Below are 49004 nucleotides of genomic sequence, written 5' to 3' on the forward strand. Positions count from 1 at the left end.
GTTGTCGCGGCAACGGGGCCCTTTTTGTTTCGGCGAGCAACACCGGCGGGCACCAGTAAGCGACAGAACGACAGAAACAACCGCGCCCCAGGACGGAAGGCGTCCGGCCCCGCGGTCAGGCGCTCACCGGTGTCGACCCCGCTCAGGACGAGAAGAGCATGCGGCCGAAGCTCTTGTGCCGGTAGTGACCGCCGTGGTGCTGCGGGGCGCCCCAGGCGGGCGCCGGGGCGGCCGGGTAGGCCTGCGGGGCGGGCGGCACGGGCGGGGCCTGCTGCGTCCACTGCGCCTCGATGCGGGTCAGGGACTCCAGCTCGCCGTAGTCGAGGAAGATCCCCCGGCAGCCGCTGCACTGCTCGATCTGTATGCCATTGCGGTTGTACGTCTGCATCTGTGCGTGGCACTTGGGACACTGCATGGTTCGGCTCACTCCTCGCCGTCGGGTCGCCGTCGCCGGAATACATGCCCGCCGACGGTCGGTTCAGCCTACGACGAGGGCTCGGCGGCCAACTCGGGCGGGAGGGAGGCAATTCGGGCACAGGCGTCGATCATCGTCTGTTCCACCTCATCCGGAGTTCGGCCCTCCGCGGCAGATTTGGCGAATGCCAGCGCCGCGGTCTGAACGGTCAGGGCCCGGGCCGGGACGTCCAGTTCGGGCCAGGGGTCGCCCTCGGCCCGTACGGCCGGTCCGCCGGCTGCCCGGTAGGCGTCCAGGAAACGGAGCCAGACCTCGGGCGGCAGCAGCCCGGCCGCGTACCAGGCGGCGGGGCGGGCGAGGTCCCATGCGGGGTCGCCGAGACCGGCGTCGTCGACATCGATGAGCAGCCAGGGGCCGTGCGGGGCGGGGTGGCGGACGAGTTGCCCGAGGTGCAGATCGCCGTGGCACAGGAAGCGGGAGCGGTGCGGGGGCGCGGCGGCTTCGTCGCGGGCCCAGGCAGGCAGGCGGTGCCACGCTTCGCGTACGGGGGTGGTGGCGGGGTCGCCGGGCCGGGCGGCGCACATCCGGGCAACGGCGAGCGAGGCCTTGGCGGGGCCCCGCATGGGCGGGAGCGCGAGGGAGGGCGGGGGCGGGGTCAGGTGCAGCCCGGCCAGCAGGACGGCGGCCTCTTCCCAGGGGGCGGCGTCGGAGTCGCCGGGGTCGACGGGCTTGCCGTGGGGCCACAGAGTGACCGGGCGGCCCTGGATGGTGGTGGAGGGTACGGGGGGCCCGGGCTGCAGGGGGGCGAGGAGGATGCCGGCCAGGCGGGGGTCGTTCGCGAGGGTCAGCCGGGTCAGCAGGTCGGGGGTGTCCGTGCCGGGGGCGTGCGCCTTGGCGACGACGGGCCCGCTGCGGACCACCGTGCCGTCCGCACGGTCGGCGAGCACTGCTGGTGGCGGGCAGGCACAGATGCCCTCGGGATGGGCGTGGGCGGCCCGGTGGGCGAGGGCGCCCAGCGCGCGTACGACTGCGGTGGTCACGGTCTCCCCCGGTGGCGAACAGGTGCGGGCGGCCCGATACGCACCGGGCCCGCCGATGAGCGTACGCGCGTCGCGAAAGGACCCCGGACAGCGCGATGTCCGGTCAGCTCCCCAGCTGACCGGACAAACGCTGCCGCCCGCCGCACCCCCGTCCCCACGGGGTTGTTGGCCGGATGTCCCGGTCCGGACCGCTCTTCCGGACCCGGGGCGCCGCTCAGCGCCCCAGCATCACGCCCACGGACGACGCCTGTGTGACCACTGCGTCCCAGCCGCCGAAGGCGACTACGAGCAGGGCCGCCAGAGGAAGAACCATCGCCGTCGCCACCAACGGGTGGCGCGTACCGGACGACGGGCGGCTGCCGAACGAGGCATGGACCCTGCGTCCCCGCGTACGGATCATGGTCCGCGCTGCCGTGTCCGCCATGGTTCCTCTCCTGACTGAATGTGGAGCGGCGGGCGTGTGACCTCGGGGGACGAGTGCTGCGCCCGCCGCTTGACTTCAACATTAGGGACGCGGAAGGCATACGACGTCATGCCCGCGTACCGAATTCCGGGCCTCCCGGAGGATGAGCCCCGGGTAGTCGATGTACTCCCCTGGGTGGAGATCGGGCGCCTGATCCCGGGGTCATCCCGGAGGGGTGCCCGGAATGTTGTGGATCAGGTGGGCGGACGGATGCGGCGGCAGGTGGGACGGCGACCGTGACTTCACTCACTCGCCCGCGCCGCGGCTCCCGGTCGTGGGCCGTGTGTACGTCGCCCCGGTCGCCGCGGTCCCCTCCCCGCGGGGTCCGTGTCGCGCTCCCCCACTCGTCGGGTCCGCAACCCTCCCAGCTCCAACCTCGCTTCGCCACAGCCACTTTGATGACCCGGCACCGTTCGGTGCCGGACCGGCTGCGGCCCCGCTCCCCGTCATGGACCGTGCCGCGCACTGACAATCGATCGGCGGGCGAGGGCGCGGCCTCTGAGCGCCCCGGGCGCCGGGTACGTAAGCTGTGCCTCGTCAGGCGTACCAGGCAGCGGGGATGGGCAGACATGGCGATGATGCGGCTCCGGCGCGAGGACCCGCGTGTCGTCGGCTCGTTCAGGCTGCACCGGCGGCTCGGAGCGGGCGGCATGGGTGTCGTCTATCTCGGTTCGGACCGACGGGGCCAGCGGGTGGCGTTGAAGGTGATCCGTCCGGATCTGGCGGAGGACCAGGAGTTCCGCTCGCGCTTCGCGCGCGAGGTGTCCGCCGCGCGGCGGATCCGCGGTGGCTGTACGGCGCGTCTGGTGGCCGCCGATCTGGAGGCGGACCGCCCGTGGTTCGCCACGCAGTACGTCCCGGGGCCCTCGCTGCACGACAAGGTGGCCGAGGAGGGTCCGCTGTCGGCGGCCGAGGTGGCCTCGATCGGGGCGGCGCTCTCCGAGGGCCTGGTGGCGGTGCACGAGGCCGGTGTCGTCCACCGTGACCTGAAGCCGTCGAACATCCTTCTCTCCCCCAAGGGCCCCCGGATCATCGACTTCGGGATCGCCTGGGCGACCGGGGCGAGCACGCTCACCCATGTCGGTACGGCGGTGGGCTCGCCGGGATTCCTGGCGCCCGAGCAGGTGCGCGGCGCGGCCGTGACGCCCGCGACGGACGTGTTCTCGCTCGGTGCCACGCTGGCGTATGCGGCGACGGCCGACTCGCCTTTCGGGCACGGCAGTTCCGAGGTGATGCTGTACCGCGTGGTGCACGAGGAACCGCAGTTGTACGACGTACACGATGCGCTCGCGCCGCTGGTGAGCGCCTGTCTGGCGAAAGACCCCGAGGAGCGGCCGAGCACGCTTCAACTCTCCATGCGGCTCAAGGAGATCGCGGCGCGGGAGGCGCAGGGTCTGCACGAGGGCCGTCCGCCCGTTCAGCGTTCGGCACAGGAGCTGGACCGGCCGACCGGACGTCTCGACGGCCCGTACACCGAGCAGCAGACCCGGCGTACGGCTCCTCCGGCACCCCGTCAGCAGAAGCAACCTCGGAGCAACCGGCAGGCCACGTCGTCGAGGGCCGGGTCGCCGCGCACCGGTGGTTCGCGCCCTCAGCAGCATCAGCCGCCGCGCAACACAACACGGTCCGGCAAGCGCCCGCAGGGCACGAACGGGACGAACGGCCGGCCGGGAACGCGGCCCGGGGCCCGTAAGACTTCGACGGGGCGGCGTCCCGCCAACCCGCGGCTGCTGCGGCAGCGGCTCGTCGTCTTCGTCGTGGTCACGCTGCTGGTCGCGCTGGGCATCGCGGCGGCGCAGGGCTGCCAGGGTCCGGCCCGCGGGCTGGGCACGAGCGAGAGCCAGACGCAGCCCCGAAACCCGGGCGAGGGCCAGGGCCTGCAGCCTCAGTAGGCGGTCAGTTCTGCGGGCGGCCTGATGCCACCGCGTAGAACGCGACCGCGGCGGCCGCTCCCACGTTCAGCGAGTCGACGCCGTGGGCCATCGGGATGCGCACCCATTCGTCGGCGGCGACCAGGGCCTGGGTGGACAGTCCGTCCCCCTCGGCGCCGAGCATCAGCGCCACCTTGTCCATCCGGTGCGGTGCCGCCTCGTCGATGCTGCTGGCCTTTTCGTCCGGGGTCAGCGCGAGAAGTTTGAAGCCCGCTTCCCGTACGGTCTCCAGGGCCTTGGGCCAGGTGTCGAGACGGGCGTAGGGAACGGAGAAGACCGCACCCATCGAGACCTTGACGGAGCGCCGGTAGAGCGGGTCGGCGCAGTCCGGGGAGAGCAGTACGGCGTCCATGCCGAGAGCGGCGGCGCTGCGGAAGATCGCCCCAACCTATCTTCGCTTTGAGTCTACAATCGTGCCCAAACCAGATTGGGGCCGCTGTGGGAGTGCCAGAGACTTTCCGAGCTAAGCGCGCAGTCATCTACGCGCGCGTATCCCTCGACGTCACGGGCGAGGGACGGTCGGTCGACCGTCAGCTCGAAGCCTGTCGGCAGCTCTGTGAGCTGCGCGGCTGGACCGTGGTGGAGGAGCGGGTCGACAACTCGATCTCCGCCTCGACCGGTAAGGTCCGGCCGGCCTGGCAGTCAGTGCTGGCCATGGTCGGAGCTCGCGAGGTGGACGTGATCGTCGCCTGGCACATCGATCGAATGACGCGCTCGATGCTCGACCTGGAGGAGTTGATCCTCCTCGCCGAGGATGCCGGCATCGGCGTCGCGACCGCCTCGGGTGACCTCGATCTGACCACTGATGTCGGCCGGATGGTGGCTCGCATCCTTGCGGCTGTCGCCCGCGCCGAGGTCGAGCGGAAGGGCGCCCGCCAGAAGCTGGCGAACGCCGCCCGTGCCGCCGAGGGCGACGTGCACTTCGGTGGCGTGCGTCCCTTCGGCTACGAGAACGACCGGGTCACGATAGTCCCCGAGGAGGCCGCGGCCATTCGCCAGGCTGCGGTGGACGTGCTCGCCGGCAAGGCACTCGCCGAGGTGGCCCGCGAGTGGGCTGCTGCCGGGCTCGTCTCTTCTCGAGCCGAGGTCGGGTGGGAGAAGGGCAAACGCAAACCGAAGGCCGGCTGGACTTCGCGCGGGGTGAAGAACGTCCTCATCAATCCCCGTTACGCCGGCATCCGCGTCTACAACGGCGACGAGGTAGGCACGGGCGTCTGGGACAAGATTCTCGACCTGGAGATCTACCTCTCGCTCACCCAGATGCTCGTGGACCCCAACCGCAAGAGGGGCGAGAACGCGGGTCGCAGCGGGCGCAAGCCTCAATCCCTGATTACTGGCATCGCGCGGTGCCAGACGTGCAGGGAAACCGTACGTGCGGCTTCCAGTCGCGGCGAGCTGACGTACTCGTGTCCTATGTCGCACGTCCACACGAACCGCGAGTACGTCGACACTCGTATCCACGGCGACATGATCGACCGGCTCACTCGGCCGGATGCGCTGGCTCTGCTGACCCCCTCGGGTGACGGCAAGGCGGACGAGGCGAAGGCCGAGGTGGAGAAGCAGCAGGCCAAGCTCGATCAGCTCGCCAAGCTCCTGGCCGCCGACCTGATGACCGTTGAGCAGTTCACCATCGCGACCGCAGCGGCCCGAGAGAAGCTGAAGGCGGCTGAAGGGGTGCTCGGGCAGGCTGGTGCCGGGACATTGATCGTCGGTCTCGACCTGGGCACGCCGAAGGTCAAAGAGCAGTGGATGTCTCTGCCCCTGGAGCGTCAGCGGAAGCTCGTCCAAGCCCTGCTGGAGGTGACTCTCGTGCCGCGCGGCCGGAAGCGTCGCCAACCGATGCCCTTGGAAGATCAGGTGATCATCGAAGACTTGAAGGCGGAGCCCAGGTCGTAAGTCTCGACCTCGGGGATGCGCCAGGGCCCCTCACTCCAGCGCGAGGAGGGGGCCCTTGTCATGCCTCACGTACGTGTTTCTTCTCTATGGGGGCAAGCAGTGTCCTTACCAGGCGGGACTGTTCTTGAGTGAGAGGTGGGGGCGGAGTCGCCTGCCTGCGGCGCCTGGCGATCTCGATCGCCTTGTCCAGTGTCAGCCCCACAGCACGACTCGGGCGTTCGCGGCGTAGGCGGCGGACGTGACAAGAATGATTTCGGTGAAGACCGCCTCGGCCTGCTCGGCGCACATCTCGATCTCGTGCTGCGCCTTCGAGACGAAGGCTGTGGACCCGTCGTGGGTTCGTAGGCTCAAGTGGGTGATCACGTCCAACTCACGTAGCGAACCGTTCGGGTTGCGCGACGACCACGTCTCCTTTGGAGTACCCCCGGTCGAGGCCGGGTTTGAATGCGAATCGACTTCCCGCTGTTCTGTCAGCCAGGCCTCAAGCAAGTCGCCGCGATACCTGACCCTGCCTCCGGAACCCGTCCGAAAGCTGGGCAGCCCTTGTCGCTGGTGTCGCCAGACGTACAAAGTGCCCGCCGATATACCGAGATAGGCGGCTGTGCCCTCCACGTTCAAGCATGCTGGTTCGACAAGCGGCCGCTTCTGATGTGACATCACATGTCTCCGGATTCAGGACGTTGTTTCCAGCCCGTCCCACAGCGGCGCTCAACATGCCTCTGCACTGGCAGGCGTAGCCAGGGTCCGGAGAAAAGGCGGTTTGGAGCGGCCGCTATGAAGTGATAGAAGCCCGCCACAATGTCCAGGAGATCATCTACCGGGCGACACCGCGGATCCCGCGTCCTCTCATCTCCCACGCCGAACAACGAGGTGGCGACCGACATGAGGAGTAAACGGAGGAGACGGCCCGCGGTGGGCAGCCTCGCGATCAACGTCATCGAACACAGACCGCATAGGGGATGTCCAGCGGCTTCGGGTCTCTCAGCACTGCCACTGGCTCCCCCCACTTTGCGACGCAAGTCCCTCGGAAGTCGCTCTGCCAGAGCTGACAGTCCCTAGGACCAAGGGCACCGAGGGGACACACCACGCACCCGCACCCCTGCATCTGAGCCACGGAGCTACGCATTACGAGCACGCTGGAGATCGTGACGGGTCGTGTTGCCCTGTGCTATCGGATGCCGTTTTGCCTGATCAGAGCACCACTGTCGGTCCGACGGGTGCTGGGCCGTGTTGCACCGTCCAAAGGCGTCCGCGCTCCCCTGGTGACTACCGATGACCGAAGGTATCCCGTGAGTGACCGTTCAGTGTCCTCGGAACGACCCTTGTCACCACCGCACAGTCACTTCTGCGGGGAGGTCACAGGGTCCAAGGCACGGGGAGGTGGCAGTCCAAGATCTTGCGGGCTTCCTTCCGGCGGGAGCGGCGGGGGTGGAGCAGGGCGACGCCGACGATGACGACGTACACGGTGATCCAGATGTACAGGGCCGTGATCAGTGCCCAGGGCAGGGGGCCGGTCGTCGGGAGGAGGTCGGTGAAGGTGATCAGCATGGGTTCTCCTGGTTCGTTGCCGGGCCGTGTGCTCCGGCGGTTCCCCAAGAGCACCAGGTGCGGCGCACCTGGCCTTGGTGAAGGTGGGGGGTCTCTATATTTCCCAAAGGCACGTCCTCTTGTAGTCGGAGTGGGTAGGTTCGCGCCATGTCTTCTACGGGTGGTCCGGTATCCGCTGAACAGCAGCTCATCGACCACGCGCGTCAGCACGGCTATGCGGTGTCGGTGAAGCAGCTCGCGTCCTGGCGGCGGGCGGGTTTGTTGCCAGGGCACACGGTGCGGGCACTGGGCCGGGGGCGCGGGAGTGCATCGGTTCCGGATGACGAGGCATTCGGCTTGGTCGTGGCGCTCGCCCGGTCGGCCCGGCGTGGTGCTCGGCCGTTTCATCTGGCACTGGCCTTGTTCGGCGAGGGGCATCCGGTGCCGGAGAAGGCCGTGCGGGGAGCCTTCGGGCAAGCCGTCCGGGGTCTGGGTACCGGTCTCGGTGAGGAGGGTCCGAGAGCCCGGGAGGACGAGGAAGAGTGGGCGGAGCGTGTCGCCGACGAGGTGGTCGCCTCGGGGCAGCGGGTCCGGCTCGTTCCCGCTCGGGCCCGCCGGATCGATGAGGGGATCATCCGGTGCATGCGTAACCGGGGAGTAGTGTGGCCTCCGCCGGAGCTGGCTGAGCTGGACCGGAACCCAGAGCCTCCGAATCTGTCCGACGGGGAGGTTACGGCTGCGGCGGTGACCACGGTGCTGCGCGGGGGTGCCGCCATCACGCCGCAGGGAATCGGTGATGTGCTGCGGGCCATGCAGCCTGCGGGGTGGTACAACCCATGGGCGTCCATGGCTGAGTACACGGTCGAGGACGTCCCGGATCTTGCCCAGGAGGTGTTTCTCCCCGATGGCGGTATGAGCACCCTCCCCAACCGCCCTGTTCTCGACACCCTGCTGCGTCTGGCGGAGACAGCGGCCCTGGACGATCTGCGGGACGCCTGGGAGGCGAGCGGAGCGACCCGAGAATGGGCTTTGGACCTGTGCGTACGGGTCGAGGCGGAGCTTGAGGCCGACGTGCTGGATGACGCGGCCTACGCATGGGTGATGGGCAGAACCCTTGCGCCGGGGATGCTGCTGATGGCCGATGTGAGTAATCGCTACTGGTCCCCGGCAGACCAGGCGTCGACGTCCGTGGGCCTGTTGATGGCGCGGCAGGCGCTCCGCGATCTCGATGAGAAGGTGCCCGGCTGCCAGTGGGAGCTGCTCGAATCCCCCGCCGTGATGCCGCCTCCGCTGCTGCCGTTCTTCCGGGCCAGTCTCGCCCGCTCCGGGTGAGACCTAACGGCCGGAGGCCCGTTACCGAGCGCCGGCGGTGCCGGTCCTAAGCGGGCGGCCCGTGGGTCCGTCCATAAAAATGCTCGGGACGCCGCACCTAGCGCGATCTCGCACAGCCAGTAGCGCAAAGCCGCTCGTGCTGAGTCGACGGGCCGAAATGCACACGGGCTCGCCCGATCGGCCTCTGTGCTACTGCCCTGATTCATTGCCGCATCGGAAAGGGCCCCTCGCACCGGGCCAGGCGTGAGCGAGCTCATGAACCATCGTGAACAACTGTCCTGATCCCTTGTCACGCGGTCATGTGGAGCCGCTGTTGGTTGTCGCGGATCTGCCGGACGACGCCGTCGTGAGGCAGTGCCCATCGGGTGGCTAGGTGGTCGACCATGCGCAGCACGTCGTGAGGGCGGGAAGGTCGGGTCCCGACGCGGGTGAAGGGGCCGTCGGTCTCCAGCAGGACCCGATCCTCAGGCACAGCATCGAGCAGGATTCTGCCCTTGGCGGTCCTCGTCATGGCGGGGTTGAAGGAGAAGTAGGCACCGGCCGCCAAGGCATTGTCCACGAGGCCGGTGGGGCCGGTGTACCAGTGCAGGATCGCTGAGCGCACGTCGGTCTGCAGCAGGCGGTTGATGGTGTCCTTCTCAGCGCCGCGGCTGTGGATGGTCATGCAGAGGCTGCGGGCACGCGGGTCGCCGAGAATGGTTTCAAAGACGCGGGTCTGGGCGTTGCGGGTGGCACGGCCGACGGGGGAGAAGTCCAGGCCGATCTCGCCGATCCAGGTGGCTTCGGTGAGCATGCGCAGGAAGCGGGCGAGATCGGCCAGTGCGAAGGAGTGGGCGCGCAGGGGGTGCATGCCCAGGGCCGGGGTGACCCCGCTGCGTCGGCCGAGACGGGCTCTCAACAGGCGGTATTCGCCGGGGTCTTCGGTGACGGCTACGACGTCGACTTCGACCTGAGCGGCTTCCTCAAGGACGGTGAGGGGGTCGTTGTAACCGGTCAGGTGGCAATGGGTATCCCACAGCGTGCTCATGTGTCCGTGTCCAGGAGGTCGGCCAGATCCCCCTGGACTCCTGCGGTGAGCCAGCTACGCACCTCGTCGCTACCTCGGCGCCATACGTCGAGGAAGAGGTGCCGTTCACCTCGGGGAAGGGGGCCATTGCGGAGTACGTCGATGGCGGGTCGGCCGGGGCGAGTTCCGGCAATGACGGCACGCAGGTCGGCGCTGCGCCGGGTGGTCGCATCTAGGAGGTGCGGGTCAGTGAGAGCGTCCCAGGCGTAGTCGGTTCCTTGGTGCCTGCGACGGAGTGGACCATGGTGTGGTGATGACCACTGACGTGGAACCGATCGAACACGAGGACCGGTGGGTCCTGAACCTCCGGGGCCTGAGTGTCGTCAGGATCAGCATCGACTTTCGGCTGACCCTCGTCCTGGACGCAGGGTGGGAAGTCGTGCTGGAAGCACCGGCTCGGCTCTCGCCAGGGTCGCTCCACACCAGTCCTGGCCTGCCTCTGACTCCGGAGTCCCAGGACGTGGCTGCGGTTCTACCACTGTTCGGGGCGAAGGTCCTGTCCGCGGTTGTGTTCAAGTCCGGCATCCTGCGGATGGTGTTCGACAACGCCATGCATCTGACGTGTTCGGCCGACGTATCCTTCGAAGCTTGGCAGATCACGGAACCACGAGGATGGCGCTTCATCTCGATGCCCGGCGGAGACCTTGCCGTTTGGTCCCGCTCTGGTACAAGTGAGAATCCGCAAGGTCAGGCTGCGAAGCAGTGAAAATCTGCCACCTACGGCACGACGGGACAACTCCGCAGAGTAACCGACGGGCGGCTCCAGCGTCGTTTGCCAACAAGCGTGCCGAGTTGCCAACTGTTCTGCGTGGTCACAGTTCGGTGATCAGCAGGAACAGGCCCGTTCTCGGCGGAATCTGTCCACAGGCAGATCGCAGTAGCGTCCGTGTCCGGTGTGGGTGCCCGCTTCTCGCGGCATCGTTGCGCCCTGCACAACCGGCACGAAGGCGCTCAACGGCAGGGCACAGACGAAGTGTGACAAGCAGGTAGAAAAGTCCGCGGGTTCCCTTGCCCGGAGCATCGGCCGCGTTCTGGCCGGCCGGGACCTGGACGGCGTGAAGCGGACCGACGCCACGTTCTGGCGCGCGGGCACTCGTGTCCTGCTGAAGGTAGAGGGCAAGGGGCCCAGGACCCGGATCGGGGCGCGCGCAGGCAACACGGATACCCACTGTCAGTGGTCCCTGGGACGATAGAAGCGGAGCGAAACCGCCTTCGCAGGAGAGCAGTTGACGATGGAGACAATGCGCACCATGAGACTGGCACTGAACAAAGAGTGGGCCGTCGGCGCCCGCATCGGGGGTGGCGGCTTCGGAGCCGTGTTCGAGGCGCAGAACACCGCTGGCGAGAAGGCGGCGGTGAAGCTCGTACCTAAAGCGCCGGGCACCGAGCGCGAGATGCTGTTTACCAACCTGGACGGCGTCCGCAACGTGGTGCCGGTCATCGACAGCGGCGAGCACGAAGACCAGTGGGTACTGGTGATGCCCCGCGCCGAGAAGTCCCTGCGCGACCACCTCCGGGAGCGTGGTCAGCTGCCCCTCAACGAGGCGGTCGCCGTCCTGTCCGACGTCGCTGAAGCGCTTGCCGACCTCAAGGACCGGGAGATCGTCCACCGGGACCTCAAGCCGGAGAACATCCTGCTGCTCGATGGCCGCTGGTGCCTCGCCGACTTCGGCATCGCCCGGTACGCCGAAGCCACCACCGCCAAGCACACTTTTAAGCTCGCGGGCACCCTCGCGTACATGGCCCCCGAGCGTTGGAACAATCAGCGGGCCACCAGCGCCAGCGACATCTATGCCTTGGGCGTTCTGGCGTACGAGATCTTGGAGGGCGCTCCACCCTTCACGGGACCGTACGAGCACGACTACCACGATCAGCATCTGCACGGGGCCCTGCCGCCCCTCACCACCGCTCCGCCCCTTCTGGCAGCGCTGATCACCGAGTCTCTCTTCCGGGCCCCGCAGGGACGCCCGGCGGCTGGCAACGTGCTTGCCCGGCTCGGGCAGGTGCCCGCAGCTCCGCTCTCCGGCGGGCTGGCCGCGCTTGCGCACGCCAACCAGGGCGCGGTCGCACGCCAAGCCGAAGCTGACCGCCGGGCTTCGGCACACGCCACTGAGGCCAGCCGTCGTAAGGCCCTGCTTGATGCCGCCATGACCTCCTTCTCCTTCATCGCCGACCCCTTCCTCGCGCCCCTCACGACCGCCGCTCCGAGCGCGGAGGTCCGCAAGGGCAACCAGGGAGGGTGGACCGTCCGGATCAACGACGCTCAGCTGACACTGTCGGGACCGAGGGAGACTGCCCCCGAGGTCTGGCGCACCACGTCGACGCCGGCGCCGTTCGACGTCATCGCCTCCGCGACTATCTCCCTGAAGGTCCCCGCCAACTACTACGGGTACGAGGGCCGCAGCCACTCCCTCTGGTACGCCGATGCGCAGACGGAAGAGCAGTACCAGTGGTTCGAGACCGCCTTCATGGACACCCCACTACGCCCCACCGCGGGAACTGTGGATCCCTTCGCGCTCGACCCTCACCACGAGTCCCGCGCTGCCGTCGGCCCGGGGATGATGATGCACCAGGTGGCCTGGCCCTTCACCCCGCTCGTCATTGGGGATATGGACGAGCTCATCAGCCGGTGGGCCGACTGGCTCGCCCAAGCGGCGACTGGCCGACTCACCCACCCCAGCCGTATGCCTGAACGCGACCCCCAGGGCTCGTGGAGGCGATGACCACACGGGGCCGGTGAACGACGGCGAAGGGGCGAGAGGCAACGACGACGAGGCGGCGGAACAACGTCAGTACGGCACGTGACCCACGTCATACCGAGCCTGGTGTCACGATTCCTGCCCCTGCCAGCACTCCCTTGATGTGACGGGCGCACCGGGCGCCCAAGCTGCATTGAGGGGGACAGATTGCCAGAATCAGCGATCGGGTTAGCGGCGCTGGGCGCGATATTGAGCGCGCGGCTGTTCTACCAGTGGATCCGCAGCTGGACGCAGATCCAGCTGACCCGCCTCACCCAACAGGGCACCAGCGACCGCGTCCGTGCCCTGCCGCCGGGCAGCAAGGTCACCGAACGCAAGGCCGGCGAGGAACTCCGCATCGAGGTCGGCGCGGTCGGCGGAGACGCCCGTGACTGACTTCGAGATCCACCTGGAGACCGCACAGATCGAACTGGAACCCTTCCGACGGCATACGATCAGCCATCCACCTGCTGAGTCTGCGCCAGAGCCGAGTATTCCGGCGGCCCCGCCGCAGCAGCGTGGCAGCGTCGCCCGGGTGGAGTTCGCCCAGTTCTACGAGCAGCACATGGCCAAGCTGGTACGGCACCTGCTGCGGCAGGGAGCCAGCGGCCACGAAGCAGCAGAGGCCGCCCAGGCCGCCTTCGCTGAAGCGTTCGTGAAGTGGGAGACCATCGACTACCCCGCCGCCTGGCTCCGGAAGGTCGCTATCCGCCTCTACCTGCGCCAGCCAGTCCGCCGCGAAGACCTCACCGACGACGTCCCGGAACTGCCGGGCGGCGTCTGCCCCCTGCGCTCAGTGGAACTCAAAGAGGAAGAGACCCGCGTCTACACCGCCCTCGCCGCCCTGCCACCCCTGCAACGCGCGGTCCTCGCCTGGCACCTGGACGGCTTTGCGACCAGCGAAATCGGCGACGCCCTCGACATGACGCACGAAGCCGTACGGCAGAACCTGAGCCGCGGCCGCGCCCGGCTCAAGACGATCCTGCTCATCGCGAACGACGGAGGCGAGCGATGACCCACCACGACAGCGACGCCGAACTCGATGCCATGCTGCGGTCTGCGGACGACGCAGTGCTGACCGCTGTGCAGGACGGCCTGGATCTCGACGCAGGCCGCGCGGTCCTCTTTGCCCGAGCGACAATCCGCGAACACGGAGATCGCCAGCCCCCCGATTGGAAGATCGGCCCGGACGGGAGCGTCACCGACTTCGCCGGCATCCCAGTGGAAGCGGCCCTCCAACGAGAGATCTACCCGAACGGATCAGTACGGCACAGCACTCGCGTCAACGACGTCAACGGTCGGGTCACCAACATCCTGGACCTGCTGGACCAGATCTCCTACGACCTCGACCTGCTCCGGCGATGGCTGGACTGCCTGGCAGAGGGGCGATCGCTGGGGCCGGGGCACGTGGAGAACGCCGCCACACTACTCGCTGCTCTGGTCGTGGGGGTTCGGGAACGCAACATGAGCGAGAGGACAGCTCTTGGCCTCGTTGAACAGGCCAAGACGGTACTGCGGGCCCTCTGGACCGACGTCCGTCCCCACCTCGAGGTGGAGGAGGACCGGCGGTCCGCCGCCGATCGGCTCCTCAACCTGGAACTCGCCCTGGTGGCCACCAAGACCCTTGTAGCCGAGCTGTTCGCCGACGATGGAGACCAGTCGTCCCTTCGGCCAGTCCCCACACGGTGATACCAGCTGGCCACGGCCCCCGGGGATCAGCCATGAAATCCCCGGGGGCCCGCGTATGGGGTCGCGCTGTCCAGCGACGGCATGGCTCCCGAAGTCACGCGGTGGTTGCCAACGTGCTGCCGTCGGCAACGTGGACCAGGAGCGGTCACTCTTCCGAGAGGAGCGCTCCACCAGCCTGTTGCTGGAGAAGAAGAATCTCCCCGCACAAGACGTAGGTGTTCAGCGCGCAGAGATTCGCTGCCTGCAGAGCGACGGAAGCGTGGACGCCCTTGTTCGCCAGGTCGCCGATGGCCACGTACCGCTCATGCAGCCCCTTGCCCAGCGCAACGGTGACGTCTGCCGTCGTCCTGCTGGTGCTCGCCTCCTTGATGAACTGGAAGAGCCGATTACGGTATGCGGGCTGGTCCAGCTTGTGGCCTGACTCGCTCGGCTCGGACCGGGGCGGGAGCACGTGATCGACGACGGCCTCTAGGATGCGCCGACAAGTCGTTAGGGCATGCGAGAGCTCCTCGCCCCCTGGTCTGTCCGGGTCGCTGGCTGCAGCCTCGTTCATACGCCGGTAGACAGCGGTGAACTTCTCCACTAGCTCTGGGACGCCTTCGGTCAGCATCTTGTCAACCTGCACTTTGTAGCTGCCGAAGATGGACTCATTCACCGATACGTAGCCAAAACGCCGCTCCCACGCCACCAAGTAGGAGAACGTCCGCAGCCGCGCCCTCTCAGTGATCTGCCGGAGGGCGAAGTCGGCCTCGAGGCCAGCGGGAGTCTGGGTGCTTGGAACCTGCTTCGTCAGGTACTCGATGTTGGCGAGCGAGTAGGCCAGCACCGTTCCCGCGTCATCGCTCTTTGTACGGTCCCGTATGTACTCGCGCATGGCCGTCACTGCGGGGCCGGGTTCATCGGGTGACTCCCAGCGGGACGGGTCAGCCATCAGTCGCTCAAGGTCGGCCCGATGCTGGGCAGGATCACCGCTTGTGACCTGAAGGTCCAGCCCGAGGCGCACCGCCACATGCGAGTCGCCGATCAAACTGGCGATCCGCACGGCCCGCCGCACCGACACTTCCAGCGGGTGGTCATCGAACTCGTCCAAAGCCCGACGTATGAGGCCCAGAACGTGTGCAGTGGAATCCATCAGGAGAATGTAGCTGAGGGGGGACCCTAGGCCTCCTAGAGGGAGAAGTGAACCCGGACAGACCCACCGGGGCCGTAGCACTCGTGCCTTACGCCGCTGCTCACTCCAGTCCGGGAGCGGCGAGCGCGGCCAGCTTGTCGGTCGTAAGCTTCCTGCGCCTGATCTTGCTGCTGCTGAGGAACACCCCGAGCTTGGCCTCCGTGCCGTCCTCTAGCCGCTCTACGTGTGCCCTGGGGACCTTCGCAGAGCCCGCTCCGCCTGGTCGTAGCGGGCCTAGAAGTGCTGAAGTCGGGCAAGCAGCTTCAGGCCCGTCGAAGGGCCGTCATGTTGCCTCAAGGAGGTTGTGCTCTCTCGCCCAGGCTGTGAGGGCGCCTCGGTTGCGGTCGGTGAAGCCGTAGGGGCGGAGTTCTCCGTCAGCGGTAATCAACCCCGTCTCCGGGATGCCGTAGGCGTGGAGGAGTTCGTCGGCCAGTACGGCAGCGGCCTGGAGCAGGCCCCTGTCGTGGTCTGCTACGTCATCGAGCAGCACGGTGGCTTCGGAGTAGGCGTATTCGCATGGCTGAGTGCTGGTTTCCAGGCGTCGTCCAGCGCCGCTATGCAGGCGGTCAACGGTCAGGGGCAACGGATCGCGGTACTCCGCGACTGTTTGCATGGAGGCATCGGGATGGGAGCCGATGTCGTTCACCAGCACAACCTTGACCACGGCCGTCCCGCTGGCCGCAGTCCGGTCGCGGGCATGGCCGGCCAGGAAAGGCAGCGCACACAGCAGGCTGTAGACGATCTCTCCCGGTTCGACGAACTGCAGATCGACTTCATCGCCCCGGACCTTCGAATGGTGTGTGTAAAGCGGAAGAACGATGGCCGCGCTGCCGTCACGATGCAGTTCCGCCCGCACACCCTGGTCCCCTCGACTCTCCTGCGCGATCAGCCGGCGCGCCCCAACGGTGGCATAGCCGAACAACCGGTGGCCCTGCCCGAGGTACAACTCTGCGCCAAGGAGTTCGACCCGGTATCGCTCGAAGGTGCTGGCGTTGATGACCATCTCGCCTGGCATCTCCGGGACCAGGGCAACGATGAGGTGCGGAGTAGTGCGCTCCACGGCTGACAGGACGATGTCGCTCTCAACTTCGGCCATTCGCTCGTCACGAGCTGCTGCGGCGGTGTGGCGGGCCCGATAGGCGGTCGCCACCATCGTTTCCGTGAGCCACTCGGTCTGGCTTCCCCCTCGCCTGGGGTAGCGAAGGACATCCTTCGAATCCTTCGTCGGAGTGGCTGTAACGGCATGGGGAGCCTGTGGGCTGCGTGGAACGGCAAGGAGCAAGAATCCGCGTCCCTCATCATCTGGATCCGGAACGCGGATCGGCTCGTAGGGGACAGGCGGCGCCGTGTTGTTCGCGATCACCTGACGAATCCGCCGCAGATGGTGGTCGTCGAGGTCGACATCGAAGACCCGGCTGGGCACGCCCTTGGCTTCCGCCATGCCGAGGACGAGGACCCCGCCTCGGTGGTTAGCCATAGCGGCGACGTCCTTGGCCAGTTCCTCCTTGCCCTTGTCGTCGGATGCGTAGTGAGCGCGTTTGTAGTCGAGATCCTCTGCTTCGGCCGCGTCGGGGTTACCCACCAGGCCCTTGACGTCTTGGTAACTCAAGTTGTCCAGCCGCGCCCCGAACAGCTCTTCCAGGCGCCGTGATCGCATCACCATGTATGAGAACTATCCTCGGGGCCCTACTTGCCGCAATGCCATTTGCAATGCTGACTGGCCTCCCGCGCCTGGCAAGTTAGCTCTGCCCACGGACGCTGCCGGACCGCCAGGCGGATGAGTGCCCGCAATGCGCCGTAGTGAACGGCTCGTCCGGTACTGAGTAGCGCAATGCATGGAACCCCAGGACTACCATGCGTTAAGGAAGTCACGCACAGTGATCGACTTCGGTAGTCGTGATGTGGAGCTGATCACAAACCGAGCGTACGCGCAGGGACGAGGAACAATCCACGCATTGGTCGCGGTCGTGACGTCGTTCAATAGTTCTCCCGCACGTACTCGTACGTTCGGTCAAACAGTTCGCCCTTGATGGGCAAGCCGTACTCCTTCAGGACGGAACGCAGCTCGCGGCGGACGCGTTTGTCGCCCGCGTCGCTCGCGCTCCAACCGGCATAGGCGACCTCGACGACGATCGAGTCGATCCGGGAGGCTATGTCGGGGACGATCTTGTGCAGCCCGGGCGGTGTGTTCTCCGCAACGATCTGAGTGAGCGCCCCACGCTTCGGATCGGCCAGCCGGTCGAGCGTTCCCTGGTCGCCCTGTTCCGCTGCCCGGTCCGCGGCGACCACGTCCTGAGCGATCTTCAGAGCTTCCCCGAGGAAGGCCAGCGAGTCTTCGACGTTCTCGATCGCCTTGGCACGGAGCTTCTCGATCCGATCCGCCAGCGACCGGTACGCCGGGCTCTCGGTATCGGCGAGCCGACGCCTGAGGCGCGCCTCGATAGAGTCGAGGACCTCCTGGTACACGTCATCGGCTTTCGACTCCGGCGTCTGCCACTCGGAGAGCTTGAGCTGCTCGGCGATCTTCTTCACCAGCGCCAGACCGGCAGCGTCGAGCGTAACTGTCTTCGACGGCATCGACCTAACGCCCACATCGCTCATGTGACCGTGAATCAGGTCAGTGGTCTTCGCGCCGAGACGTGCCCAGAGGAACGTCTTGGATACGTCCTTGGGCCGGATCGACTCGTACACCTTCGCGAGCCAGAAGTACTGCCCCTTGAATGGCCGGAACATCGGGTGCGGGTCGAGGAACTCCCACACCGTCTGCAGCGCGACGTAGGTCTCGATGAACTCGGTGCGCTGCGCGCCGCCCTCGGGGATCCGCTCGTGGGCCTCGGCGAGCGACTCGAACGAGGAGTCACTGGTGTCGATGCCGTCGAACAGATGGAGCAGACGCGTGAGGTCGGCGACGAACTTCCCCGCCAGCTTGGAGGCGTCGGTGACGTTGAGCTCGTCCTCTTCGCCGTCCTTCACCTTCGGGCCGGCGACTGCCTTGCCGATGGCCCTCGCGAGCCCGATGTAGTCGACGACCCGCCCGAAGTCCTTGCGCTGACCGGTGACAGGATTCTTCCACGGACGGTTGGGCCGCGTGATCGTCTGGAACAGGTTCGTGTCCTTGGCGGGCTTGTCGAGATACAGCACCCCCTCGATGGGCGCGTTGAAGCCGGTCATCCACTTCGCGGTGACAACGATGAACGACATCGGGTCATCGACCTTCTTGAAGCGGCGCTTAAGCGCCTCCTCCTGCTCCGGAGTGAGCAGGTGCTTCTTGTGCTCCTTAGGGGTCTCCTTGCTGTCGGCGACGTGCATCACCACACCGACCTCACGGAGTCGTCCGTCCGGCATGACTGCAGCACGACGCTCCAGCTCGGCCTCGATGGCCATGGTGTACGCGATCACAAGGCGCTGGTTGTAGGCCACGACCTGAGCCTTCTGCCCCAGGGGCGCAACATAGGTAAGGAAGTGGTCGACGATGTCGGCACACACAGCAGCCACGCGCTCGGGGTTGGAGAGGATCGTCTCGATGTGAGAAGCCTTCCCCGACAGGAAGACCTTCTCCTCCTCGTCCAGGCCCTCCTCCGTGGCCAGCTCGTCGAAGGCCTCGTCCAGGGCTTCCTTGTCGAGGTTGAACCCGACAGACCGGCCCTCCACGATCACTGGCTTGGTGAACCCATCGGCGATGGATTGCTCCGGCGTGTACCGCGACATCACAAAGTCCGGGTCGCCAGGGTCGCCGAACAGCTTGAACGTCGAACGGTCTTTGTCCTCGATCGCAGTACCCGTCGCACCGAAGAACTTCGCGTTCGGCACCGCCGCGCGCCACGCATCGCCGAACTTCCCCTCCTGCGAGCGGTGCGCCTCGTCAACGAGGACCACGATGTTCGACCGGTTGTTCAGATGGCCGGCCTCAGCGAACTTGTGCACCGTCGTGATGACCACACCGGGCTCACCGCTACGCAGCAGAGCGTGCAGCTCCCGCCGGTTGCGGGGCACCGACATCCGCGGCATGCCGGCAGTCTCGAACATCTCCGCCGTCTGCCGGACCAGATCCTTACGGTCGGCGATCACGATGACCGTCGGCGCGCTCCCGAACTTCCCCGTCACTGCGTCGTCGCGCAGCAAACGGGCGGCGGCGAACGCCATGAGTTCGGTCTTGCCCGATCCCTGGTGATGCCAGATCAGTCCGCCAGGACGGCCTGCAAGCACCTTGGCCTGGATCGCCAGAGCCGCCTCGAACTGCGGGTAACGAGGCAAGAACTTGATGTCGACCTCGGAGGCATCCCGAGCGTGACGGAACATCACCAGGTCCTTGAGGATCGGCAGGATCGTCTCCGGCCGCAGCAGCAAGCGCGCGGCCCGCTCGACTCGAGCCGGGCCCGTGACGGTTTTTGGGTCGTCCTCAGTGGACCCCCACGGGGCCCAGATTTCGGAGTCGGGGTCCGGGACCGCACGGATCGGAGCCATCCGGAACTCCAGGCCCTCGGTGGCAACGTTGAAGACGTTCGTCGCGAAGAAGTTCGGGTATTCCTCCTCGTACACGTCGTGAAGGTCCTTCGCGGCGTTGACCCACGAGACCTGGTGCTTCACAGGCGTCTTGGTCTCGGCAACGACCAGCGGGAACCCGTTGACGTAGTAGACGACGTCGAACCGGCGCGGTTTGGTCGCACCGTTGACGGTGACCTCGTCAGCGACGGTGAAGCGGTTCTTGTTGAGGTCTTTGAAGTCGATCAGCCGACGAGGCACATGCCTACCGTCGATCGTCGTGAACGAGTGGTCGCCACGAAGCATCACGGTCAGTCGCTCGTTGGCCGCAACGAGACCGTTGTGCGCATCGAGGACAGCCTGATTGAGCTCATGCAGAACGAGGTCCGCCGACTCGGGGTCGTCGACCAGCTCCGGGTTCAGCGCGAGCAACGCTTCGCGTGCCCAGTCCTCGACGATGACGTCATGCTCATCGCGCGGTAATCCTTCCCCATGGAGACGCTCCCAGCCAGCCTCCTCCGCCCACTCGAGCAGTGAACGCTGGATCGTGCTCGCTTCCGTCCACCCCATGTCAGGACACCTCCTCGAGTAGAGCGTCGTACGCCTCCGGGATCTCGATTTCCTGGTTCAGGAGGGAGGCCATCAGCGCCGAACGGAAGGCACGGAGATTGGCGAGCTCCAGATCCAGGTCTGCTACTGCGAACGCGACAGCATCACAGTGCTGAACGTACTTGGCTTGCTCCTCAAGCGACGGGATCGGCAGACGCAAAGAACCCAGCAGGGCCTTATTGATCTTCCTCATCGACGCGGTACCGCGCGCTGATGCTGTGATAGTTGAGCGCACTGATGGGGAACACAATAGATGTGCCAGAAACGTCGCCTGGCAGACCTCGGGCTTTGTTTGAATTCGCCAGATAAGGTCAGGCAGGTAGGTTTGGGGTGCTACGTTTCGCGCGATGGCAGCATAGCCGACGCGATCGAATGAACCACTGGCTCTAGTGATAAGGAGGTCACCCTCTGCCACTAGATGGGCATTGGTGTAACCCGTCAGGTCAATAAGCCGCTTTGCTTCGGAGGCCACGAAAGTACCAAGTTGGATTGCACTCAGTTTCAGGACAGCCGACTCTCCGGTTCGCGGCTTTTCATCCGAAGCCTGAACGCTCTTTCCGCCTTGGATCCTGGAAACAACGCTGCGTAGTTCGTGTTCGGTGCCTTCGGGATGCGCGTTGCGAACGAGTGCCAGCAATGAGGTCGCCTTCTGCTTCTCGGCATCCAACGCGTCAATCTGTGCGTCCACCGATGCCATAACGTCGACGATGCGGTATTGCTCCGGCAAGGACGGGAGAGCAACTTCAATCGTCAAAAAGTCGGCAGGCTTGACCCGTTCCCGCCTACCGCCCATGCCGGTCGACAACGCCTGCAGTTGCCCCCACAGCCGTTTTGTGGTCGTAAGGAGCCGGAAGTATTCGGGAAGCATTCGTTCACTGCAGGTGAACGTGGGAAACTCTTGCGACGCGTAAACCTCGCCCAGATCGTTAGGAGCAACGGTGATCGCTCCTTCGAACGCCTTCAAGCGGCTGTAGACGATCTGGTTCGGCCGGATGCGATTCAGTGTCTTGTACGAGGTCTCATCGCCAGCAATCGGATCCCGGAGCAACAGGCCCCGACCGCGGTTCAAGACGCCGACGATGTTATAGGAGGCCGTCGCCGTGATCGGGACCGCGTCGACGTCCAGTGCGATGACCTCGTCGAGCCGGACTCGCTCCCACTCACTCACTGGACACCCCGAACACGCTCAGGTCGACGCCTGCCGCTGCGAGCCGCTCGAACATGACAGTCTCGGTGTCGATGCGATGCTGTCGGGCGTCGGCATACGCCACGAGCGCGGTGCCCAGATCAGCGGTCTCTTCTGCAGCAACCTTGATGTAGCGGCCGATGTTCAGGTCGAAGCCGTTCTGCTCGATCTCCTCGAGCGGCACTAGCCGGACGTTCGCACCGCCCTCACCCGCTGAGTCGCTACCTGTCTGGTACGCCTCGATGACAGCCCTGACGTCATCCTCGGACATCAGGTTCTGCTTCTTACCCTTGATAAACCGCGCCGAGCCGTCAATGAAGAGCACGTGATCCTTGCGCTCAACTGGCTTCTGGTCGCGGAAGATCAACAGGCATGCTGGGATTTCGGTCGAGTAGAAGAGCTTGGGCGGCAGCCCGACGACGGCTTCCAGGACGTCCTTCTCGATGAGGCCCTGGCGGATCTTCGCCTCCGCGCCTCCGCGGAACAGCACGCCGTGGGGCATCACCACGCCGACGCGGCCGGATCCAGGCTTCATGGACGAGACCATGTGCTGGACGAAGGCGTAGTCGCCGTTCTTCGCCGGCGGAACGCCGCAGATGGCTCGCGGGTCCGAGGACCAGCGGTCCGCTCCCCAATCCGCCAGCGAGAAGGGCGGGTTGGCGATCACGACGTCGAACTGGCGGACGGCACCGTGGGGGGCCTTGAACGCCGGAGCGCGGAGGGTGTCTCCGCGCTTGATGTCGAAGTCCTCGATCTCGTGCAGGAACAGGTTCATCCGGGCGATCGAGGCCGTCGTCAGGTTGATCTCCTGGCCGTATGCCCTGAGCGTGCGGTGATCCTTGCCGGACTCGCGTAGCTGGTTGATCGTCGCGACAAGCATCCCGCCGGAGCCGCAGGACGGGTCGTAGACGGACTCGCCCGGCGTCGGCTGGAGGATCCCGACGAGCAGGTTCACGACCTCGCGGGGGGTGAAGAACTCGCCGGCCTTTTTGCCCGACTCGTCGGCGAAGTTCTTCAGCAAGTACTCGTAGCCCGCGCCGAGCAGGTCGTGCGAGACCGTCGACGGATCGAGCCTGATCTTGTTGAACGCTCGGATGAGCCCCAGCAGTGCCGACTCCGGGATGCGCTCCTGGTTGCCCCACGAGGCATCGCCGAAGACGCCGGCGAGCGAGCGGGGGTTGGCCATTTCGATTCGCTGGAAGGTCTTCGCGATCTCCGCACCGAGGTTGGTGACCTTCTCGGTGACCTCGCTCCATAGCGTGCCCTCGGGCAGCTCGAACCTGTGAAAGTCGGCCTCGATCTCGTCGTCGAGGTCGTCGCCGTACGCATCGAACGCCGTGTCGTGCTCGTGGACCCAGGTGTCGCTGATCCACTTCCAGAACAGCATCGGGAAGACGTAGGTCTTGAAGTCAGCCGGATCAACGGGGCCGCGGAGCGCGTTCGCGGCGTCCCACAACCGGGATTCGAGCTCGTGCTGGGTGATCGTCACAGAGATGAGGTCCTTCGTTGAAGACGGTGCCCCGATTATGGAGGAGGGCACCGACATTGCGGGAGTCCGGTACGGCAGGCAGCAGCGACCTGCAGACGATGACCAGCACCCAGGCTTCGAAGGAATCGTGATCGCGGACCCACTGAGACAGGAGCTCTGCGCCTCCGCGTCTGAGTCACAGCGTTTGAGACGGGCCTCCCCCTCCATGATTACCGACCACCCGAAAGCGTCCATGCGGCCGGTCTAGCCCCCTTTTGCCCAAGAATCCACCAGCGTGGTCGGCCAGCAGCTGCTCTGCACTCGCAACGATTGCAGGGCGTGGGCCGAGTCCGACGCAAGGACGCCGCCGGCAAGACGATGACGGACGACGGCTATCCCGGCACTGGCTGCTGATGCCTCACCGCCAGTGAATGGCCAGACCGAACTCCCGGCCTGGAAGCGTCAACGCAACCGACCCACAGCCAGACCAGAGCCCGTATCGAGCACACCTTCGCCCGGGTGAAGGGCTGGAAGATCTTCCGCGACTGCAGCCTGAATGGCGACGGCGTGTACCACGCCATGCTCGGCATCGCACGCCTACACAACCTCGCCCTCACCGGCTGAGCAAGCAGCCCGCCCGGCAGGCGGCCGGAACCGCACCATTCGGGAGATCATTTACGGAACGACCCTTGGGTGCCGCCTAGTTGCATGTGCGATCGAGGGTCTCCGCCGCTCCCGGAGCTGAGTGGATCGCAGAGCGCCAATCCGGGTGAGGAATAGTCGGCAGGCTCCCCCGATTGATCTTGGTGCAAGGATCGCGGGAGGGGGCACTGGTGGCCGAGCTGATGTTGTTCCGACGGGACGCGGACGGACGGGATGTCGAGCTGTCCAGTTCGACGGTGGCGCTGGAGGTGGAGCTGCAGCAACGCGTCGAGGCCGGCCTGGAGGAGATGCTGGGCATCCGGTTCCTGGCATCGGAGTACGCGACCGGCCCCTGGCACCGGGGGCGGATCGACACCCTGGGGTTGGACGAGAACGGCAGCCCGGTGGTGATCGAGTTCAAGAAGGGCTCGGACAGCGGGGTGATGTCGCAGGCCGTCTCGTACCTGTCCTGGCTGGAGTCGGCGCAGCACGAGTTCGAGGCGCTCGTACGGAAGGTGCTGGGCGCGGAGGCCGCCGAGACGATCGACTGGCGTTGTCCGCGGATGGTCTGCATCGCGGCCGGCTTCTCGCACCACGACCGGGTGGCCGTCCAGCGACTGCCTGAGCGGATCGACCTGGTGCGCTGCCGGATCTTCGAGGGTGGCCTTCTGGGGCTGCTGCTCGTTGACTCCGCGCCCGGCTTCCCGAGCGCCACTGCGTCTCGGCGGAGCCGGGAGCGAGCAACGGTGGTCGACAGCACTCCAGCGGCGCCGGCGTCTCCTTCGCCGACGGGTGTCGGCCTCGTTCCCGAGTGTCTTCGGGACCTGTACGCGGAGCTGGACGAGGCGCTCACGGCGTGGGGCGAGGTAGAGGTGGCGCCGCTGCGGCACTACATCGCCTACCGGCGGCTGGTGAACGTCGCGTCGGTGATCTTCCGTCCTAAGCACGAGGCGATCCTGGCGTACCTGAGACTCGCCCCGGACACTGTCGAGTTGGAGGAGGGCTTCACCCGGGACATGCGCGGCATCGGGCACCTCGGGACCGGGGACCTGGAGGTACGCCTCGTCTCGGCGGCCGACCTGGAGAAGGCAGCGCCGCTCATCCGGCGGGCGTTCGAAGCGGCCTGACACAACGAGAAGGGCGGCTGGTGTATCGGTTACTCGATGCGCCAGCCGCCCTTCGGCGTCTGCGGGCCGCCTGCCCCGGGCTCTCCGCTCTAATGCTCATGCCTCCGGTCCGGCCAGCTCGAAGTCGTCCTTCGTCAGCTCGGCTCGCAGCCGCTCCTCGGCGACGTCGGCGTAGTGCGCGGAAAGCTCGACGCCCACGAAGCGGCGTCCCTCGCGCAGGGCCGCGACCCCCGTGGAGCCACTTCCGGTGAAGGGGTCCAGCACGGTGCCGCCCTCGGGGCATACCTGGACGAGCTGCTGCATGACCTCGACGGGCTTCTGGGTGATGTGGACCCGGTCCTTGCGGGGCTGGGAGGCGATGTAGTGACCGGGCAGGTAGAGGTCGCGGGTGTTGTCGAGGGATCCCTTGACGCCCCAGATGATGAACTCGGAGTCCTGCTTCGGCCCGCCCTTGCGGGGCCGGCTGGAGGGCTTGATCCACGGGATGGTGCCGCTCCAGGTCCACCCCGCCATCTGCAGGGCGTCGGAGGTGGTCGGCTCCTGGCGCCAGTCGGTGAAGACCATGGCGACCGCGTGCTCGGTCGAGGCCCGGTACGCCTCGGTGAGCAGTTCGGTGAGCCAGGAGCGGTAGGAACGCTGGTCGCGGTTCTCGCCGGGGAAGTTGGCGAGGTCGTGGGCGCTGTTGCTGGTGACGTACTTGGCACGCGCGGTGCGGCCGGTGCGGTCCGAGCTGGTACGGCCACCGGAGTTGTACGGCGGATCGGTGATCACCGCCTGGACGCTCTCGTCAGGGAGGGACTTCAGGACGGTCAAGGCATCGCCTCGGTGCAGCGTGTAGCTCATGGGGAGGGCCTCTCTTCGGGCACGGCGGATCTGGACCCGCTCCGGTCAGCGCTCAACGGCGTTCGTCTCGGGCGAGGTTGCACCGGAGGTTAACGGCGATTTCCGGCCGCACCTAACGAGGTGACCTCCTGCAGAGGGCCCCGGGACGGCAGTCGTTTGGTGCGGCCGGAATCCCGGTCTACTGTCTCGCCGTGTCACCGGGCAGGAGCCCCGCCCAACCCCCGTTGACCTGTGCTTATCCGTGCTGTCTCGTCCAATCGAGCAGCTTCGGCGGCACGTTGCCCACCTATCCGCGAGCGCCGTGAGGAGGTCCCGGTGTACTGCCTGAGATTACGAGCGCGGCTGGCTGCCGCGCGTGACCTGAAACCGGCGTTCGGGAGCTACCAACTCCTCTGACCCGGGCCCGCCGAGAGGCGGATGCACATCGGCGCGGTGCCGACGGCTTTGCACGAGAAGTCGGCACCGCGCCTCCTACGAACACCGAGGAGCCGCTGCGATGCAGCATGCCCTGACACACCCACGCCCCGACCCACCTCCGTCACCTGGCCGACACCGCCATCGCGCTGAACGGCAGCGGCGATGAAGAAGACAACCGGAGCCCTTGTCGGTCTCTGTGCGACCGGCCCGCTGCTGCTGGCCCTTCCGATCCTCGCCATCGGCGCCGGGACCGCATCGGCCTCCTGCTCGACCGACGGTGCACAGGGCGTGGACACCTCCGCCGTCGCCAAGCAGGTGAAGGCCATCCTGGACGGCGGCGACAGGGGCTCGGTCTCCGTGCCGGGCCTGGACGCCCCTGCCGATCAGGTGCCCAACGCCAAGACGATCCAGGCCACGGGCGTCGCGATGAACATTCCCGCCCGAGGGCAGGTGGTCGCCCTGGCGACCGCTCTGCAGGAGAGCGGTCTGCGGAACCTGACCTACGGCGACCGCGACAGCCTGGGCTTGTTCCAGCAGCGGCCGTCGATGGGCTGGGGTACGGCGAACGAGATCCTCGACCCGGTGCACGCCAGCACCAAGTTTTACGAGGGGCTCAAGAAGGTCTCGGGCTGGCAGTCCCTTTCCGTCACCCAGGCTGCTCAGGCGGTGCAGCGGTCGGGATTCCCGGAGGCGTACGCCAAGTGGGAACCCCTGGCCACTGCCTTGCAGAAGGCCATCGAGCCCCTGCTGTCGAAGACCGGCGGCGCGTCGCCGAGCCCTTCTCCGTCCGGCTCGGCCGGCACCGACAGCCCTGCACCCACTACCGCGGGCGGGTGTACAACGGGCGGCGACGGAGCCGACTTCGGGACCATCCCGGCAGGCGCGGTGCCGGCCGGATACAAGATTCCGGCCGATGCTCCGCCGAAGGTCCAGACCGCGATCCGCTGGGCTCTCGGCCAGCTCGACACTCCGTATCAGTGGGGCGGAAGTTGCACCGACTCCCACGGGCCCGACCCCATGGGCCGGTGTGACTGCTCCTCCCTGATGCAGCAGTCGTACAAGGCGGCCGGGGTCACCCTGTCGCGGACGACGTACACGCAGGTCACGGAGGGCGCGTCGGTATCGGTCGACGCTCTCCGGCCGGGTGACCTCCTCTTCACCGAGGGGACCGCCAGCGTCCCTGAGCATGTCGGCATGTTCATCGGCCAGGGGCTGATCATCCATGCCCCGCATACCGGTGACGTGGTGCGCATCTCGACCCTCGCGTCCTGGAAATCGCAGATTCTCGCGGCCCGCCGAGTCGTCTGACCGGCGCTTCTCCCTCTCCCCTTCTTCTCGCACCGCCGCTCCGCTCCCTCGGGCTTCGGCGCGCAGTAAATCGAACTGGAGTTCGTAATGTTTCTCGCCGACAAGGTCGTCCAGCTCGCCTACGATCCCGGCATCACGCCGAACGAGGGAGGACTTCCGGGTCTCTCCGTCCTCAAGCAGGTGATGGGCTCCATCAACCTCTTCGGGATCATCGCCGTGGTCGGCGCGCTCGCCGTCAGCGCGGGCGTGTGGGCCTGGGGCCACCACTCCGGCGGCCACCAGGCCGAGGCCAGCGGCAAGAAGGGTGTGCTGGTCAGTGCTGGCGCGGCCCTGCTGCTGGGTGCCGCGAACGGTGTGGTGGCGTTCTTCAGCACGCTGGGGACGCAGGTCCGCTGATGCCTTCCCGCTCCTCAACCCCCGGTGGCGCGTCTCGCGTGCGCCGCCGGGCGTTGCTCGGCACCGCCGTTCTGGTGGTGCTCGTCGCTCTCGCCGGCCTGGCCGCGTACCTCACCCGCGACGGCGGGGACTCCCCTTTGCCGCAGGCGAGTTCGCCTCCATCTTCTTCCTCGGCCGCTTCGCCGTCCGGGGCACCGTCCCCCACCACACACTCTGTCGTCGTCCCGGTCGCACCGGACACGCACGATCCGATCACGTTCGGGAAGGCAGCCGCCGCAGCGCTGTGGTCCTACGACGCTCGTGCGTACTCCCAGGCGGAGCTGCTGACCGCTCTGCACGCATGGCTGACCACCGAGGGCAAGTACGCCGACTCAGATTCGGTCGACGCGGTCGTTCCCTCTGCTGCGCTGTGGAAGGAGATGGCCGTCAACGGCCAGTTCGCCACCGCCAAGGTGAACGAGGGGCACTTCCCTGACTCGTTCACCCAGGCCCTTCAGGCGGACCCCGGAACGATCACGCAGGCGTACGTCTACGCCGTGACCGTCTCCGGCAAGCAGTCGATCGCCTGGAACGGCTCAGCCTCCGGTGGCGCGGAGAGCCGTGTCATCACCCTCGCGGTCCAGTGCCGCCCCTCCCAGCCCTGCGCCCTGGCCGGTGTCATGCCGTCCGTGGCGCCCTGACACCCAGCCCGGAAAGGAGGCATCGCCATGGGAGTCTGCGACATTCCGCTGATGGACAAGGTCTGCGGTGCTGTCGACTTCGCGACCAACCCTGCCGGGGCCGTCACCGACGGCATCGGCGCATGGATCGCGAAGTCGGCCGGTGAGCTGGCCGCCAGCGCGGCGGATCTCGCCGCGAAGGCCGTCAACGCGACCACCGCCATCGATCTCAACGCCGGATGGTTCCGGGACAACTACGAACTGCTGCTGCCCATCGGGCTCGCGCTGACCGTCGGCACGTTCTGTATCCAGTTGATGTCCGCGGCCTGGCGCCGGGACGAACGAGCCCTCGCTCAAGCCGCGATCGGCACCATGACCGGCGTCCTGTTCAGCTTCTGCGCCATCGCCTTCACCTCAGTCGCCATCACCGTGGTCGACGCCCTGTCCGACGGTCTCTTCCATGCAGCCAACAGCTCCGTCGACGACGCGATCCGCCGTGTGGTGAAGGTCAACCAACTGGGGGCGATGTACGGCCTGGGCTGGGGAGTCCCAGCCCTGGTCGCCCTCGGATGCGCGATCGGCGCGTTCCTGTACTGGGGCGTGATGGTCGCCCGTAAGGTCGGCGTCCTGGTCATGGTCGCCCTGGCGGTCTTCGCCGGAGCCGGCGGAGGCTGGGAGGTCGCCAAGCGGTGGCGGCGGGGCTGGATCGAGGCCACTGCCACTCTGGTCGTCTCGAAGCTGCTGATGACCGTGGTCTTCCTGATCGGCGTCTCGGCGATGGGCAAGTCCGACGCCACGGACGGCATGGCCGCCCTGTCCGACGCGATGGCCGGCATCGTCGTGATGGTCCTGGTCCTGCTGTGCCCGTACGCCACGTACAAGTTCGTCCACTGGGCGAGCGACGGTGGCGGACATGATGACCTGCACCGAACCAGTGTCGCCGGTATGGCGGTCGCCGCGGGGGCCGCGAAGACCGCGGGCAGCATGGCGATGCGTGTCGGCACCGGTGCCGGCACGGGCGCCCCTGCGCCGCAGGGTCCGAGCGAGGTCCCCGGTGCGGGCACCGACGGTGTCGCCTCCGGTATCAACCCCGCCGGTGGCAACCTCAGCAAGGAGGGCATCGATGCCAGGCCGCCCAAGCCGCAGACCACCTTCCGCTACGGCGAGGACCCGAACGCCACCGGCGACAAGGGCCGCGCCCTGATCCAGCGTCCCGGCATTCCGGCGCTGATCACCCGACCTGACCAGGGTGAACCGGAGGGTGGTGAAGGAGGCGCCCCGGGTGGTCAGTCCGCCGTCGCGTCGGCTCCGGGCAGCACCGTGACCCTCGCTGGTGCCGTACCGCCTGTCAGCCCCGCGCCCGGGGCAACGAGCAGCCTTGGCGCACCGTCGCCGTCCTCCACGGGGCCGTCGGCAGCCGGTTCTCCGACGCCGACGAGCTGGGTGCCCCCCACTCAACCGCCTTCGGATTCCTGACCAACCACAGCCAGGGGCGGGCTGTACCCGCAGCCCGCCCCGCACCCCCCGCACCGCCAATCACCGCCAATCACCGGAAACGGAGCCCTCGCCATGACTTCCAGAAGAGCGCCGCACGCCTCGCCCCCTGTCCCCTCCCACCGTCTGGAACCACCATGTCCGATACCTCCCGGGGCGAAGCCGCCACGGCCACCATGAAGTTCCCGCACCGCAGCCGCCGGGGCATCCTGCTCGGCCTGACCGCCCCGCAACTGATCGTCGTGAGCCTCGCCGGTCTGCTCCTGCTCGCCGTGATCCTCACCCGCGGCGTGGTCGGCGCTCTCGAACTCATCCCCCTCTGGGCCGTCATCGCCCTACTCGTCTTCGTCCGTCACCGGGGACGGGCCCTGGCCGACTGGGCTCCGATCGTCACCCGGTACGTGCTGCGCCGGTTGCGGGGCCAGCTCGTCTGGCTCACCCGCCCCTCCAGCCGCCCCGTGCGCGAAGGGCTCCTCCACCTGCCCGGCACCGCGGCCAGCCTGCGCGTGGTCACCGCCCCCGACGGCCGCTACGGTGCGGTCCACGACCCGCACACCGGCACCCTGACCGCCGTCGTCAAGGTCTCCTCCCGCGCCTACGCACTGCTCGACCCGGGCACCCAGAACACCAACGTCAACGGTTGGGGGCGTGCGCTGGCCGCGCTCGCCCGCACCGGGCAGGTGGCCAGGATCCAGGTGATCGAGCGCACCGTCCCGGACTCCGGCGACGCCCTGCGCCGCTACTGGGAGAAGCACGGCCGGCCCGACACCCCGGTGGCAGGTGCGATCTACAGCGAGCTGATCCAGAGCGCGGGCCCGGCCGCGGCACCACACGAGGCGTACGTCGCCGTGTCCCTGGACGCCAAGGCCGCCCGGCGTCTGATCAACCAGGCCGGAGGCGGCCTCACCGGGTCCTTCAACGTCCTGGCGCAGCTGACCTCGACCTTCGATCAGGCCGCGCGTACCGCCGGGCTCAACCCCACCGGCTGGCTCACCGCCCGTGAGTTCGCGGCCGTCGTACGTACGGCTTACGACCCCAAGGCCCTTGCGACGCTGGATCGTTGGTCCACCGCCGGGCATCCCGAGGCCGAGCCCGCCGCTGCCGGCCCGGTCGTGGTTGTCGAGAAGGCGGACCACATCGCGACGGACTCAGCTGTCCACTGCACGTACTGGGTGGAGAACTGGCCCCGCATCGAGACGTCGGCCGGTTTCCTGCACCAGCTGTTGTTCACCGCCGGGGTGCGGCGCACGTTGTCGCTGTCGTACGAGCCGAAGGGCCTGGACGCCGCCCTGCGTGACGTCCAGCGCAAGAAGGCCAGCGTGATCGCGGATGCCGCCGAGCGGACGCGGCGGGGTCAGGTCGACTCCGAGGCGGACTCGATCGAGTACCAGGACATCAAGTCCCGTGAACGCCAGCTCATCGCCGGCCACGCGGATGTCGCCCTGACCGGGCTGCTGACCGTCTCGGCCGACTCCGAGGAGGAACTCCGCTCCGCCTGCGCGGTCGTGGAGACCGCGGCCGTCGGCGCCCAGCTCGATCTGCGGCCGCTCACCTGGCAGCAGGCCGAAGCGTTCACCGCCGCCGCCATGCCGCTCGCCCTCACCATCTGAGGCCGGCCTTCCCTCCCTTCCGAAAGAGCACCCCCTCATGTCCCGCACCGCCAGTACGACCGCGCAGGACTTCGTGCCCTTCGCCACCGCCGCGCTCGACTTCCACCGCGCGCTCAACCTTCCGGGCGGTCCCCTCGTCACCGCCCGCGCCGAGCTGGACGCCCTGCACGCCCACCTCGCCTCGCTGCACGGCTTGCTCGACGCCCATACCGCCCGCACCGGACGGCTCGTACCGGTTGAGGGCGACGAGCTCCGCGCCGCCCGCACCCGGATCTGGCAGGCCGCCGACCACCTCCACACCGCCTACCACGCCGCGCCCCGGCCAGGCTCCGGCAACGTACCCGAACCCGAGGCGTGCCAGGCCCGCCTGCCCGACGGGGCACCCGAGCTGACCATCTGCCAGCGCCACCAGCGCACCGCGCACCTGGTCCGCCGCCGCACCACCCCGGCAGACCTGCACGCCCCGTTCACCGGCCTCATCCGCCACTGACTGCCCCTGCCTGCCCCGTCTGGAGAACCGCTCATGCCCCGCACCCGTGCCAGTGCCTCCCATCTGTTCGTCCCCCGCAAGGCGTCCCGCGCCGAGCAGCGGGCCTCTCGTGCCGGGTTCGCCGAGGCCCGCCGCCAAGCCCGGCTCGCCGGTGCTCCGCCCAAACGCCGCGCTGAGGAATCCCTCGATCCAGAGCTGCGGCCCACCTACCCGCCGTCCGGACGCCCCGGCTCCTCCTCGGCTCGGGGCGGCAAGCTCAGCCTGCCCGCCCACCGGATGACCACCGCCACCGTGTCCGGGGCCTACCCTTTCCTCGCCGAGGGCGGCCTGGGCGCGGAGGGAATCTTCATCGGCCGCGACGTCCACGCGGAGGCGGCGTTCTGCTACGACCCGTTCTCCCTGTACAGCAGCGGGCGGATCGAGGGCTTCACGAACCCGAACGCCGTCCTGGCCGGGATCATCGGCATGGGCAAGAGTGCGCTGGCCAAGTCGATAGCCACCCGGGCAATCGCCCACGGCTACCGGGTCTACGTTCCCTGCGACCCCAAGGGAGAGTGGACGGCCGTCGCGCAGGCCCTCGGCGGCTACAGCACCGCCCTGGGACCGGGCCTCCCCGGCAGGCTGAACCCCCTGGACGCCCCGGCCCGGCCCGCCTCGGTGAGCGAGTCCGACTGGGTGACCGAGGTCCGAAAGCGCCGCCTCCTGCTCCTGGCGGGCCTGGCCCGGACCGTACTGAAACGCGACCTGCTACCGATGGAGCACACCGCCCTGGACCTCGCGCTAGACCTGACCGTCGCCGAAGCCGACGCCACCGGCACGGTGCCGCTGCTCGGCGAGATCGCCCACACCCTCGGCTCGACCGAGCGCCTCAACCGAGCCCTCGGCGACCAGGCCGGACACATGGGACCCGCCGCACAGGACCTCGCCCACGCCCTGCGCCGTCTTGTCCACGGCGACCTGAGCGGCATGTTCGACGCCCCGAGCACCGTCGCCTTCGACCCGGCCACCCCGATGCTGTCCATCGACCTCTCCCGCCTCGGCGGCTCCGGCGACGACACCGCCCTCGTCCTCGCCATGACCTGCGCCTCGGCCTGGATGGAGTCCGCCCTCGCCGACCCGGACGGCGGCCGACGCTGGGTGATCTACGACGAAGCCTGGCGCGTGATGCGGCACGTCGGCCTCCTGGAGCGCATGCAGTCACAGTGGAAGCTCTCACGCGGCCTCGGAATCGCGAACCTGATGGTCATCCACCGCCTCAGCGACCTGCTCAGCGCAGGCGATGCCGGCTCGCGCGGCCGGGTACTGGCCGAGGGCCTCCTCGCCGACTGCTCCACCCGCATCATCTACCGCCAGGAACCCGACCAACTCACCGCCGCCGCCTCACTGCTCGGCCTGACCGGCGTCGAAACCCAGGCGGTGTCCGCCCTGACCAAGGGCCGGGGCCTGTGGAAGGTCGCAGGCCGATCCTTCATCACGCAGCACATCCTGCACCCAGCCGAACGCGAACTGTTCGACACCGATGCCCGCATGTCTGCCAAAAGCGCCGAGTTCACGAAAACTGAAGCGCCCTTCCCGCCACTCACCGTCCGTTCACTGCCCCACTCGCGGTAAGCGCCGGCACAAAAGCAAAGGACCAACCATGTCCGCTTCCCTTAACTCGCCCGCTGCCTACGAAGGCCGGCACCGACGGCCACCGATCACCTGGCGTGGCGCCAGCACATCCCGGCACTGACCTCCGCCGCTGCCGGCATCAAGCAAGCGTCCAATGCCTGGGACGCGGTCTCGGATTCCTTCTGCGACCAGGGCGGCTGGCCCATCGATGAGAAGGGATATGCGGACGGAAAGTTGACGCGCGACGCCGAAGCGTGGAAACACGTCCAGGTCTTCCTCGCCCACGGCCCCGAGGTCCTGGTCGGCGTCCACGTCGCCGCCCACCGCGCCGATTACATCGAGGGGCCGGTCAGCGATGATCTCCGGCAGCTGCGCGGAATCGACACCGTCCTGGAACGAGCAGGCCAGATTCGGCACGAGTGGGATCAGGTCATGGAGCTCATGGATGTCTCGCTCCCCGGCTCGCGGGAGATCTACGAGAGCCGGGCGCGGGAGATCCGCAACTCCGATGGCTGGCACTACGCGGACGAGTTGGCGTTCCAGGGCCCGGCGCTCGCTCGGGCTGGCGGCTACCTGGCCAACCGAGCGGATCCTGATCCGCCCTCGCAGACCGAACGCGTCCAGGCGGCCTTCGCCCGCTCCACCTCCGGGAACCGCAGGACCTCACCCGCTTCGCCTCCCGCACCACCCGCGTCGGACCCGACGCCCCCACGCCGTTCCCGCTGACGCCGATAGCACCGACTTCCGGCGCGACCAAACCGGCCGATCACCGGATCCTCATGGAACGCCACACCCCCATCAGCCCCACACGCCCGCAGCTCGCGCCGCCGCCGGCCCGGGAACCCCGTGGAAAAGCGTCATGCGCCCCGATCAGCCCTGGCCCCCTCCAGCAGGAAGGTATTTCCATGACCGCGCACACCAGCGAACCCCTCTCACAGCACGCCACTGCCGGCACGCCGGGGCAAGAGCACGGGTACGGCCACCTCACCGCTCCGCTTCGGCAACGCGGCCTGGAGTGCACCGTCGAGTACGGGCTCAGCGACTACATCGTCCACGTCGGCCTCCCCGACGGCAGTTCGCTGATCATCTCGCCGCCACAGGAACCTTCGACCGACCATCCACCCGGGCATCCCGCGAGCTGGTTGGTGACCCGCGGTCATCCCGACGACTCCGCAGTCCACGAAGTGATCTACGACTCGGAGCCACACGGCCCCCACGCCCGGCACGGAGGCAGCGTCCCGCATCTGCTCGCCGCCATCGACGAGCGCCTGGATCAACTCGCCGTGCCGCCACGGCTGGCCTCTACCTCGCCCCGGGTGAGCGCTGCTCTCGCGCTCTCACCAACAGCCCAACGCGCGATCCCAGCACAACCGTCAACGTCATCCGCCGTACGCACCGCACTGCCGCCCGCTCGTCCCTCGTCCGTACCCGGTCGCTTACCGCTTCCCGCCTCGGAGAAATCTCCATGTCCCGCACCAGCAGCACGATCCCGGCCCTCGACCACACCTCTCCCTGAGCCCGCACCGGACGGATCAGCCATGCCCACCAACTGCGATTCGCCTCCCGATGTCGCATTCGGCCGCCACCCCGACTACGGCATCGTCGCCGTAAACCCGAAACAACTCGCATCCGTCACGAGGATGTTGGGGGTTTAACTTCCGCCCCGTCCCGGACGACCCGGCGCTATACGCGTGGCCGATCAGCAGCGTGATGGAGAGGAACGCGCCACCCGGGGCTTGGCACTCGGCCACTGCATCCAGATACGCGTCGGCTTGTGTCACGGTCTTCGCGGCCAGCGGTTCCGCCGCGCGCTCGTCGAATGTGGCGAGGGTCTGTTCGTTGGCTGCGGCATGGCCTTGCGGAGTGCCGTCGTCATGACGGTGGGACCGCTCTGCCGCCACCTCTGCCATTAGCTCATTGGCCTGTGCCAGGTGCGCGGCCACCTCCCCGACCGTCCACTCCAGACCCGGCACGGAAGCAACGGTATCGGGGCGCCACGCAGCAACTCCGCGATCTCCTCGGCCGTCGTCCGCATCGCATCTGCCAGCCCTCGCGCAGGCGGTCGGGCACCGCGCTTCGTACGTCCTGACCCTGATCTGCCGCTGAGCCCGCTCCGCTGCCGCTCCCGTGAACGCCGTACCCGTCGCCCGAGCCCGCCGCGCGCGCCTGTTGCCTGCGGGTTGCGGGTTGCGGGTTGCGGGTTGCGGGTTGCGGGAGCAGTTCACATGGCCTCCCGGCAAGAGGCCGACGCTCACAGTACGCACCCTCTCGACGAGAGAACACGTGTGCGCAAACGTGATCACCCCGAAGACGACGAGAGACAGGCCGAACTCCTCCGCCGCTCCCGTGAACGGGAGGGGGCTCGGGCCGCCGGCGCGGCGGTACAGCCGTGCTCGCACTCACACGATCCAGAAGTCTGCCCGCTCCTCAAGGCGGCGGTTGCCAAGGATCACGAGTTCGTTGAGGACCGGGGCGGACAAGGGGTAGAGGCGGACCTGGTCCTCGTCCCGGTCGATAAGTTTGCGCAAGGTGCCGCGAAGTTGTTGGACCGCCTCCTTCGTCGGGAGCGTGACTTCGAAGACGCTGTACTGGACCCGGGCGCCGTGGGCGGCGAGGGTGTCGGAGATCTCGCCGCGCCGGACGTCGTCGGCGATGTCGTAGCTGATCAGGAGGGTGTAGGGCACGAGGTCACCGCCAGCTGACGGGGGTGTAGGCAGGGGCGCGGTCGGCAATGACGTCGGCGAGGTGGCGAGCCTGGACGCCCAGAGCGGTACGGTAGGAGATCCGGCGGCCGGCCGTCGGATGGTGGGCCACGGTCAGCATGCGGCGCTCGTACGCCGCCAGGAACGTACGGAGCGCCTCGCGGTCCATGCGGCAGCCCTTGCCGTCGTCCTGTGTGGTGAAGTCGCCCGGGCCGAGCTTGCCCGACGTGCACACCCCGATGACCAGGTGGTCCACGATCAGCGGGCGAAACTCCTCCATGAGGTCGAGCGCGAGCGACGGGCGTCCACGACGCATCTCGTGGAGGAAGCCCACCCCGGGATCGAGGCCCGCGAGCTCGACCGCGGTTGCGGCCTCACGGGTCAGGAGCGTGTAGCCGAAGGACAGCAGCGCGTTGACCGGGTCCGGGGGCGGGCGGCGACGCCGCTGGGTGAAGGCCCACGCGGGGCCTAGGATCCTGCCCATCGCGCCGAAGTGATCACGGGACGCCGCGCCTTCGACCCCCATCAGCGCCGCTGGCGACTCGGCGAGCAACGCGCTCTTACGGGCCTCCAGGAGGCGGGCCGCGGTGGGTTCTGTGGGCTCGAGGTGACCGGCTCGTGCGGCGCGCAGGAGACAGGTGCGCATATTGGCGATCTTCCCCGCGACGAAGGCCGTCGCTAGGTCCAGCTTCGCCGCGCTCTTGTCGGCCAGCCGGTGCTGGGCGTGGCGGAGTTCGACGTCGGGCCCCTCCGGTCCGGTGAGGCGCCCGAGGAACTCCCCGTCCTCCTCTGTGAGGACGACCTCGATGCCGTGCTCGAGAGCCCGGCGAAGGAACGGCGTGGTCAGCGTGGCGGGCGTGGCACAGACGACCTGGCTGACGCGGTCGAGGGGGACGCCAAGGAGCTGCTTGTCACGGCGCATGACACGGAGGCGGTTGCCTTTGGTGCGGAGCGACGACCCTGGCTCGGTGACGTAGACCGCCGACTCCAGCGGGGAGACGCGCGTGGACGTACGGGTGCGGGACCCGGAGGTCGTGAGCTTGCCCAAGAATTCGACACCCTCGTCGAAGCTCTCGATACGGGACTTGTTGTCGTTGAGCTCGAGGTCGAGGCGTTTGAGGGCCTCCTCCGCCAGTTCCAGGACCTTCTCGCCCTGGGCGTGGGTCGCCACGGGGACGGCGAAGTCGTCGCTGTAGCGCAGGACTCGGTGTCCGGCGCGGAGTAGATCGCGATCGAAGGCGTCCAGGTACAGGTTCGTGAGGGCGGGAGAGAGCGAACCGCCCTGATGTAGACCGCGCCCGGCCTTGATACGCCGCGCCGCCGGACCGACACCGCGACGGTTGACGAGCTGACCGACCAGATGGCATAACTCGGCGTCGGGAACGAGTTCGCGCAATCGGGTCAACGCCGGCCAACGCGGCACCTGTTCGAAGCAGTCCTTGATGTCGGCGCGGACGACCCACCGGGCACCGTCGTCCCGTGCGGCAGTGAGATCGTGCAGGGCGTCGGCCACGGACAGGCCCTTGCGGTAGGCATAACTCCAGGGGAGAAGCACAGCGTCGATGTGGTCGTCGACGACCTCCATGAGCGCACGCTCGACGATCCGGTCTTCCACAGCGGGTACGGCGAGGAGACGCTTGCCGCCCGACCGCTTGTCGATCTCCATCGCGTAGACGGGCGACGGCTTCCACGTACCGACGCGAAGGGTCTGGCTGAGCGCCGCCAACCGGCCGAGCACGCCCTTGGCGTAGTCGGCGACCTGCGGGTTGACCTTGCCGTCCGCGAGGTCGTTCTCCTGGACTTCGCCCCACGCGGCGAGCAGGGCTGACTCGGACGCAGCACGGTGGAGCAGTTCGGCCATGGTTGTCCCTTCGGGCTGAATGCCGGATTCACGCCCTGCGGGCCTCTTGTTTTTAACAGAACACTGGCGAAGACACTCAGCTCACCGAATCTAGGCCTGGCGCTTCATACCTGCGGGCTTTTCGCTCCTGTGGAACGCAGCCCGGTCTCGCCTACGCCGCGGGGTGGGTGTTCTATGCCCTGCGGGCTTTTCTTTCCTGCGGAATCTTTGGTCACAACTTCGTGGTTGGCGAGGCTTGGGACGTTTCTATGCCCTGCGGGCTTTTCTTTCCTGCGGAATTCCCGTGCGCCGAACATCGGCGGACGCAACTGCAACCGTTTCTATGCCCTGCGGGCTTTTCTTTCCTGCGGAATCCTTCGCCTCGGGCGGGGCCCGCGACCTGCGGCGATTCTGCCCGTTGCGCGGGGCTTGCCGCCAGCGGTTCTATCGCACTGTGATGCTCGTCACAGGATTCGTTTTCGGGGCTGCGACCTGCGGGTTTGGCTCGCGCGGAAATCGGCTTCTGCGGGCTCTTGGCGGGGAGGGCGGTTACGGCTTCGTCGGACCGACTGTCCGTCCGGCGTCGTCTCGTGGGGTGGGACGTGTCGAGGGTGGTCCAGCCGAGACCGTGGGTGGTTTGGGCACCGACGCCGGCAAGTTCGGCGAAGTGGGAGAGGGCGGTGAAGGCCGCTGTCACGTCGGGATGGGCAGTGCGGGGCAGGGTGAAGGTGGCGTGGCCGAGGAAGCCGATGCGGTGGCCCTGTCCGATTTCGGTGGGGGCGCTCTTGGTGTGGTGGGCGGCGAGGAGGACGGATTCCCGGAGTTCGGTGATCAGCGGGTCCGGGAGGGGCGTCTCGGCGTAGGTGTTCCAGCGGCGGGCGAGGCCGGTGTAGAGGAGTTCGGGGTCGGGGAGCGGGATCCAGCGGCCTTTGCGGGTGAAGTGGGTGACCGAGAGGAAGTCCATGGTCATCCGCTGAGTGAGCGGGAGGGCGAGCAGGGCCGGGTAGGGGGCTCCCTCGGCGTGGATGTCTTCGATGGTGAAGAACTGGCTGCCAAGGCGGACTTGTTGGCCGATCTGTTGCTCCAGCGGTGGCACCGTTTGGTCGTCCAGCCAGCCCAGGGTGAGCAGCGCGTGTCCGGGGGCGTGTGGGGCGCTCATGAGCGGGGTGATGGAGAACGGTTTGGTCTGGCGGTGGTGGTCGACGCCCGCACCCTCGAGGAGGGTGCAGGCCAGGCCGTGTAGTTGGGCGGGGGCGATACGAGTGGGCCGGATGCCGTCCTCGGGGCGGAGGAGGAGGTGCCAGCGCTGGGGCATCAGTTTCCCTTCCCGTCGGGCCGGAGGGAGGCGCCGATCGTGAGTGCGTGGCAGCCGGTGATCTGGCCGCCGGTGTCGTGGAGGAGGTCGTGGGGGACGAGGGTGCGGTGCGGTGCGGGAGGGCGTCGGCTACGAGGCGGGGGCGATGTGCCACGTGCTGGGGGACGGTTCGGGGAGTCCGGTGACCACTCCGAAGCCGACGCGGGCGGGGGGATTTCCACGCTGCCCGTTTCGTCGGCGGCGAGCGTCAGCATTCCCTCCTCATAAGGGACTTCGCGGCAGCGGGCCGGAACGCCTGGCTGTGGTAGTCGCACAGCCCGATGCCGTCCGGGCCGATGACCCTGATGGGGGGGCGGGGTGCGGTTCACGCGTAGTGGTGGGACGTTCATGGCAGTTGTCCCGTGGGGGCGGAAGCATTCATCAGGTGGCCTTCGTGGCGTACGACTGTCACGTGGTCGCGTCGCGTGAGCCAGCCGACGGCGATGGTGATGGGCAGGGGCGCGTTGATGAAGAGCTGCACTTCGACGTTCGTGCTGGCGGATTGGCGGGCCCAGGCTTCCTTGGCGGCGATGATGCTGCGGTAGGTGTGGTTGGCCACGGCTTCGAAGACCTCGGTGTTCTTCGTCTCTGGTAGCCACGCCGAGGCCGCTTGCAGAACGGCGTGGGCTCCGCACGGGTTTCCGGTCGCCTCGTGGTCGTCGGGGTCGAAGACGTAGCCGGTGTGGGTGCTGTCACCGGGACGGCGTACGTGGCCCGTCTCGGCGACCCCGGACGCGTCCGTGACCATGGAGGACGCGGGGGACAGCCGGACGATGAAGGCGAGCCGGTGTCGGTGCTCCGCCGGGCAGTCGGAATGGGTGACGAGGGCGGGGCCGTTCGGGTCGGGGGCTTGTGTGAGGTGGGTGGCGAGAAGTGCCTCCTGGCCTGGGGTGAGCGGGTTCCTGAGGTGGTTGCCGAGCGTCAGGCCGGGGACAACGGTCTCTCCGTGGACCCCCGAGGCGTGCATCACGGACAGGGCCGTATACGTGTCCCTGGCGAGCCGGCGTCCGAGATGGAAACCGTCGTACATCTGGGCGAGCGGGTACAGGATGACGGAACCGTCGGCACCGCTGGTCCTGAACTCCACGACACGGGCGTCGATGAGTTTCGCGACGAGGTCCATGCGCGCGTCCGGGGAGAGGTCCCGGCCTCCGGGGCTGAGCAGGCCCCCGTCGATGACGAGGGTGCTGCTGTGATTCCCTTTCGAGGCCTCCGTCATCGTGGTGACCCGATTACCTTGTGCGTCCGGATAGAGGGACACGACGACCCCGACTCCGCGCTCACGGACGAGCGCCCAGCCAAGAATCACGAGGAAGAGGGCTACCACGAAGACGCCCACGTAGAACCAGCCGAAGTCCCACACCTTTTCCAGGATGTTGGGGACGACACCGAGCGCGATAGCGGAGAACACGGCGATCAGCAGGGCGCCTCGTCCCTCGCGTGAGCGGACGAATTCTCCCAGTTGCCGCAGCCACGACGTGTGCATGTGCGTGTTCCCGCTTTCTCAGGGCGCTGTCGCGCGGACGAATGTCACGGGGGTGGGGCCGGGCAGTTCGAGGAGTTCGAAGGACAGGGTGTGGGCGGAGGCGGGCAGGGGGCCTGCCTGGTGGTCGTCGGGGGCCCATGGGGTGCCGCGGCGGGCGCGGGCCGTGACAGGTTCGCCGTCGCCGGTTCCACCGCCGCCACCGTCGCTGCTGTCGCCGGGATGGAGGGCGGCGACCAGCGCGTCCTGGCCGTCGACACGGAGGCGGACGCAGCGCCGGGTGTCCCAGGCCCACAGGTGGGTGGTCTGCGGGACATCGTGCGGGAGGTCGGCGGCCGGTGCGACGTGGAAGCCGTCGAGGTCCGCCCAGGCACATACCGTTCCCGTGAGCAGGGTGCGTGCCTGGGGCCAGGGCACGCGTCCGTGGCGGTACAGGTGGGCCGGGACCGGGGCGGCCCCGTACCGGGGGCCGGGGGTGGCTGGTGTCGTCATGCCGGGGCCTCCTCGGTGAGTGCGGCGTGTCGGAGTCGTAGCGTCTCGATGGCCGCCGTACGTTCCTGGGCGAGCCATTGGGCGGTGGCGGGCAAGGCGGTGAGGGTGCCTTGGCCGCGGGTGGTGCCGGCTCCGATGCCGAGGCGGCCGGCCGCAAGGTCGTTGAGGGCCAGGAGGAGGGCGGCACAGGCAAGTTCGGGGATCTCGCGGCCGCGGTCGTGGTGGATGCGAAGGGTCAGGGTGCCGTCCTCGATGGTTTCCTCGGTGTAGAGGGCGGCGTCGCGGGCGCCGCCGAAGACCCGGTCGAGGGCGACGTGGTTGCGGATTCGCGCGGTGCCGTCGCGGATCACGGTGTCGGCGAAGAGGAGGCGGCCCCGAGCGCCGACGCTCGGCGGGAGCTCGGCATGGGGCGGGGCCTGGTCGTGGGCGCCGGTGCGTTCGCTCCAGCCGAACGCCATACACAAATCGCACGTCCCGCAGCAGCCGACATCCTCGCCGACGGAGGCGCAGGCGTCCAGGCCGGCGGAGCGCAGAACGAACTCGCAGCGTGTGCGCAGTACGCCCTTCCACGTACTGCCCGGCACGATCGGAAGGTTGTCGTGGTCGCGCAGGACGGCACGAATGCCGGTCCGGCGCCCGGAGCGGTCGCCGAAGGAGCCGCTGCCGACGTGGAGGGCGTCGACGATGCGGAACTCCAGCTGCTGGTCGAAGAGTTCGGGCGGCTGGGTGGGGCCGCCGCGTTCCTCGGGGTCGTAGACGACGGTGGCATGTTCGTCGACGAGGTCGGGGCCGCCCTGCGTGAGCCAGTGCCGCAGGCCTTCGGCGCTGTCGAGGTCAATGGACCGCTTCAGGACGCGGGTGAGGACGGCTTGGCCGTGGCCGGTCGTGCGGCCGCGCCCCACCACCGGGCTCCAGCCGGCCAGGAGGTCGACGAGCTCGTCAAGGAGCGGAGAGTCCGGGCCGGGGGTGTCCAGGCGCAGCCAGAGCAGGATCTTCGTGCCCGGGGGCAGGAGTTCGCGGCTGTGGAGGGTCTTGGGCTGAGCGGCGGCCCGGTGCCGGTCGACAGCGGTACGGCGCCTGACCTCCGGTGCCTGGGGGGTTTCCAGTCGAGTGCCGAGGATGCGGACCGGTGAGGCGATCGCGACGGTCTCGGTGGGCGGCGCGTCCGTGCCGTTGCCCGGGCGGACGGCGCCGAAGAGCGCCTCGCGCCGCGTGGGGTGCGCCTCTTGACGCAGGGAGCCGGCCAGGGAGGTGCCTGGCAGGCAGGGGCGGTCCCACCCGTCGCGGGCGACAGGCAGGTCAGGACGCAGGACCGAGCCGATGGCCAGGCTCTCGGGAGCGGTGACAGATCCGGCGGTGACCAGTTCCAGTTCGGCGCGCAGGATGTGCACCACGCTCATGACGGCGGCTCCTCGTCGGTTTTCAGGCGGTGTAGCGCGGCCAGCCGGGCCAGGGTGCGGTCCAAGGTTTCGGGTGTGGCGCGCAGCAGCATCTCCTGGATGTCCTGGCGTAGTTCGCCGGGCAGGTTGCGTAGCCGGGAACGGCTGAGGAGGGCGTCGTGGGGCGGGTTGTGGTCGGCGCGTTCTTCCGCGTAGGGGCGGAGTTGGTCGATGAACCAGGCGGCGTGACCCGATCCGTAGAGCATGCGCGCGTACGAATCCGCCGGGTCCATGACCGCCTTCTCGGCCAGTGTGTACTCGTCCACGGGGTTGCCGGGGGGCCGCCAGGCGGTGGCGGCGGTCTCCACGGTGCCGAAGCCTTCGTTGCGGCGCAGCCCGATTCCGCGCCCTGCCAGTGCGAGCAGGGCCTCGGGGGCGGGTGGTGCTTCGAAGGTGAGGAGCAGGACCGAGCCGGCGCTGATGGCGAGTTCGACGGGCTTGGGCAGGTTCGAGGCGGCGTGCCAGCCACCTGCTCGTTCCCGCCGGGCCCAGACCCGCTCCACTGTCGTGACGCTGGTTTCGAGTACGGGTGACAGTTCGGCGTCCAGGGCGTCGCGCAGCCGGTCGCGGTCGGTCAGGTCGAGCGGGAGGCCGCTTGTGTCGGTGAGGATCGCCGGGGCACGGAGCCTGAGTGCCAGCCGCTCCCCTGTTTCCGGTGGGTGCGGGGCAGCAGTGGCTGCGGTGTAGGTGGCGCCGCCGCTCGTGCCGCGCCGCCCCCCGAGCCGCAGGCCACGGCGCCGGCTCAGCCACTCGGCCGCCTCCACGGGGAGGCTGTCGGCGAGTGTGATGTGGCCGTGGAACCGTCGATCGAGGCCCTTATTGTCCCGGGGGGCCAGGGCTCGGCGGGTGAACAGGTCGCCCTTGGAGGCCACCTGCGTCTCGTCGTCAAGCTTCAGATGGGTGCGCTGGACGACGATCGCGCCGCGCGCGTCGCCGAAGAACTCCACCGCTCCGCGTCCGGCGGTCAGCGGCCCACCGCAGTCGGCGCAGTACGGGGAAGGGCCGTTGTCGAACGCCTCGTCGTGATGAACGCCGGCGCATCGCCCGTACTTGCAGCGCCGCACCGACAGCGGCACGATGTGCGAGCCGGCGGCGAACAGCGGACCGTAGAGGGTGTCGGACTCAAACAGGGCGATGAACTGCCGTCGCAGACGGGGCGGGACCTTGTTCGGCAAGCCGTGGTCCCGGATCCACGCGGCGGCGAGCGCGCCGCGCAGCACGGAGCCGGGGATGTGCGACTGGGTCTGTACCGGTGCGGTACCAGAGGGACGGACACCGAGCGCGAGGGGCTGGTGCGCGGCCACTTGGATGTCAAGAAGCATGCTGTGGCCCTCGGGGCGCGGCGAGTGCGCGGAAGCGGTCGACGAGAGCCGTGTCCACGACGGGATCTGTGGTCGCGCACTCCACCCAGCCAAGCCCGCGCCGCCGGTCGGAGCCGATGCTATGCACTCCGGCGGCCGCGCATGCCAGCACCGCCAGGTGATCGTCCTCGTCCAGCGGCGAGGACGGCAGCAGCGCGTACCGTGTGACCTCGAACTCGGCCGAGCGGGCCCAGACCTCCTCGCCGTGCAGAAGGTGGTCACGCTTGGCCGCGCCGGTCTTCTCGTCGAGAGAGACACGGGCCCTCGTCCGTACCTTCGGGGTATCTGGGAAGTGGGCCGAGGACCAGGCCCACGCGGTCGGCTGCCGGGGCCCGCCGAACACGTACTCCACCAGGTCCGCCCGTCCGGGCAGAAGCCGTTCGGCCGAGTCCCGCATCAGGCCCTTCAGCGAGGACGCCGGTAGCAGGTCGTCGTGGTCGACGACCGCGTCGATCCCGGGCCGGGCCCCACCTGTGGCGATACGGAACGGACCGTGGAACGTCATCGTGACGCGCATGGCCACCACCTGGCGATATTGAGGGCCGCGCTCAGGCCGATCTTGGCGGGCGGCGGCGCGCTGTACTCGTCGAGAAGAGAGAGGAAAGGCCGTACGGTCTTGAGGTGGCCGACCCGGTGCGCGACCACAGCGGCGGTGATCTCACCCTCACCGCGCACCGCCTCCGCGAGGCGGGCCCGGTGGGCGGCGGGGACAGCCGCCAGTTCGGACAACTTCTCTACCGTGTCGGTGGGCTCTCCGCCGGGGGTACGCAGTGTGGACAGGAGGAGCGGCCGATGGGCCGGGGCCTCGGTACCGTCGGCGGTGATGTCCAACCACTGCACAGAGGCCTCCTTGCCCCGCACGGCCCGCTTGGCCTCGCCCAGACGGCTGTCCGCAGCCTCCACGAGCAGGTTCAGGGGGTGACCGGCGTGAGCGAAAACGATGCCCGCCGACGCCGTCGGAGCGATCAAAGGCGGTAGCCGCTCCGCGCGTTCGGCGCGACGCCGGTTCAGGACCTCCAGGATCTCGGCAGTCTCCTCGCGGACAGCCAGGCCGAACTCGTGCAGGAAGGCCAGCGTAAACGCCCACCCCTGGTCCGCAGGCAGGCTCACCAGCACGTCGTCACCGCCGACGACGTGCGGCACGACCACCACCTGGTCACGCTCCTCCGTCAGCGGCAGGCTCAGCGTCGCTTTCGTCAGCGCGTGCCGCGTGGCCTTGGACAGGGAACGCGAGATTTCCCGCTTCCAGTCCCGCATCTGCGGGTCCTCGCTCCCCTCCCCGACCAGCGCCTTGAAGAACTCGCCGAACGCGTTGCCGTCGATGGCCACCGTCGCCAGGTGGTTGCGTCCCGACGCTGCGCCCCCAAGCGCGGCCAGCGACGCGAAATCCTCCGGCGCGACGTGCGTGACCGGCAGACTCTTGGTCAGCCGCCGCTCCGGACTGCGCTCGTCACCCGCCATTCTCCTTCGCGGCACATTCCGCATCACGCAGTCCGGGCACAGCCGCGTCTTCATCCCATCGACCGTCTCCCAAGTGACCGCGGGATCCGTATGGCACATCCCGCAGGGCACCGCAAGCGGGAATTCCGCGGTCGCCGGCAGGTCGTACCGGACATCGCCCGCCTCGGTCTTCGGGTGGATCCGCTTGGCGTAGGCGTCCAGGTAGTACTCGCCCTCGCCCCAGACCGAGTGGAACTCCGCCCCCGGCAACTCCGCGCGCAGATGCGCAAAGACCCGATCTTGTACGCGCCGGACCCGGCCTTCGACGTCCACACCGAAGCCGGGGGTGAAACGGAGACTTACGACTCCATCCGCCTCGCCCGCCTCGTCGTTCACGTCCGCCAGGTGCTCGACCACACTCTCGATGACGCCGCGAGAGGTGACGCGGGCGAGGCTGTCGCTGGCGGTGCGGTGCCCGCGCAGACCTGCTGTGCGTGTCAGATACGACTGGATCCGGATGGCACCGAAGTCCACGTACACATGAGAGATGGCAGTGTGGGTCGGGGTCACTTCCCGTCCTCCCGGTTGTTCTGCCGGATTACCTTCATCGGCATGTTCAGGAGTGACGCCGACGACGCCGGCAGCTGCCCGTACGGATGCGAATTCGAGCCGGACGTCTTTTTCCAATACGTGAAACTCGCCTCCAGCACCTTGGGGTCGAGCGGCCGCCCCACCGCAGGAATTGGCGCCGCCGGCGGGTACCACACACGGTCGGCGGGCGCCCAGTCCAGCCGCAGCACCTTCGTCGACTGCTGCTTCCATACATCCCGCAGCTCGTCCCAGGCCGACTTACGGAACGCCGCCACCGCCTCCTCGACACCCAGGACAGGCGCCTGGGCGCCGAGGTAACGGCTCTGCGCACACTCCAGTTCCCGGATCCCCACCTCAGCGGTGCAGGTACCGAAACCGAGCGGCTGCCCACCGCCCAGCGCCAGGCCGTACTCGGGCCGCGCCTCATTCGGCTTGTCGAAGTGGTGCAACAGCAGGCCCGGATCCAGCGCGCACAACAGACCGCCCAGCGCGACCGCGTCGAGGTTCTCGAACCGGACCTCCGCCATGAACCGCGCCCCCACCGGCACCGACTGCCCCGTCGAGATCGACTTGCTCTCCGGGTAAAGGTCGTGGAAAGCCCTCCGGTTGTCGCCACGCGCACGGAAGTACGGCCGTTGGCCGGACGTTCCGGTCAGCCAGTACCGCTTTCGGCCCCGCAGCCGACGCCCGTCACCGCTGTCCGCCTCCGAACCCCACTCCCGCAGCGCCTTGCTCGGGTCGGACGCCTTCTTCCCGTCCAGGCCTCCGTCACGGGTCAGATAGAACTGCCCGGCACCCGGTTTCGGGGCGCCCATCGGCGGCAGGAACTCAGGTTCCAGCGCGTACTCCTGCGCCGGCATGGCGTCACTGAAGCGGACATGCCCGCGATACGCCCTCTGCCGGGCGCCGCCCTCCGCGCCTGCGCCCTCCGCGTCTACCGAACCGAACAGCCGGCAACTCGGACACAGCTCTCGCGGATGCCGGCAGGCAAGGGCGTACGGGTGGACACGCCCACCCGCCCTGACATGGCCACCGGGGTGCCTCCAGATCACCGACAGGGAGATCCCGTGCAGCCGCACCCCCTGCTCCCCCAACCGCTCCGGATTCACCCACACCACCTGACCAGGGCGCAGCTCCCGCCGCGCCCGATCTCGGTACCCGACCAGACCGAATCGCTTGACCTTGTGGAACACCGGCACCGGATCGCCCTCGCCGGACGACGCGGCGTCTGCGGGCCCTCCCTGCCGTTCCTTCTGGACATCCTGGGTTCCGTCTACCGCATCGAGGTACTCCTGCCACACCTCGTCGGGCAGGTCGACCTCCCAGGAGCCGGGCTCCAGCTCACCGGTGGCGCAGAAGTGTCGGCCGGGCAGATCACCGCCCCCGCGCGGGTTCTTCCGCGTGTTGTGGCGGGCACCAGGGGCAGTCACCAGCACCACCGACTCTCCGCCCGCCTTGACCTCGAACGGCTCCGCCAGCTCTAAGCGCCCCGGGGACCCGTGCACGCTCCGGCTGAGCAACGTGACCCGAGCCCCAGTCCTCAACCCTTCCGCCCCATCGAGCGCCTTGTGCAACGCGCCGTACTCCACCCACACTGTCTCCCCGCACAACCGCACCCTCGAGGGGGCACCGCGCTCGTCCACCTTCTCGACCAATGCCAGCCGCCAGGCATCGCCCCTGAACTGTGCCTGGTCGCGGTAGCCGGGCCGGAACCCGGCATCGAACACGCGCAGACAGCCATTCGCGAGCGTCTCATGCAGCGACCGCACCGCCCCTGCCAACGACGAGCCCGGCACGAACGGCACCGGCCCCTCGAACCCGGGAAAACGACGCACGGGGAACGTGCCGTCGTCGCCGTCGTACACATTCCGCAGCATCAACGGACTACGCGCCGTCAACGCCACCTCCAGCACCCCGCTGAATCGCCCCACCCCCAGCCGGCCATGCCCCGGCGGCGCCGAACGCCAGCCATCGGGCACCTCCTTCGGCGGTCGCACAAAGGTGTACGGATTGACGAACTCGTCCTCGTTCACGTTCCCCCGAACCCCCAGCCGGGCGCGCTACCGTGAGGCGCCCCGATGTGCAGGAAACCTATCTGAATGACGGACCATCAGCGCAAGCGGAACCATAGAACATCCACAAGAGGATGGCGCGCCCTCTCCCATTCGGTTGTCACGCGTGAAGGTTGACTCCTGCGACGAACGTTCTACAGTCCGGAGCCGCCACCCGAGGACTGCCTGATGGGGCAAGTTGGAGGCAACACCGGTGGTGCGGGCGGATGAGCGGCAATCGAGTTGGTACAGCGCGATCGAGATGGAGTTGCGGCGGGCGTTGTTCGCGGAAGAGTTGCCTTATCACGTGCACCGACGACTGGCAATGGGGTGCGGCGGCCCGGGGAGAGCGAGGACCCGGCCCCCCGGCCCCCTCGGCACGTTCCTGATGTGAAAAACCGCCCCAATCGCGCGAGTGATTCACTGCGAATGACGCCTGCCGCTGGCCCGGGCGACCTACCATCGGCGCTCGATGTAGTCAATTGCTGCACGGGCCGACGGCGTACAGTTCGCGGTCAACCCCACTCCTGAAGCGGGGGGGGGGGGGGGGGGGGGGGGGGGGGGGGGGGGGGGGGAGGGGGGGGGGGGGGGGGGGGGGGGGGGGAGGGAGGGGGAACTTTCTTACGTATCGTCTTTTCTTG

General features: G+C 68.1%; 41 protein-coding genes and 3 pseudogenes. 18 read left to right on the top strand and 26 right to left on the bottom strand.

Going from position 1 to position 49004, the window contains the following annotated elements; translation table 11 throughout:
- Positions 1-142 precede the first annotated feature (142 nt).
- From ACZ7IB_RS19930 to ACZ7IB_RS19940, 3 genes are all read right to left on the bottom strand, one after another.
- Complete coding sequence (locus ACZ7IB_RS19930) at positions 143-415, bottom strand: TFIIB-type zinc ribbon-containing protein (protein WP_470914029.1); 273 nt, start codon at positions 413-415, stop codon at positions 143-145.
- Between the two features lie 68 nt (positions 416-483).
- Positions 484-1455, bottom strand: a complete 972-nt coding sequence (locus ACZ7IB_RS19935; protein ID WP_470914031.1) for a phosphotransferase — start codon at positions 1453-1455, stop codon at positions 484-486.
- A 214-nt stretch (positions 1456-1669) separates the two neighbouring features.
- On the bottom strand, positions 1670-1879 hold the full coding sequence (locus ACZ7IB_RS19940; RefSeq protein ID WP_470914033.1) for a hypothetical protein: 210 nt from the start codon (positions 1877-1879) through the stop codon (positions 1670-1672).
- Between the two features lie 608 nt (positions 1880-2487).
- On the opposite strand from ACZ7IB_RS19940, the gene ACZ7IB_RS19945 reads away from it, so the two are divergent.
- Entirely contained in the window at positions 2488-3810 is a 1323-nt protein-coding gene (locus ACZ7IB_RS19945; protein ID WP_470914035.1) for a serine/threonine-protein kinase, read from the top strand.
- Positions 3811-3814: 4 nt separating this feature from the next.
- Here the strand turns inward: ACZ7IB_RS19945 and ACZ7IB_RS19950 are convergent.
- Positions 3815-4237 (bottom strand): annotated as a pseudogene (locus ACZ7IB_RS19950) (TrmH family RNA methyltransferase); the annotation flags it as partial.
- Between the two features lie 56 nt (positions 4238-4293).
- Here ACZ7IB_RS19950 and ACZ7IB_RS19955 point away from each other — a divergent pair.
- The gene (locus ACZ7IB_RS19955; RefSeq protein ID WP_470914036.1) at positions 4294-5745 is read left to right on the top strand and encodes a recombinase family protein; all 1452 of its coding nucleotides are present in this window, start codon (positions 4294-4296) and stop codon (positions 5743-5745) included.
- 192 nt (positions 5746-5937) lie between these two features.
- Here ACZ7IB_RS19955 and ACZ7IB_RS19960 read toward each other — a convergent pair whose 3' ends face one another.
- From ACZ7IB_RS19960 to ACZ7IB_RS19970, 3 genes and pseudogenes are all read right to left on the bottom strand, one after another.
- The gene (locus ACZ7IB_RS19960) at positions 5938-6096 is read right to left on the bottom strand and encodes a hypothetical protein (protein ID WP_470914133.1); all 159 of its coding nucleotides are present in this window, start codon (positions 6094-6096) and stop codon (positions 5938-5940) included.
- Positions 6097-6216: 120 nt separating this feature from the next.
- A pseudogene (locus ACZ7IB_RS19965) lies at positions 6217-6402 on the bottom strand (helix-turn-helix domain-containing protein); the annotation flags it as partial.
- 699 nt (positions 6403-7101) lie between these two features.
- Positions 7102-7293, bottom strand: a complete 192-nt coding sequence (locus ACZ7IB_RS19970) for a hypothetical protein (RefSeq protein WP_470914038.1) — start codon at positions 7291-7293, stop codon at positions 7102-7104.
- 147 nt (positions 7294-7440) lie between these two features.
- On the opposite strand from ACZ7IB_RS19970, the gene ACZ7IB_RS19975 reads away from it, so the two are divergent.
- A complete protein-coding gene (locus tag ACZ7IB_RS19975; RefSeq protein WP_470914041.1) occupies positions 7441-8604 on the top strand; it encodes a hypothetical protein in 1164 nt (387 codons plus the stop codon).
- A 289-nt stretch (positions 8605-8893) separates the two neighbouring features.
- On the opposite strand, the gene ACZ7IB_RS19980 is transcribed toward ACZ7IB_RS19975, so the two are convergent.
- Complete coding sequence (locus tag ACZ7IB_RS19980) at positions 8894-9631, bottom strand: TatD family hydrolase (RefSeq protein WP_470914044.1); 738 nt, start codon at positions 9629-9631, stop codon at positions 8894-8896.
- Between the two features lie 292 nt (positions 9632-9923).
- Here ACZ7IB_RS19980 and ACZ7IB_RS19985 point away from each other — a divergent pair, with 292 nt between their 5' ends.
- The 5 genes from ACZ7IB_RS19985 (at position 9924) to ACZ7IB_RS20005 (ending at position 14097) form a co-directional block, all read left to right on the top strand.
- Positions 9924-10376 (top strand): DUF6188 family protein, encoded by a 453-nt coding sequence (locus ACZ7IB_RS19985; protein WP_470914047.1) that lies wholly within the window; start codon positions 9924-9926, stop codon positions 10374-10376.
- Positions 10377-10920: 544 nt separating this feature from the next.
- Entirely contained in the window at positions 10921-12393 is a 1473-nt protein-coding gene (locus ACZ7IB_RS19990) for a serine/threonine-protein kinase (RefSeq protein ID WP_470914048.1), read from the top strand.
- A gap of 183 nt (positions 12394-12576) precedes the next feature.
- Positions 12577-12804, top strand: coding sequence for a hypothetical protein (locus ACZ7IB_RS19995; RefSeq protein WP_470914049.1), 228 nt, complete (start codon positions 12577-12579; stop codon positions 12802-12804).
- Positions 12797-13423 (top strand): RNA polymerase sigma factor, encoded by a 627-nt coding sequence (locus tag ACZ7IB_RS20000; protein WP_470914050.1) that lies wholly within the window; start codon positions 12797-12799, stop codon positions 13421-13423. The genes ACZ7IB_RS19995 and ACZ7IB_RS20000 overlap by 8 nt, the downstream gene beginning before the upstream one ends.
- Complete coding sequence (locus ACZ7IB_RS20005; protein ID WP_470914052.1) at positions 13420-14097, top strand: hypothetical protein; 678 nt, start codon at positions 13420-13422, stop codon at positions 14095-14097. Before ACZ7IB_RS20000 ends, ACZ7IB_RS20005 begins: the two co-directional genes overlap by 4 nt.
- Before the next feature lie 145 nt (positions 14098-14242).
- Here the strand turns inward: ACZ7IB_RS20005 and ACZ7IB_RS20010 are convergent, their stop codons facing one another.
- The 5 genes from ACZ7IB_RS20010 to ACZ7IB_RS20030 all read right to left on the bottom strand — a co-directional run bounded on the left by ACZ7IB_RS20010 (position 14243) and on the right by ACZ7IB_RS20030 (position 23034).
- Entirely contained in the window at positions 14243-15187 is a 945-nt protein-coding gene (locus tag ACZ7IB_RS20010; RefSeq protein ID WP_470914053.1) for a hypothetical protein, read from the bottom strand.
- Positions 15188-15551: 364 nt separating this feature from the next.
- Positions 15552-16931, bottom strand: a complete 1380-nt coding sequence (locus tag ACZ7IB_RS20015; protein WP_470914055.1) for an AlbA family DNA-binding domain-containing protein — start codon at positions 16929-16931, stop codon at positions 15552-15554.
- A gap of 314 nt (positions 16932-17245) precedes the next feature.
- Positions 17246-20320 carry a type I restriction endonuclease subunit R gene (locus ACZ7IB_RS20020; RefSeq protein ID WP_470914058.1) on the bottom strand — a complete coding sequence of 1025 codons (3075 nt, stop codon included), beginning with the start codon at positions 20318-20320 and terminating at the stop codon, positions 17246-17248.
- Position 20321: 1 nt separating this feature from the next.
- On the bottom strand, positions 20322-21527 hold the full coding sequence (locus tag ACZ7IB_RS20025; RefSeq protein WP_470914060.1) for a restriction endonuclease subunit S: 1206 nt from the start codon (positions 21525-21527) through the stop codon (positions 20322-20324).
- Positions 21520-23034 carry a type I restriction-modification system subunit M gene (locus ACZ7IB_RS20030; protein WP_470914062.1) on the bottom strand — a complete coding sequence of 505 codons (1515 nt, stop codon included), beginning with the start codon at positions 23032-23034 and terminating at the stop codon, positions 21520-21522. The genes ACZ7IB_RS20025 and ACZ7IB_RS20030 overlap by 8 nt, the downstream gene beginning before the upstream one ends.
- Before the next feature lie 274 nt (positions 23035-23308).
- Between ACZ7IB_RS20030 and ACZ7IB_RS20035 the strand changes: the two are divergent.
- A pseudogene (locus ACZ7IB_RS20035) lies at positions 23309-23637 on the top strand (transposase family protein); the annotation flags it as partial.
- 209 nt (positions 23638-23846) lie between these two features.
- Positions 23847-24782, top strand: a complete 936-nt coding sequence (locus ACZ7IB_RS20040) for a DUF5655 domain-containing protein (RefSeq protein ID WP_470914064.1) — start codon at positions 23847-23849, stop codon at positions 24780-24782.
- 96 nt (positions 24783-24878) lie between these two features.
- Here the strand turns inward: ACZ7IB_RS20040 and ACZ7IB_RS20045 are convergent, their stop codons facing one another.
- Entirely contained in the window at positions 24879-25625 is a 747-nt protein-coding gene (locus ACZ7IB_RS20045) for a DNA-methyltransferase (protein WP_384335373.1), read from the bottom strand.
- 579 nt (positions 25626-26204) lie between these two features.
- Between ACZ7IB_RS20045 and ACZ7IB_RS20050 the strand changes: the two genes are divergently transcribed.
- The 8 genes from ACZ7IB_RS20050 to ACZ7IB_RS20085 all read left to right on the top strand — a co-directional run bounded on the left by ACZ7IB_RS20050 (position 26205) and on the right by ACZ7IB_RS20085 (position 34336).
- Positions 26205-27350 (top strand): C40 family peptidase, encoded by a 1146-nt coding sequence (locus tag ACZ7IB_RS20050; protein ID WP_470914067.1) that lies wholly within the window; start codon positions 26205-26207, stop codon positions 27348-27350.
- Positions 27351-27437: 87 nt separating this feature from the next.
- On the top strand, positions 27438-27746 hold the full coding sequence (locus ACZ7IB_RS20055) for a DUF6112 family protein (protein WP_389998471.1): 309 nt from the start codon (positions 27438-27440) through the stop codon (positions 27744-27746).
- The gene (locus tag ACZ7IB_RS20060; RefSeq protein ID WP_470914070.1) at positions 27746-28426 is read left to right on the top strand and encodes a hypothetical protein; all 681 of its coding nucleotides are present in this window, start codon (positions 27746-27748) and stop codon (positions 28424-28426) included. The genes ACZ7IB_RS20055 and ACZ7IB_RS20060 overlap by 1 nt, the downstream gene beginning before the upstream one ends.
- A 27-nt stretch (positions 28427-28453) precedes the next feature.
- Entirely contained in the window at positions 28454-29881 is a 1428-nt protein-coding gene (locus tag ACZ7IB_RS20065) for an SCO6881 family protein (RefSeq protein WP_470914071.1), read from the top strand.
- 155 nt (positions 29882-30036) lie between these two features.
- Complete coding sequence (locus ACZ7IB_RS20070) at positions 30037-31509, top strand: SCO6880 family protein (protein WP_470914074.1); 1473 nt, start codon at positions 30037-30039, stop codon at positions 31507-31509.
- Between the two features lie 37 nt (positions 31510-31546).
- Positions 31547-31999 carry a DUF6238 family protein gene (locus ACZ7IB_RS20075; protein ID WP_470914078.1) on the top strand — a complete coding sequence of 151 codons (453 nt, stop codon included), beginning with the start codon at positions 31547-31549 and terminating at the stop codon, positions 31997-31999.
- A gap of 33 nt (positions 32000-32032) precedes the next feature.
- Positions 32033-33610 (top strand): ATP-binding protein, encoded by a 1578-nt coding sequence (locus ACZ7IB_RS20080; protein ID WP_470914081.1) that lies wholly within the window; start codon positions 32033-32035, stop codon positions 33608-33610.
- Between the two features lie 90 nt (positions 33611-33700).
- Complete coding sequence (locus tag ACZ7IB_RS20085; protein WP_470914131.1) at positions 33701-34336, top strand: hypothetical protein; 636 nt, start codon at positions 33701-33703, stop codon at positions 34334-34336.
- Between the two features lie 206 nt (positions 34337-34542).
- Here the strand turns inward: ACZ7IB_RS20085 and ACZ7IB_RS20090 are convergent, their stop codons facing one another.
- From ACZ7IB_RS20090 to ACZ7IB_RS20145, 12 genes are all read right to left on the bottom strand, one after another.
- Positions 34543-34665 (bottom strand): hypothetical protein, encoded by a 123-nt coding sequence (locus ACZ7IB_RS20090; RefSeq protein WP_470914083.1) that lies wholly within the window; start codon positions 34663-34665, stop codon positions 34543-34545.
- 477 nt (positions 34666-35142) lie between these two features.
- Positions 35143-35583: a hypothetical protein gene (locus ACZ7IB_RS20095; RefSeq protein ID WP_470914085.1), complete on the bottom strand. Its 441-nt coding sequence runs from the start codon at positions 35581-35583 to the stop codon at positions 35143-35145.
- Positions 35584-36009: 426 nt separating this feature from the next.
- Positions 36010-36294, bottom strand: a complete 285-nt coding sequence (gene cas2, locus ACZ7IB_RS20100; RefSeq protein ID WP_470914087.1) for a CRISPR-associated endonuclease Cas2 — start codon at positions 36292-36294, stop codon at positions 36010-36012.
- A gap of 4 nt (positions 36295-36298) precedes the next feature.
- A complete protein-coding gene (gene cas1 / locus ACZ7IB_RS20105) occupies positions 36299-38173 on the bottom strand; it encodes a CRISPR-associated endonuclease Cas1 (protein WP_470914089.1) in 1875 nt (624 codons plus the stop codon).
- Positions 38174-38384: 211 nt separating this feature from the next.
- Positions 38385-39467: a CRISPR system precrRNA processing endoribonuclease RAMP protein Cas6 gene (gene cas6, locus ACZ7IB_RS20110; protein ID WP_470914091.1), complete on the bottom strand. Its 1083-nt coding sequence runs from the start codon at positions 39465-39467 to the stop codon at positions 38385-38387.
- Positions 39468-39852: 385 nt separating this feature from the next.
- The gene (locus tag ACZ7IB_RS20115) at positions 39853-40992 is read right to left on the bottom strand and encodes a hypothetical protein (RefSeq protein ID WP_470914093.1); all 1140 of its coding nucleotides are present in this window, start codon (positions 40990-40992) and stop codon (positions 39853-39855) included.
- 18 nt (positions 40993-41010) lie between these two features.
- Positions 41011-41481: a hypothetical protein gene (locus tag ACZ7IB_RS20120; RefSeq protein WP_470914096.1), complete on the bottom strand. Its 471-nt coding sequence runs from the start codon at positions 41479-41481 to the stop codon at positions 41011-41013.
- A complete protein-coding gene (locus tag ACZ7IB_RS20125; protein ID WP_470914099.1) occupies positions 41478-42881 on the bottom strand; it encodes an RAMP superfamily CRISPR-associated protein in 1404 nt (467 codons plus the stop codon). The genes ACZ7IB_RS20120 and ACZ7IB_RS20125 overlap by 4 nt, the downstream gene beginning before the upstream one ends.
- Positions 42878-44242 (bottom strand): type III-B CRISPR module-associated Cmr3 family protein, encoded by a 1365-nt coding sequence (locus tag ACZ7IB_RS20130; RefSeq protein ID WP_470914103.1) that lies wholly within the window; start codon positions 44240-44242, stop codon positions 42878-42880. Before ACZ7IB_RS20130 ends, ACZ7IB_RS20125 begins: the two co-directional genes overlap by 4 nt.
- Complete coding sequence (locus ACZ7IB_RS20135; RefSeq protein WP_470914107.1) at positions 44232-44798, bottom strand: RAMP superfamily CRISPR-associated protein; 567 nt, start codon at positions 44796-44798, stop codon at positions 44232-44234. The genes ACZ7IB_RS20130 and ACZ7IB_RS20135 overlap by 11 nt, the downstream gene beginning before the upstream one ends.
- Entirely contained in the window at positions 44783-46291 is a 1509-nt protein-coding gene (locus tag ACZ7IB_RS20140) for a Cas10/Cmr2 second palm domain-containing protein (RefSeq protein WP_470914109.1), read from the bottom strand. The genes ACZ7IB_RS20135 and ACZ7IB_RS20140 overlap by 16 nt, the downstream gene beginning before the upstream one ends.
- Positions 46288-48345: a hypothetical protein gene (locus tag ACZ7IB_RS20145; RefSeq protein ID WP_470914111.1), complete on the bottom strand. Its 2058-nt coding sequence runs from the start codon at positions 48343-48345 to the stop codon at positions 46288-46290. The genes ACZ7IB_RS20140 and ACZ7IB_RS20145 overlap by 4 nt, the downstream gene beginning before the upstream one ends.
- Positions 48346-49004 lie beyond the last annotated feature (659 nt).

It is taken from the genome of Streptomyces sp. NPDC037301 (assembly GCF_055602785.1).

Excerpts from the sequence above, each read along its gene's own strand:
- ACZ7IB_RS20005 (WP_470914052.1), top strand. The coding sequence starts at position 13,420 with ATGACCCACCACGACAGCGACGCCGAACTCGATGCCATGCTGCGGTCT.
- ACZ7IB_RS20045 (WP_384335373.1), bottom strand. The coding sequence starts at position 25,625 with ATGAGCTACACGCTGCACCGAGGCGATGCCTTGACCGTCCTGAAGTCC.
- ACZ7IB_RS20015 (WP_470914055.1), bottom strand. The coding sequence starts at position 16,931 with ATGGTGATGCGATCACGGCGCCTGGAAGAGCTGTTCGGGGCGCGGCTG.
- ACZ7IB_RS20055 (WP_389998471.1), top strand. The coding sequence starts at position 27,438 with ATGTTTCTCGCCGACAAGGTCGTCCAGCTCGCCTACGATCCCGGCATC.
- ACZ7IB_RS20120 (WP_470914096.1), bottom strand. The coding sequence starts at position 41,481 with ATGACGACACCAGCCACCCCCGGCCCCCGGTACGGGGCCGCCCCGGTC.
- ACZ7IB_RS20080 (WP_470914081.1), top strand. The coding sequence starts at position 32,033 with ATGCCCCGCACCCGTGCCAGTGCCTCCCATCTGTTCGTCCCCCGCAAG.
- ACZ7IB_RS19975 (WP_470914041.1), top strand. The coding sequence starts at position 7,441 with ATGTCTTCTACGGGTGGTCCGGTATCCGCTGAACAGCAGCTCATCGAC.
- ACZ7IB_RS20060 (WP_470914070.1), top strand. The coding sequence starts at position 27,746 with ATGCCTTCCCGCTCCTCAACCCCCGGTGGCGCGTCTCGCGTGCGCCGC.
- ACZ7IB_RS19990 (WP_470914048.1), top strand. The coding sequence starts at position 10,921 with ATGAGACTGGCACTGAACAAAGAGTGGGCCGTCGGCGCCCGCATCGGG.
- ACZ7IB_RS19940 (WP_470914033.1), bottom strand. The coding sequence starts at position 1,879 with ATGGCGGACACGGCAGCGCGGACCATGATCCGTACGCGGGGACGCAGG.
- ACZ7IB_RS20070 (WP_470914074.1), top strand. The coding sequence starts at position 30,037 with ATGTCCGATACCTCCCGGGGCGAAGCCGCCACGGCCACCATGAAGTTC.
- ACZ7IB_RS19930 (WP_470914029.1), bottom strand. The coding sequence starts at position 415 with ATGCAGTGTCCCAAGTGCCACGCACAGATGCAGACGTACAACCGCAAT.
- ACZ7IB_RS20130 (WP_470914103.1), bottom strand. The coding sequence starts at position 44,242 with ATGCTTCTTGACATCCAAGTGGCCGCGCACCAGCCCCTCGCGCTCGGT.
- ACZ7IB_RS20135 (WP_470914107.1), bottom strand. The coding sequence starts at position 44,798 with ATGCGCGTCACGATGACGTTCCACGGTCCGTTCCGTATCGCCACAGGT.
- ACZ7IB_RS20050 (WP_470914067.1), top strand. The coding sequence starts at position 26,205 with ATGAAGAAGACAACCGGAGCCCTTGTCGGTCTCTGTGCGACCGGCCCG.
- ACZ7IB_RS20075 (WP_470914078.1), top strand. The coding sequence starts at position 31,547 with ATGTCCCGCACCGCCAGTACGACCGCGCAGGACTTCGTGCCCTTCGCC.
- ACZ7IB_RS19985 (WP_470914047.1), top strand. The coding sequence starts at position 9,924 with ATGACCACTGACGTGGAACCGATCGAACACGAGGACCGGTGGGTCCTG.
- ACZ7IB_RS20020 (WP_470914058.1), bottom strand. The coding sequence starts at position 20,320 with ATGGGGTGGACGGAAGCGAGCACGATCCAGCGTTCACTGCTCGAGTGG.
- ACZ7IB_RS20115 (WP_470914093.1), bottom strand. The coding sequence starts at position 40,992 with ATGCACACGTCGTGGCTGCGGCAACTGGGAGAATTCGTCCGCTCACGC.
- ACZ7IB_RS19980 (WP_470914044.1), bottom strand. The coding sequence starts at position 9,631 with ATGAGCACGCTGTGGGATACCCATTGCCACCTGACCGGTTACAACGAC.
- ACZ7IB_RS20125 (WP_470914099.1), bottom strand. The coding sequence starts at position 42,881 with ATGAGCGTGGTGCACATCCTGCGCGCCGAACTGGAACTGGTCACCGCC.
- cas6 (WP_470914091.1), bottom strand. The coding sequence starts at position 39,467 with ATGCCCCAGCGCTGGCACCTCCTCCTCCGCCCCGAGGACGGCATCCGG.
- ACZ7IB_RS20065 (WP_470914071.1), top strand. The coding sequence starts at position 28,454 with ATGGGAGTCTGCGACATTCCGCTGATGGACAAGGTCTGCGGTGCTGTC.
- cas1 (WP_470914089.1), bottom strand. The coding sequence starts at position 38,173 with ATGGCCGAACTGCTCCACCGTGCTGCGTCCGAGTCAGCCCTGCTCGCC.
- ACZ7IB_RS19970 (WP_470914038.1), bottom strand. The coding sequence starts at position 7,293 with ATGCTGATCACCTTCACCGACCTCCTCCCGACGACCGGCCCCCTGCCC.
- ACZ7IB_RS19945 (WP_470914035.1), top strand. The coding sequence starts at position 2,488 with ATGGCGATGATGCGGCTCCGGCGCGAGGACCCGCGTGTCGTCGGCTCG.